We start from the raw sequence: 57,086 nt of genomic DNA on the forward strand, positions 1-57,086 counted from the left end.
ACAGCGCTAGGACGCGAAGGGGACCTAAATTCACCCCGGCTTTTCGATTGCGCTGCCAGAATTAGTATCTTGCCTGCCACCTATGCACGAGTTTACGGGCGCTCTGTTTCTTAAAAAGACAATTTCTGCTATGATCGCAGCATATTGTTGAAAGTTTATTGGGTGGTATTGAATGCGTGTCTACGAAGCGGTTGTCGCCGCGCTTGAAACCATTGGGGTAGACGCCGCTTATGGCGGTGCCGGCGAAAATGCAGCCGGTTTGATGCTTGCGCTCGACGCATCGGAAAAGATCAGGCCCATTATAGCCAAAAATGAACAGGGAGCGTCGTTCATGGCCTGCGGTCACGCGATGTTTACCGGAAATCTAGGCGTGTGTTTTGCCACTGCCGGTCCGGGTGCGTTCAACCTTATTTCAGGAATGTGCGTGGCTTTGACCGACAGCTATCCTTTGTTGGCGATCAGCGGGTATTCGACGGTGGCATGGCAGGGAAGGGGGGGATTGAACGAAACCTCTGGCCTTGCCCGCACTCCGGATTCGCGGATGATGTTTCGTGCTGCCACAAAAAAAGACCCGCAGTCCGGCGAACCGGCAGATTTTCTTGTAACCGACCCCGATGACTTGATCGATACGTTGCAAAAAGCCATCGAAATCGCATTTGAAGGTCGCCCTGGCCCAGTACATGTTGCCGTCGCAGAGGACATAACCGACCCCAAGATCGAAGTGTCCAACTTCAGGCCTCTGCGCATGCCGCAGACTGGTGTGACGCCTGATCCGGCTTCGCTGGATCGTGCTGCAAGCGTGTTGGAAAAGGCGATCAAAGCTGAGAAAAAAGTCGTGATGCTTGCCGGATTTGGGGCGATCCTGGCCGGAGCCAATGATGTCACCAAGGCGTTCATCGAGCGGTTTCAGATACCGTTGCTGACCACAATGGATGGAAAAGGGATCGTAGCCGAGGAAAACCCATTGGCTATAGGGCTCTATTGTGATTCAGGGCACAAGGCAGCGTGGGATCTTTTCGACGACGCGGATGTGGTGCTGGCGGTCGGCAACTCATTTGCGCAACATGCGACATTCGATTTTTTCGACAGATTGTTCGAAAACAAGACCCTGCTTCACGTCAACATTGACGCAGGTGAGTTTGACAAGTTCTACAAAGCTGATCACGTCGTTTTGGGGGATGCGAAACAGACCTTGCAAGGTCTGTATGATCGTTTAGACGCCTCGGTAGGACCCGTGCCGGAACGGGATTACCGGCCCAAGGATTACGATGAACGCTTCATCATTTCCCCGCAAAAGCAACTGCATCCGGGGGAAATGGTTCAAAAGATTTCGCAAATGCTGCCGCCGGGCGGTGTTGTGTTGGCAGACGCTGGCGCACATGCGGCCTGGGCCGGCTACTATCTTGAGTTGAAAGAAGGCCAGAATTTTAGAAAACCCGGAACCTATGGTCCGATGGGGATCGGGGTGTGCGGAGCGATCGGTGTAAAGTATGCCGAGATGAATCGTTCGGTCGTAGCTGCTGTTGGTGATGGTTCTTACCTGATGACCGGGTTCGAATTGATGACGGCCGTGCAATACAACATTCCAGTGGTTTGGGTCATTTTCAACGACTGCGAATTCAAGCTGATCAAGCTGTATCAGCTGTCTGCTTTCTTCAAAACAGGGCTCGTCGAATTCGACAATCCAGACTACGCCGCCTACGCCCGAGCCTGTGGCGCAGATGGATACGTGGTCAACAAGCTCGACGAGTTCGAGAAGGCGTTTGCGGCGGCTCTGGCAAGCGGCAAACCGACCCTCATTGACGCGCGGATTACACGTCTGGCGTTGCCGAATTATTCACCCCATCCCGAAGGTGTGCTTGCCGCGATCTGGCAAGGCATTCGTTCAAGGTTCGGGTTGTAGACAGGAGGCCACCATGGACGGTAGCTCGGATTCCCTGCGAAAATGGCGCGAAGTGTATGTCGGAGGCTCGCCCGAGGCAGAGTTGAAAGAGACAAAACAGCTTGCCGAACTGATGATGGCAGCACAGCAGAAGTCTGCAAAGGCTGGCAAAGCGCCCAAGGTCGAGCGCGCCTTTCATAAAAAGGCAATCGCCGCATTTGAAGGCGCTGAATTGAGGTTTGTCGACGACCTGCCAGAGGACCTTGAGGTGGGGTTCGCGATACCCGGCAAACGGTATCCAGCGATGGTGCGGATTTCCAACGCATCGTCGCAAACCCAATCCGATGAAGAAAAAGACCTGCGTGGATTGGCAGTACGCGTTCGCGATGCTGACGGCGTTGACCATGACTTACTGGCCACGAATTTTCCTGTTCCCCACGCGCGCAATGCCCGCCAGTTCGTGGTCTTCGCACATGCGGTGTCCGGTGGGAGGTTGTCAAAGCTAGTGGGGTTGATGCGCCTGTGCTTTGTTCTGGGCTTCTCTGAAACACGCCGGATGCTTGACAACGTGCGGACAGCACTCAGGGAATGTGACAGCGTAGCGATGGAAAGCTACTGGAGCCGCGGGGCCATTGCCTGGGGAAACGAAGCGGCGCGGTACGTTTTCAAACCGGCACCGGATGCGCCGGCGGTGAAGGGTACCCACTCTGGCGCGTCGCGTCTGTCTTCAGAATACGCCACACGTCAGGCAAATGGTGATGTGGTGTTTGACCTGTTCGTTCAGCGGTTTGTTTCAGAGGATCAAACACCTATCGAAGACGCGGCGCATGAATGGGACGAACGGGTCAGCCCGCCTATAAAGGTGGCGGAATTGGTAATGCCTCAGCGCGATCTGTCGTCACCGCAGGCCCTAGCCGAGGCGCTGAAAATCGAGCAACTAGGGTTCAATCCGTGGAATACAGCGGAAGAGTTCCGTCCTTTGGGAAACTTGAACCGCGCGCGCAAAGCGGCTTATGACGCATCCGCCTCGCACCGGCAGGGCAAACGGTTCAAGGCCGCACCGCCTCCGGTTCAGAATAGAATCTTCGGAACGGCCGCGCGATCCGTACTGCGCGCCGTTAACCGCAGGATTCCGTGGCACAAAATTCCGTTTCTTTTGGTTCAGCTGCTCAATCTCGACGCGCTCAGGTATGATCTGAGGCAAAAGAATCTCATTGACACCGATCCGGAAGAAACCGTGCCAAGCGCGCGCGCGGTGCCGCCTGAACCTGCCCCCGAACATCGCGTTTACCGTACTCATGACGGCACATATAACGATCTGTCGGATCCGACGATGGGTGCGGCGGGCGCAACCTTTGGCAGAAACATGCCATCGCAGGCCCAGCCAGACGGCAGCCCCAACCCAATTGAGGTAGCCCGGAAGTTGATGGACAGACAGGCCTTTATCCCTGCCAAAATCCTGAACATCCTGGCGGCCTCGTGGATTCAGTTTCAAGTCCATGACTGGGTATCGCACGAGCGGCGTAAACTGGGCGAAGATGATGACGTCGTTCCTGTCCCAGATGGCTACCCTGATTGGAAGAACCGCCCGGACGGAGAGCCGGAACGTAGTATGCGCATCGCCGGAAACATCCCGAAAGAGGGGGCAGATGATCCGATCCTGTTTGCAAACGAGAACTCTCATTGGTGGGATGGCTCGCAAGTTTATGGCGTCAACTCCGAGGCCGCGAAAAAACTTCGTAACGGACCCAAGCTAAAGCTGACCAAAGACGGCTACCTCCCTTTGAATGTGAAGGGATTTGAGCTGACCGGCTTTAACGAAAGCTGGTGGCTGGGGCTGTCGACCCTGCACACGTTGTTTGCCCGAGAGCACAATGTTCTTTGCGACGAGTTGCAGCGCGAATACCCTAACATGGACGAAGAACGGGTGTATCAAACCGCCCGCCTCATCGTGTCGGCCCTGATCGCGAAGATCCACACGGTCGAATGGACGCCAGCCATACTCGGCACCGAAGCGCTGGATATTGGAATGAACACCAACTGGTACGGCCCGCCTAAGTCGTGGTTGACGCGCCTGGGCATCTGGTTGACTGACGTTCACGCGCTTAAAGGTATCCCGGAAACTGAGCCTGATCACCACACCGGGCGCTACGCCCTGACGGAAGAATTTGCGACGGTTTACCGAATGCATCCATTAATCCCGGACGATTACATTTTCTATGATTTTCAATCCGGCAAGGAAAAAGCGCGCCGTGGCTTTCTGGAGATTCAGGGCGAAGAGACTGACCAGCAATTGCGAGAGCTTGGCCTGCGCGATTGTCTTTATTCTCAGGGTATTGCCCATCCCGGTGCGATCACATTGCACAACTTTCCGAAATCCCTACAACACCTCGAACGTTTTGATGAGCTGATCGATTTATCGGTGGTAGACATCGTCCGCACGCGCGCCCGTCACGTACCGCGATACAACGCGTTCCGCGAAGGGCTGCACATGCCTCGTGTTACCAACTGGGATGACCTGACGGCCAACCCCGAGACTAATCAAATACTAAAGGATCTCTATGGCGATATCGACAAGGTCGATACGGTGATTGGCCTGTTGGGAGAAACCCCGCCTGACGGATTCGGATTCTCGGACACGGCGTTTCGTGTCTTTATCCTAATGGCGTCGCGCAGGTTGCAGTCGGACCGCTTTTTGACCACAGACTTTCGACCGGAAATCTATACGCCGCTTGGGATGGAGTGGGTGGCGAAAAACGGTATGAAATCCGTTTTGCTGCGGCATTTCCCCGAGTTTGCAACAGTTCTGCCAAAGAATGCGACGGCCTTTGCGCCCTGGAATGTGGTTGAGGGGGAATGAAATGCCGAAGGACAAAGTTCAAAATGGGCTGAACGCCTTTCTGAATGCCCCGCTGGCGCAGACGTTGTGGAACCGCAGAACCAAGCGTGTCAGCCGCGGTTCGAATGTAGTCGCCGGTTCGCTCAGTTGGGAATCTCAGAATGAGCGCTCGCCACTTTCACCGCTGCAAGAGGCGATCCTGATTGCCGCAACCGGCGTTACGGGCCTGACCATGCCTGACCGGCCGTTTTTCGACGACGAAAGCGGCGATCCGATCATGTCGAAGCCGAACCTTGTGATGGAGGGGCGCACCGCTGGTAGCCCGGACAATGCACAAGGTACGCATTTCTTTATGATTAATGACAGTGGTACCTACTTTCTGCGCAGGCTTGAACCTCTTGAAGGTGGGACCGAAAGCTGGACGCCCGAGGTATTGATCCTGCGTGCAGAACAGGCAAAAGTGCAAATTCTGGACCGGCGTGTTGACGTGCCCGAAGGGATGCGTGATTTTCCGGCTTACCTCGATTCGAATCGCTTTTTGTCAAACACTCCGGGTTCGACCATTTTCTTCCCGGTTGTGGATCTATCTCACCAATACATCAACGCGTTGATGTACATTCTAACGCAGCCTGACAAGGCGCGGCCAGTCATCGTGGATGACCGAAATTTTTATCGGCCCGCTGGTGTCAAAAAGTGGATCGACAGGGGTTTTCTGAACCCGGATATCAAGATTCCGCTGGGGATCTTGGGCCAAATGCGCACACAGATCGAGGCTGATCTACTAGTGCAAAACTTGTTTCTTGTGACCGAGGCTCTGGGTCTGGGCGGCTGGATTCACGCCGCGATATCTCCACCGGTTCTGATGGGCGATCCGAAGTTCAGCGACAGATTCGGTACGATGTTGGGGTTTGACTATGTCACACCCAAATGGCGACTGATGGATCTGCTACGCTGGCATACTTTGCCGGTTGCGGCGATGAAGCATGTCCGTGCCCATGCGGTGGGATTGCGCCATCATGGAGAGCACCTGATCAAGGGTAAATGTCCGCCTTATTATTCGTCTATGTCCGAGGCAGTTGATGCAGTTGTTGAAGGCAAGTTCGGTTCCGACGGTATTTACAAGAACGACGCGCTGTTCAGCCAAATCTACAAGGGCGATTTTGGTGCCAAGTATCTGGAAGAAGCGGGTGAATACGAGCAGGACATAATCGAATGCGCCCGCGATATCTGTACGTACGTTTACGAAACACACGGGCGATTCCCGGCTCATTGCGAAGCAGTTCACGCACCTGGTGTTTGGCTTCAAACGCATCGGGTCGAGAACGAATACTACGACGCTTATTTCCAGAACGGCCTAACATCCGCCCAACGCGCTCACGACCTGAATTGGCCGAGCTGAATTGGGAAACCAGTCTTGAATTTGACTTTACATTGGTGAGTACCTCGGGGCCGTTGCAAACTCACACTAGCAAATCGAGCCCTGCTGTCACCGTGCCCTCAAATATTGGGGATGTGTAGCAAACTATGAGGCCTAATTGACGAACACGCAAATTCGGTTTTTTTGTTCTCAGAGATTTAGTCCTCCAATAGGTTTCAACTTGATTTCTTAGAAAGGCTGCCATGGCCTTGTCAGAGGAACTTGGGTTGAGCGGGGCAGGGGTGTTGCGTAGCCTCCGATTTTGAAAAGATTATCGCCTTTCAAGTATTTCAAAACCAGTCCCGAGATGATCCGCCTTGCAGTGATGCCATACATCCGTTTCCCGCTTTCGCTTCGGAATTTCGAAGACTTGTTGCACGAGCGAGGCATCGACGTGAGGCACGAAACTGTCCGATATTGGTGGAACAGGTTTGGCCCGATGTTTACTGCTGAAATCCGAAGAAAGCGTGTTCGGTAAATGAGAGCATACTTCAAATGGAAGTGGCACGTGGATGAGGTTTTTGTGAAGGTGAATGGCAAGCGGCACTATCTTTGGCGTGCTGTTGATCAAGAAGGTGAGGTGGTGGAAGCCGTTGTCACCAAACGCCGAAACAAAGCTGCAGCGCTGAAATTCCTCAAGACACTGACGAAGCGACACGGTAAGTCGGAAACCGTCGTCACGGATCGCTTCGCATCGTACCGGGCCGCTCTCAGAGAGCTTGGCGCTACCGAAAAAGAAAGGACGGGTAGGTGGCTCAACAATCGCGTTGAGAACTCGCACCTGCCATTCCGACGAAGAGAACGCGCGATGCAGCGTTTTAAGCGTATGCGAAGTTTGCAGAAGCTCGCCTCCGTCCATTCCTCGGTCTACAACCATTTCAACCAAGAAAGATCGCTAGCCAGCCGAGACACCTTCAAGCTGACTCGAGCCGCCGCTCTCGCAGAGTGGCGCGAACTCAGTGCGGCATAAAGGGCAGCGCTACTGGCCTAGCTGAGACTAGTTAGAATTTGTCTGACGGCACCTTCGAGTGTTCCTCGTTGATTGGAATAGACGGCAGCTTTATCAGCCTAGCTGAGGCTGGTTCAAATTAGTTGACAGTACCTTAGCTGAGAAGCTGAAACACAGGAACCGTTCCGGTCAGTCCTTTGAATTCTTGATCCCGTAAAAATCGCGTTTTCTTGGATGTTCCTAACGCTTCGACAACCGACGCATCGACTAGTGTTTCGGCAGCTCGCGCGTGTTCACATAGGCGAGCTGCAAGATTTGGCACTTCTCCAATGGCCGCATAGTCAAACCGGCCTTCAAATCCGATACAGCCAATAGTGGTTTCACCCTTGGCGATACCGATCCCGAGACCCAAGCGCGATCCCTCCTTTTGAAAGGGTCCAAGCGCGTTTGCGACCGCAGCATGCAGCTCGCTCGCAAAGGTGACAGCCTGACCCGTAGGATCGCGTGCCCGGAGCGGGGCATTAAACAGCACAACGATGCCATCGCCCAAGAAACGTTCAAGTGTGCCCTGGTGTCGTTCAATCAGTGGACCTGCGCAATTGTGAAATACGTTGAGGGCTTCGAGTACTACTTGAGGATCAGAGGCTTCCGTAAAGGTCGAGAATCCCCTTAGATCCGCAAACAAAACGACGATGTCCGCTCTTCGGTTCTTAAGAATAGCGCTGTCATCACCAACCGAAATAATTTCTTCTGCCACTTGCCTTGGTAGAAAACGGCGCAAACGATTGAACCGCTCAATCTGACCAATCTGTTGATTTACTCGTTTTTCGAGTTCCTTGTTCCAGCTCTGCACTTCGTCATGCAAAGCTTTTGTTCGGAGCATGGAACGTACACGTGCAAGGAGTGCGACTGTGTCAACTGGTTTGGTAAGATAGTCATTTGCACCAGCCTCAAGCCCTTGCACCATATCTTCAGTGTTCGAACGAGCTGTTACCAGAACCACCGGAATAAAGGGGAGTATGGGATCCATTCTCAATCTTCGACAGACTTCGAAACCGTCCAGCTTAGGCATCATTACGTCTAACAAGATCAAGTCGGGCGACAAATCAGTAGCTTTTTCTATAGCGTCTTCGCCATCTACGGCCTCGGCAGTACTATAACCATGCGCGCTAAGTCGCATTGTCAGCAGGTTGCGATTGTCCTGCTTGTCATCGACAATCAAAATGAGTGGTGGGTCTTTCATTTTTTCATTCAGACCTGTCCAACAAAGGTAATGACTTTGGCCAACAGAGCACGCGGACTGTAAGGCTTGGTAACATAGTCATCACATCCGGCTTCCCGTGCTTTTGTTTCGTCGCCAGACAAAGCAAAGGATGTTACCGCGATGATTGGTATGTTCGCGCCTATTGGATGCTTCTTTATCTGGCGGGTGGCATCGTAACCGTCTAATTCTGGCATCTGGATATCCATCAAGATTAGATCGGGCTTTTCAGCAATCGCTCGGTCTACTCCTTGCGCTCCGTTTTCGGCCTCCAGCACTTCGAAGCCGTGACTGCCTAGAAGGTCTCGAAGTATACGTCTGTTGTCGGCCTGATCTTCTATGACAAGTATTCTTTTAGACATGCTCAGCTCCTCGTAGCCTGAATGGGGAGTACAACAGTGAATGTCGAACCGTTGCCAAGGCTGCTGGCGACTTCAATTCGCCCACCGTGCATTTCTGCGATCTTTTGAGAGATAGATAGACCGAGACCAGTACCCCCGGCGGCACGCGTAGACGAGGCGTCAGCCTGTTTGAATTCCAGGAAAACCTCGTCAATTTGCTCTGAGGAAATTCCAACTCCCGTATCAGTTACGGTTACTACAAACCGTTGATCACGACGCGCCAAGTTTATTTCGACGTAACCCTTGTCAGTGAACTTTACCGCATTTCCGACGATGTTAAGTAAGACCTGTCTAATACGACCCGCGTCGCCACGCCCAGTGGGGAGTCCGCCTTCTACTTTGGTGCGGATTTCCAGTCCCTTGCTCGCTGCTATAGGCTCAACCGTGGAAACAACGTCGTTGAGGATCTCAGACATCGAATATGTGTCCAGTGTCAGTTCGAGTGCTCCAGCTTCAATCTTCGAAATATCCAAAACATCGTTGATCAATGACAGTAGCATTTTGCCGTTCACTTGAACCCGATGCAGCGGATCGTCGATTTTTTTGGGCACCGGACCATAAATTCCATCCCGGATCATTTCGGTGTATCCGAGGATCGAATTCATCGGAGTTCGCAATTCATGGCTCATATTGGCGAGAAATTGCGACTTGTGTAGGTTTGCAGTCTCAAGCTCATCGTACAACGTACCCAAACGCTCTGTCATACGATTGGCGCTGCGGGCGAGATCTCCAAGCTCGTCGGTGCTCTTGATATTAGCTCGGGCGGTAAAGTCGCCTTGAGCAACTTTTCTTAGCGTGACCCGGATTTGCTCAATCGTGCGGATCAAAGACTTGCTGAGTAGGAAGCCAAGCAAAATCGCAATAACGACTGCAATCCCAGCTGAAGCAAGCACCATTCGCCACGATTGATCAAACGCGTTTTGGTTAATCAAAGCTTTCGAGCGCATACCATCGCGCAAAAGCAGGTATCGTTTCTCAATCAGATTATCCAAAGACTTAATTATTGGGACCAGCTGCAACTCGAATATTGATTTGGCAGCTACAATCTGCCCAGCTTCATATCGCTCAACGATATCAAGTCCTATTCGTTTTATTTCTTGAGTCTTTCGCGACACATCCGCGATTTCATCGTCGGAAAAAAGGCTGAGATCCGGTTGATCTCTTGTCTCAATGAGATGACCAAGCGACTGAATAACATGCAGCTTAGCTTCAAAGAACCCTGCACTGTCGCCAAGCATGGTGTTGCCTCCAGTTTCTGCAAAAATTGCTGTTCCATTCAACCAGATTTCTTGCAGACTGCTTTCAAACACCTTTAGATTTGATAGCCGTACCTGATCTTGAAGCAACTCAGCAGTTCGAAGGTTCGCTTTGCGCAACTCAGATAGCCCGGTGAACGCCAGTATTAGCATTAACCCGACAATTCCAAGTAGCGCGACCAGCAACTTGGTTCTTATCTTTATGTGAAACCCGCTGTGCGAATTGGTAGAGGTTGCATTTGCGTTATCTGCGGCTTTCACGAAATCTGAAGTTTCGGCAGTCATGCAATCGCTCCCGACAGTATTGATCGGATACGCAATTGACTAATTATGCATCAGAAATGCCAGATCACAAAACCATTGAAGAAGCACAGGGAATTTGAATAGTTATGCCTATGGGTAATAGCTTTTTGTGAATGGACCTTCCGGCTCGTTGCCGACACTTGCTTCTACCATTGTGAAATCCCGCTGTCGGCAAATTCACCGTACAAAGCTGCGGTGTTTCGATATCAGTTAGGCACTTTGGGAGTGAGGGCGATGGCACTCAAACTGCACCCGAAAGTACCTTCGTCGCAATTCGTCCTCGGTGACGGTTTGGATCGCACTGATGGCTTTGATCTTGTTTGGGCTGATGCGCGATGTAAACTTTTGCAGCGCCTACAATTTCTCGTCTTTCCTGAATTACAATGCGATGTTCATTGCGATCGCGCTGGGCGCGTGTCATGACTTGCGAGAGTGATTTGTGGGTCGGATCTGTAGCGGCCTATTTCGGCCCAAGCGGAATTCAGGTTGCGTTGCCGGGGGCTGGCCTGACCCTTTTAGGCCTCGGGTTTTGGATCTGGGCAACCCCTCGAAGACATTGGATGGGAATTGTCGGCCATCGCGTCCGTGCTGGTGGGCGGCACTTTGTTGACGGGCGGGATGGGTTCGATCCTTGCGACGGTGGCCGGTGCGCTGTTGCTTGGGCTGGTCTTCAACGTTTTGAACTTTGAAAACGGTCAAGGCACCATCAGTTTCAGTGCCTATTGGCAGATGGTCATACTTGGAGGCTTTCTATTTGCGGTGATCCTTTTACAGTCTCGGGTTATTGCCAGGCAGCAGAAGGTCTTGGGTTCATGAATCGCATAGAAAGTGTTTCAGCGCGGCTGTTCAACGTTCCGCTCGCAGAGGTCCTCGTCGATGCTAAACATGGGGATCACACGTTTTTTCAACTGATCACAGTTACTATTCAAACCTCGGATGGGGTCGAGGGGGTCGGATATACTTATACGGGGGGCAAGGGTGGTCATGCCATCCTGGCGATGATCCAGCATGATCTGGCACCGTTCCTTGTAGGACAAGACGCTGAACAGATCGAAAGCCTGTACGACGCCATGCAGTGGCATGTGCACTACGTCGCGCGGGGCGGGATCGCCTCCTTTGCCATCTCGGCCGTGGATATTGCATTGTGGGACATTCGGGGCAGAACACAAAATGCGCCATTGTGGCAGATGGCCGGCGGAGCGTCCAAACGGTGCAAGGCCTACGCCGGTGGGATCGACCTGAATTTCTCGTTAGAGAAACTGCTGCGCCAGACCGAAGGGTACCTTGCGCGAGGGTTCAACGCAGTCAAGATCAAGGTCGGTCAACCAGACCTGGCCGACGATCTTGCGCGTGCCCGGGCAGTGCGCGAGATGCTGGGCCCGGACCGTTTCTTCATGGTCGATGCGAATTACTCTATGACCGTCGAACAGGCCATCGTGGCTGCCAGAGGGTTTGCCGACTGCGATATTTTGTGGTTCGAGGAACCGATTGTTCCAGACGACTACAAAGGTTATGGCCGAATTGTCGAAGCGACGGGCGTTCCCCTCGCCATGGGTGAAAACCTGCACACCATTCACGAATTCGAATTCGCCTTTGATGACGCGAAGCTGAGTTTCATCCAACCCGATGCCTCAAACTGCGGTGGGGTAACCGGCTGGCTGCGCGTGGCCGCGCTGAGCGCACAGCACGGCATTCCGGTTTGCAGCCATGGGATGCAGGAGCTGCACGTCAGCCTTGTTTCTGCGCAACCCAACGCTGGCTGGCTAGAAGTACACTCATTCCCGATAGACCAATACACGACCCGTCCGCTGGTTGTGGAAGACTGTCTGGCCGTCGCCCCGGATACCCCGGGAACCGGAGTGGAATTCGACTGGGACAAACTGAATGCGGAACACAGGGAGATGCATACATGACGACCCAGACGATCTCTGCGGCATACTACAGGGGAAAAAAGAGCTTTGCTGTAGAGCAAGCCCAAGCGACGGATCCAGGCCCCGGCGAAGCTGCCATTCGCGTTGCCTATTGTGGGATTTGCGGGACGGATATGCACGTCTACCACGGCAACATGGATGCCCGTGTCGGCCTGAACCGGGTGATTGGGCACGAGATGTCAGGTGTCGTCGAAGCGGTGGGCGAGGGCGTCGATACGGTCGAACCCGGCCAGAAGGTCGTTGTCCGACCGCTTGATCACTGCGGAGAATGCCCCGCTTGCAAACGGGGGCATCAGCATATCTGTCAGAACCTCAAGTTTCTCGGCCTCGATACCGATGGTGCCATGCAAGAGATCTGGACCGTTCCGGCCCACACGTTGCACGTTCTTCCGGACGACTTGCGCATGGATCACGCGGCGCTGATCGAGCCAGTCGCCGTTGCCTGCCACGATGTGCGCTTGTCTGGCCTGCAACCTGGAGAGGACGTTGTCGTCATCGGCGGCGGCCCGATCGGCATCCTGGTTGCCATGGTTGCCCGGGATGCGGGCGGAAATGTCGTGATTTCCGAAGTGAATCCGAACCGTCTGGCGATAGCTGAAAAACTTGGCTTTGACACGATCAACCCAACCGAAACCGATCTGGTGTCCAAAATCAACGCGCGCACAGGCGACAAAGGGGCAGATGTGGTTTTCGAGGTGTCGGGAACGCAGCCCGGTGTTGATGCGATGGCCGCCGTTGCCGCGACGCGGGCTCGGATCGTTATGGTCGCGATCCATGCTCAAAAGCCCCAGATTGACCTGTTCCAGTTCTTCTGGCGAGAGCTGCAACTGATCGGTGCTAGGGTCTATGAGCCAGAGGATTACGAGAAAGCCATTGCAGTTGTCGCCTCGGGCGGAGTGGACGCGGATGTCGTGATTACTGACGTCAGCCCTCTAGCAGACATTCAGGCCGCGTTTGAAGCGCTGGATCGCAGTCCAACCGCAATGAAAAGCCTGATCGAAGTAGGACCGCGTTCATGAGTGTTTTGCAAAGTTTCGACCTGACGGGAAAGACGGCCCTTGTTACTGGGTGCAAACGCGGTATCGGGCGCGGCATGGCCGAGGCATTGGCATCGGCCGGAGCCGATATCATCGGAGTGTCCGCCTCGCTCGAGCTGTCCGGGTCGGATGTCGAAAAAGCTGTGACGGCGATGGGGCGCAAGTTCCGGGCGTACCAGTGCGACTTCTCGGATCGCGCCGCGCTGCATGGGTTCGTTGATACGTTGAGGGCCGACGGACAAACCCCTGATATCCTTGTCAACAATGCCGGCACGATCAAACGCAAACCCGCCGCCGAACACCCGGACGACTGGTGGGACGAAGTGATTGAGGTGAATCTGTCCTCGCAGTTCGTTCTGTCTCGCGAGATTGGCAAGGACATGCTGGTGCGCGGCTCTGGGAAGATCATCTTCACTGCATCGCTGCTGACATTTCAGGGCGGCATTACTGTGCCGGGATATGCGGCCTCGAAAGGTGGGATTGGACAGCTGACCAAGGCTTTGGCCAACGAATGGGCCGGGCAGGGCGTGAACGTGAATGCGATTGCGCCTGGCTACATCGCGACCGACAACACCCAAGCGCTGCGGGATGATCCGGTCCGGTCGAAGTCGATCCTCGAACGAACACCCCAAGGCCGTTGGGGTACGCCTGATGACTTTGCCGGACCGGTGGTCTTTCTGGCCTCTGCCGCGTCGGACTTCGTCAACGGTGAAATCCTTGTCGTCGACGGGGGCTGGATGGGGCGGTAGCAACGTCAACGCTCTATGTGACCCAAAGCATCAAGTCCCGATATAGTGCGCCTTCAATCGGCGAGTTTTTGGCGCCTCTCGATGTTCGAACAGGTACAGGCTTTGTACGCGACCCAGCGGAAGCTGCCCCTGTTCGACCGGAATGGATATCTGAGTTTGCGTCAACAGCGCCCGCAGATGCGATGGAGCGTTGTCGTCCTCGGTCGGGCGGTGGTGATACTTGCCTGGTGACTTTGGTACGAGTTTCTCGAAGAACGTCTCGATATCCCTGAGCACTTCGGGATCGGCATTGGCCTGCACCAACAACGCAGCCCCCGTGTGGACGCACCAAAGGGTCAGCAGGCCCGACACAAATTCATGTTCGGACACCGCTCGCTGAACGATCCCGCTGATGTCGGTGAGGGATTTGCCGGGCGTTTCAATGGACAGATCAAAAAAATCTTGCTTCATCCAGCAGGCCCTTTCATTAATTTTACGCGAAGGCGCTCAGCTTTCTACACCCCATTTGGCATTCAGCATTGGGGATCAAGCTTCTGATTTTGAACGCATATTGACTGCACGTTCATGCAAACAGACTTTTGAACTTGTCCACACACAGACGAAATCCATCTTCGAAGTTTCCGTTGCCGGGGTGATAAACACTCTCGAAGGAAATGACGCCATCATAGCCGTCGGATCTGAGCGCGTCCGCGATGGGTTGGAACAGAGGCGCAAGCTGACCTTCCCCCATACGGCGCACTTCCAGCGTCGCCTTCGGCGTGTCGACCTTTACGTCCTTGATGTGAATGTGACCCAAGTAGCCTCCGCGCAGTTCTTCATAGCCGTCCGGGTACGCCAATTCGTGGCACCAGCAGTTGTTTCCGGGGTCCCACAGCACTTTCAAACTGTCTTTTGCGTCCAACTCGTCAATCAGCCTGCGGGCTGTAAAGTTGGAATTGACCAGCGTGCCGTTTCCGGTTTCCACAACGAGAGTCACACCCTCAACTCTTGCCAGTTCAACTGCCGGCGCGATCAGAGGCGGCATCGTGTCCCATACCCCATGCGCCACGTTCCACTTCTCGGCGCCGTTTTTTCCCCAGAGTATCTGCTCCTTTCGTTGGGTCATGATCCGAACAAGAGGAGACCCAACAACATGAGCCATGTCGATCACGCGTTTCAAAGCGTCCATGTGCCGAGTGTGCAGGTCGTCGCCGGGTCTGTTGGCAGCTGTCATCCCTGCAAAGATATGGCGCGACAGACACGACACAGGTTTGCCCCGGTCGCGCAAGAGCGCGTTGATCTCGGCAATTTCCTGCGGGGAATGGTCTCCGACCTCCGTATCGCCAACGAATTGAAGCTCTGCATAGTCCAGACCGAATTCGTCCATTACGTCCACGGCATGCCGCAGATCGCGGGAAATGCCGTCGCAAATTACACCTAATTTCATGTTCGGTCCCCTCAGCGATGCAATTCAGCGCCAACGATCTCTTCGATGACGCGGGTACATACCCAGTTGTCGCCGTTCGGGTATTTGGTTTTTCCGGCGTGAAAGATCTGCATTGCGGATGACGCTGTGTGCATGGGAACGCCTAACGCACTGGCCAGTGCGAGAGAGATCGTCAGATCCTTGTGCATGGTTGCGATATGGCTGCCGGTAGCTTCGAACTTGCGATCAATGATGTTTTCAAGGGCGGTATTCACGACTCCACACCCTGCGCTGGACGAGGAGAACACATCAAGCAAGGCCTGACCGCTGACACCGGCTTTGGCCGCCAGGGCTGCAGCCTCGAACGTGGCGGAAAAGATTGATCCGATAAGGGATTGGAGGCAAGCTTTCACGGTTTGCCCGTCGCCGGCGTTTTCTCCGACCCGATGAATGGTAGCTGACACTGCCTGCATTACTTCGGCATTTCGATCCAGCACATCCGCAGCACCCGCAGCCATCATCGTCAATGTGCCGTTCTGCGCGCCGGGAAACCCACCCGAAACCGGGGTGTCAATCAGGTGGATGCCCGAACCTTCCATGTCTTGCCCGATCGCGCTTGCTTCGGCCGGGGTAATGGTCGCCGACAGGATGACCGTTCCGCCTTTGGCCATGTTCGCAATCAGGCCATCTTCACCCAATATGACATCGCGGGCCTGATCTCCGTTCATCACCATGACGAACACACTGGCCGCGTGACGGCCAACCTGTCCCACGCTGTCCTTGGCCAGGCCGCCCATGTCGGTAAATGCCGTCATGCGTGTCTCGCTCAGGTCGAAACCGGATGTTTCAAAGCCATTCTTGATCAGGTTCTTGGCAAGGCCGCTGCCCATGTCGCCAAGACCGATTACGCCTGCTGTTTTCATTTTGAATCCTCCCGTTTTCTGCCATTTCCGTATGGCAGACGTTTCGAAAAATGATGCCCAATCGCATCGGTTTTCGCGGGAGTTTCACGCGTCTTGAACAGACGTCGGGCGAGTCCGGAAGACACCCCGCTGCCCGTTTACGTACCGTAAGTAAACGAAGAATGCGGCGCTCAGGCAAGCAAAGAAGTGTTGCGGGCGGAAAGAAACTGTCTGATCAGACGCGTTACGAGAATGCCGCCATTATTCCGCGCAATTCCGCCAGCCCGCGCATTCGTCCGATCAGCGGATAGCCAGGAGTGCTGTGTCCACCAAGATCGCTCAGCAGTTCTTGTCCGTGGTCGGGCCGCATCGGAATTTGCCAGTCGTCCCGCCTCTGGGATTTGCGGCGGCGCTGTTCGTTCATCAACTCGCGAATGGTGCCGACCATGTCGGTGTCGCCCTCCAAATGCGGAGCCTCAAAAAAGTCCGGCTTCTGACTGTCTGATCCTGCGATGCGTTGGGTATTCCGCAAGTGAACAAAGTGAATCCGGTCGCCATGCCTGCGCACGAAGTCCGGCCCATCGAATTCGGGGGACACTCCCAGCGATCCGGTACACAAGGTTGCGCCGTTCGCCTGCAAATCAACCGCATCTAGAACGGTGCCGTAGTCATCGGTGCTGGACATGATCCGCGGCAGACCAAGCAAGGAGAACGGCGGATCATCCGGATGACAGCACAAGCGTAGTTCCAGTTCTTGGGCGACTGGTGCGACTTCTGACAGGAAGTCGATCAGGTTTGCGCGAAGCCGGTCACGGTCTATATGAGCATAGGTCTGCAACAAAGCGCGCACGTCCTGCACGCTCCACTGATCGTTGGCGCCGGGCAGCCCCGCAGTGACATTGTGTTGCAACTGGGCCTTGGATTCATCCGACATGCGCAAGAAGCGATCCTTGGCCGTTTGCTGGACGACGCTGGAATAGTCTTCGGACGCGCCCGGTCGCTTGAGAATATGTATGTCGAAAACAGCAAAATCGGTCAGGTCGAACAGCATGGCCGTTCCGCCGTGCGGCTGCGGGGCGCGAAGGGCGGTGCGCGTCCAGTCCAGGATTGGCATGAAGTTGTAGCAAACGACTTTGATGCCACGGGCGGACAGGGACCTGAGGCTGGACTTATACGCCTGCAGATGTTCAGCCATGTCTGCGGACTGTGTTTTGATCGCCTCGGAGACGGGCAGGCTTTCGACAACGTCCCAACTGTACCCGGCAGTAGCCAGAACTGCCTGCCGATCGGCGATGCTCGGTTCGTCCCAGGGTTGTCCCGGGGGGATGTGATGCAGTGCGGTGACGATGCCCTGAACCCCGACTTGATGGAGATCGGCCAGGGCGATCGGATCATCGGGTCCGAACCAACGCCAGCATTGTTTCATGGCAGCCATCCTTCATACAGCGGGTGATCGGGCCTGATGGGAAGGGCAACACGCTGCCCGGTGCGCGCCGCGTGATAAATCGCCGTCACAAGGCCGATGGACGCAGCGCCGTCCTGCAGCGTAACGGCCGAATTTGCCTCGGACCGCAGTGCCTTGCCGACTTCGGCAAAGAAGCCTTCGAACCCAATTGGCTCGGCGGCGACGGCCGCAAGAGCCTCGTCGATAGCGGCTTGATCCACCGGGTCCCGCGCGACGAATGTCCAGGGCGATTGACCTGGGGCATAGGGTTCCGTACCTGAGGTGGCGGTCACCTTTTCAAAGACGAACCGCAGGCGGGTTTCGTCCGTGGCGGCGCCTAGTGTGATATTGCTTGTGCACAATGCTCCGGAAGTCATGCCAAAGCAGATCGCTACGCAATCTTCGGTCTCGATCGGGTTGACCCGCGTTGTAGCCATTGCGGACACCCAAGCGATATCACCCGCGATATGAGTCAGTAGATCATGGTTGTGGATGGCATGGCCCAGCACTGCGCCGCCGCGTTCACCGGCCCATGTTCCCCGCCACGGAACCGCGTAATAGTCTGCCCCTCGGGACCAATGGGTTTCAAGCGCGGCAGTTTGAACCGCTCCGGTCAGGCCTGCGCGTTGCAGGTGGCGCAATTGGGCCAGTGACGGACCCCACCGGTATTGAAAAACTGGAAACACATGCTTGCCCGCGCTGCTTGCGGCTGCCGTGATCCGATCCACATCCTGCATCGAGGTCGCAAGAGGCTTTTCGCAGACAACGTGTTTTCCTGCGGCCAGTGCGGCAAGGGTGGTCGGTACATGCAGATGGGGCGGCAGGCAGATGTCGATGACATCAATCGCCGGATCATCCAGCGCGTCTTGAATGTTGGTAAGTGCTCGAAAATTCGCGTTCTGTCGAATCTGTTCGATCCGGTCCGTATTCTGGTCGACAACGGCGGTTACGCGGAAAGTGCGGTCAAGCCGTTCCAGTGCGCTCAGATGTTGCGCACCGATACCTGCGCCAAGGATCGCAACGTTGATCATCCGCGTTCCGCCATTTCCTGCGCGTGCAGTGCCAGTTCCATGACCGTAAAGCAGTGGGTCTGCGTCATCGCGGTTTCCGTCCGGTTGCGGATGTCATCGGCGAGGCGCGAAAAGTAGGGAAGGCCGGCGTTAGATGCGTCGATCTTTTGGCAGGTTTCACCATTGACGAGGATCAGATGGTCCGTCCCTGAGGCCCCACCCACATCAACATATTTTCGCAACTCGATATAGCCTTCGGTTCCTAGGATCGTCAGACGACCATCCCCCCAGTTCGGAAGGGCATCCGGCGTAAACCAGTCAACCCGGATGTAACCGGTGCCATTCTCGCTTCGTAGATTGACCTCGCCAAAATCCTGCAATCCGGGATCGTTGGGGTTTGCGTAGTTCGCCACATAAGCGTTTGTGATTTCAGCGGTTTCCGAACCTGTGTAGTGCAAGAACTGATCGATCTGATGCGAGGCGATGTCGGTCAGAATGCCGCCATAGCGTTCACGCTGAAAAAACCATTCGGGCCGGGTTGCCCGGTTCAATCGGTGGGGGCCAAGTCCGACCGTCTGGATCACGCGCCCGATGGCACCGGCCTCGACCAACTCGGCCGCTCGGGTGCTGACGGGCGTTTCAAACCGTTCGGAAAAATTCACCGACCAGATGCGGCCGGTGTCCGTGACTGTTCGCTTGATCTGGTCGAGTTGTTCGAACGTCGTGCAGCCTGGCTTGTCGGTCATGACATCCATGCCGTTTTGCATGGCCCGGATCGTCAAGGCAGCTCTATCTGCCGGGATTGCGGAAATCAGCGCTAGATCCGCCCCACTGGTTAGGGCGTCTTCCAGTCGGGCCAGCCGCGGAATATCGGGAAACCTTTTGACGTAGCCCGGCAGCGTTTCCGGATCGCCTTGTGTCCAGTAGCCAACGCAGTCCACGCCGATTTTACGCATGTTTTCCGTCATGCCATAGATATGTCGGTGGTCAAGGCCAAGGGCGACGCAGGTCAGGCTCATGAGATGACTCGTGTTTTCTGGCCGGTTCGATTGGCGATCTGCATCGCGTCGATGACGGCGTGGGTCAAAAGGGCACTGCGTCCGGTGGCCATGGGCCGCGTTCCACCGGCGATGGCCTCGGCGAAATCCTCGATAACCGCCTGATGCCAATCATGGGTGAACGCCATGGGATCGGCCCCTCCGCCTGTGGCGGACATTTCGCCAACCGTGGACTTCTGACCATTGAAAGCGGTCAAGGTCAGGACACCTGACTCCAGATGCGCTTTGGCGCGGGTGCCCTGGATCGTGATAGCTTCAGCGGCCCCAGGGTATTCGGCAGTAGTCGCCATCAAAGTTCCCACCGCGCCGCTATCCATTTCAAAGACTGCACCTGCCCAATCCTCGGCCTCGAGATCGTGTAGTGGAGTTTTTCTCATTACAGCCTGAATGTCCGAGATCGGCCCCAGCAGCCACATCGTGAGGTCAAGCGTGTGGATCGCCTGCGAGATCATGACACCGCCTCCGTCGCGTGCATAAGTGCCTCGACCCGGCTCGTTATAGTAGCTCTGATCGCGCCACCAGGGGACACGGATCTCCACTGTGGCGATCGTGCCCAACTCACCCTGTTCAATGGCTGATTTCAGTGCCTGCGAGGCGGCGCGGGCGCGGTGCTGAAAGACGATGCCCAGCGGCGCACCTAACACCTCGCACTGCTCGACAATGGCTGTCGCGGCGTCCAGCGTTCTTTCGATAGGCTTTTCCATCAGGATCGGTTTCGAAGCAGTCGAAAGAACCCGAACCAACTCTGTACGCTGATCAGGCGGGGTTGCGATGATCGCAAAGTCGACGTTTGAGTCGTTTGCGATTTCCTCGACCGAGCTGAACGCGCGAGTGTCGTTTCGCTGCGCGAACTCAGCTGCTTTTTCAGGATTGCGCCCGAGGACGCCAGCAAGATTGAGGCCTTGCTCCGATGCCTGAATGGCAGCGACATGCGTGCCCGAAACCATCCCCAAACCAATCAGCGCAATATTCATTCATTCCCCCGGATCACCCTCTCAGTCTGCGGGTTCGAACGGGAAAGATGCAACCATTAAAAACTGTGTTAACAATTGCGGGCAGCAGCATCGGAGGCAGAATTGACTGGTAATTTGAATGGGATGGCAGAAGATCTGTACCTAGGTATCAAGGACCTGCCGATCGTGTCTCCGCATGGTCACTGCGATCCGCGGTGGTTTGCAGCCGATGCGCCGTTTCCCAACCCGGCAGAGCTGCTGGTGGTTCCCGACCATTACGTGTTCCGTATGCTCTATTCGCAGGGCGTTCCCTTGTCCGAACTTGGCGTTGGAGAAGAGGGGCGAAAGAAGGATCCTCGCGCCGTTTTTTGCACCTTTGCCGAGCACTGGCATCTGTTTCTGGGAACGCCATCCCGGATCTGGATGAACTATGTGTTGCATGAAACGTTGGGCGTGTCTGAGGAGTTGTCTTTGCGCACGGCAGACCTGATTTACGATAAGATCTCAGAAAAGCTGGCGCGACCCGAATTTCGTCCGAGGGCTTTGTTCGACAGGTTTGGGATCGAGGTTCTGGCCACCACAGACTCCGCTCTCGACGGCCTTGCGGAGCATAGGGAGATTAGTACAAGCGGTTGGGGCGGGCGGGTTGTTCCGACGTTCCGCCCAGACGGGGTTTTGGATGGGGCGGACCCGGAGTTTGTACAGAACCTGAACAAGTTGGCCGAGCTGACAGGCTGCGATCTGGGCAGCTATGATGGCTACCTCAATGCGCTCCGAATGCGACGGGCTTACTTCATCCAGCTGGGCTGTACGGCTACCGACCACGGTATCGAACGCGTGCAGACTGAGTGGCTGGACGACCCGGATGCGCTGTACCAACGGCTGAGACGGCAGGACGGGACTGAACAGGATGCTCGCCGGTTCTACGGTCATATGCTGATCGAAATGGCGCAGATGTCTGTCGATGATGGTCTGACCATGCAGATACATGCGGGCAGCAAGCGCAACACGAACGACGCAGTAATGCGGGACTTCGGACGGGACAAGGGGGCCGACATTCCAGTCGCGATGGATTGGGTCACGGGCCTTGAGGCGCTGTTGAACCGGGTCGGAAACTCGCCGGAACTGCGGATCATACTCTTCACATTGGACGAAAGCACCTATGCCCGTGAACTGGCCCCCATGGCGGGACATTGGCCGTGCCTTCGGATCGGTCCGCCCTGGTGGTTCCACGACAGCCCAGCCGGGATTGCGCGGTATTTCGACCAGGTGGTTGAAACGGCCGGATACTACAATCTGGCCGGGTTCAATGACGACACGCGGGCTTTTCTGTCCATTCCTGCGCGGCACGATCTGTGGCGACGAGGTGTTGCGATTCATTTGGCCGAGCAGGTTGGGCGTGGTTACTTCGGTCGGGACAGTGCCGAGCATCTTGCACGGTTGCTTGCGGTCGATCTGGCGAAACAGGTTTACGGATTGCAAAGCTAGATGGGTACTATTCTTCACTTCGGCCTTGGAAACTTCGCCCGGGCGCATTTGCTAGACTACACCGATCAAGCGGGCGGATGGGACGTTGTCGGCGTCAGCCTGCGTTCATCCTCCGTTCGGGATGGATTGGCGCGACAAGGTTTCGAGTACGATTTGTGCGTACAGGGGCAGGGCGTCCGGCGCATCAAAGCTTTGCGGGACGTTCTGGTCGCGCCCGAGAATCGCGCCGCGATTTTCGATGTGATGGCGGATGCCGAGATCATCTCGGCGACCGTCACCGAGAAAGGTTATCACTTGGACGCCGCGGGCAAGCTGAACCTTAGGGGCTCGGCGATTGCCGCCGATCTAGCAGGGCAGGGGCCCACGACTCTGATCGGGTTTTTGGCTTATGGCCTTGCGGAACGGCGCAAGCCTGTGACGGTGCTAAGCTGCGACAATCGCATGGAAAACGGTAAAACGTTAGAAACGGCAGTTGCCGATTTTGCGGAAGCAGCCGGTCTGGACGTGAATTGGAATGCCGTTCGCTTTCCAAACGCGATGGTCGACCGGATCACCCCGGCCACCACGGACGCCGTTCGCGCAATCAGCGGCGATCCTATGGCTGTTCCGACCGAGGCGTTCTCGGAGTGGGTGATCGAAGACAATTTCGCCGGTCCTCACCCGGATTGGCCAAACGTGCAACTGGTCGATGACGTGGCTCCGCACGAGATGCGAAAGCTGCGCATGCTGAACGGGGCCCATTCCCTGTTGGCTTACGCCGGGTTGGAGCGGGGCCTAACCTATGTCCACGAAGCGGTTCAAGACCCGGTTTTACGTCCGCTGGTTTCCGAGTTGATGAAGGATGCGGGCGCAACGCTGCCCGCAGCACTGCAAGCACAGGTTCCGGATTATGCTGAGGCTCTTTTGGGCCGTTTTGAAAACCCCGAGCTGGCGCACCGTCTGGACCAAATCGCGATGGATGGCAGCCAGAAGCTGCCGTATCGGTTTGTTCCCACACTCCGTGAGACCGGCTCTCAGGCGGTGATTGCGGGGATGCGGGCCTGGATCTCCTATTGCATGTCCGAAACTGCGAAAGGTAGGGCGCTGAACGATTCTTGTGCGTTGGAAATCGCCTCGGCCGTCAAGCAGCCAGATCCGATAGTGCCACTTTTGGGCCTTGTCGGAGCTGAGGATCTCGCGCCACTTATCCGGGAATGATCGCGCCGCGGAACCGGACAACGGTGGAAGCTAGGTTGTGTCCGGCCATCAAGGCCTCGGCCTGGGATTTTCCCGTCAGCAAGGCCGCGAGGTACCCACCGTTGAAACTGTCGCCCGCCGCTGTCGTATCCAGCACGTTTTTGGCGGGTTCATAGGTTTGGTCAATGTTCTGGCCTATGGACAGAGGGCCCTGCTCTCCGCGTTTCAAGGCACCGACACCGTGATGATCGGCAAAGCGCGCCGCCACCTGATCAGTGCTTTCCCCGAACAGTGTCATCTCGTCGTCGATGGATGGTAGGGCAATATCTGCACGCTGCCAAAGCCGTTGGTTGATCTGGCGGGCGTGCTCGACGCTGTCCCAAAGACGTGGACGAAAGTTGCTGTCATAGACCAACCGGGCTGAAGCGCCTTCGAGCCAGTCCAGAAGAGCAAGCCTCACCGAATGCGGAAGAATGGCCACGGAAATCCCCGACAAGTAAAGCACGTCGTATCCTTTCAGCGAGTTGAAGTCGTGATCAGCATAAAGCTGGCGGGCGGCTGCCTCGCTGCGCCAATAGGTAAAGCTGCGTTCACCGTCCGCAGATGTCGTGATCGCGTATAGTCCGGGAGAAGCGTTGGGAATGATGCGGACGCCAGATGTCCCGATGCCATGACTGGCGATAAAGTCGGCGATGCGCCCTGAGAACGGGTCGTCGCCCAAACATGTCACATACTCCACCTGCAGATCAGGAGCGGCGCGGTGCATGTAGATGGCCGTGTTCAGCGTATCCCCCGCAACGCCGACCTTTGCGCCGGTTTCCAGCATGGACAATTCAATCATTGCTTCGCCGATGCAGGCAATTCGGGTCATTTCTTTTCTCTTTTCCAGATGATGAGCCCGGCGACCATGATCAGCGCAGCCCCTGCCAATGTGAATGCGTCCGGTACCGTGTCAAAGAACAGATAGCCCCAGATCGCAACGTAGATCAGGAACGAATAGGTGAATGGCATCAACTGGTTCGCTGTTCCGAATCGATGCGCGTTCGTCAGCAGTTGATGCCCGCACCAGCCAAAGACGCCAAGGCTGATGAGGACTATCAGGCTCCACGTGTTTTCCGGCTGGACCCAAAACCAGATGGCGAAGGGCAGCAGGACCACCGTCCCGGTAAGCCCGAGGTAGAATTGCATGGTGTCCACGGCAACCACCCCGGACAGCCTCCGCGTCATGATCGAGTACAAAGCCAAAGCGGTGGCATTGTAGACGATCAGCAGCATGGTCGGATGAAAGGCCGAACCAAACGGCCGCACGACAACCAACACCCCCAGAAAGCCCAGTATGATAGCCGCCCAACGCCATGGACCCACGCTCTCTTTCAACACGAAAACGGACAGGAAGCACACGATGACCGGGCTTGAGAACATGATTGCCGACACAACGGTCAGAGGCAAAAACCGCAGGGCATAAAAGTTGAAAACGGTCGCCGAGATCAGCAGTAAGGCCCGACTTATCACCTGCCATGGATGGTCGGTCTTGAAACGGCTGGCGTCAATCCCGCCCTTGGCGATCACACCCACTGAGATCACGAAGTGACCCGCATAGCGCATGAACGCCAACTGAAATGCCGGCACGCCGGCCAACGCCAACCACTTGGCCCCGAGGTCCACAAGCGAAAAGAATAGCCACGCCGTCAGCATCAGCACGATGCCAAGGCGCGGCAGGTCCGCATTGGGGTTGGCGGTGACGGCCATCGATCAGGTGCTGAAACGCTTGACGTAGTAGTCAACCATCTGGCTGACCATGTCATCCGCCTGACCGTGGTCGCGCGCGTCATTCAGCGCCGAAAGCGCACACTGCGACATCACGCTGGTAACGCCTGCATCGCGTGCCATACGGTCATAATACCCAAGGTCTTTTGCCGCGTTCTTGATGGCAAAAGCCAGCTGGTTTGGATCATTCTCGACGCCATAGGCTTTGACGAAATCCATCATTCCAGAATGCAGCGGCCCTGCGGCCATAACGTCATACACCTGCTTGCGGTCAACACCGGTAATATCTGCCATGGCAAAGGCTTCGGCCATAGCGTTCGCGACGGTCATTCCGAAGAAGTTGTTGATCAGCTTGATCGTGTGTCCGGACCCAACGGGGCCAAGGAAAAAGACGTTTTCGCCCAAATCCTTCAGTGTCGGCTTGGCCTTGTCAAAGGCAGCCTTATTGCCGGACGTCATGATGTTGAGCTTGCCTTCTAGCGCGTGCGAAGGCGTCCGGCCAAGTGGCGCATCCAGGTAGCTTCCGCCAGCTGCGGCAACCTCCTCGGCCAAGGCGCGTGTGCTGCCTGGGAGCGAGGTGCCAAAGTCGATGACGATAGCCCCAGGTTTCAATCCCGCAATCACTCCATCTGGGCCGCGCATTCGGCTCTCGACCTGTTCGGAGGTGCCCATGCACAACATCACGATGTCGTTGGCCTCAGCCAGTTCTTGGGCGTTTTGCATCTCGCGGGCGCCCCGGTCAATCGCAGCGTCCAGGTATGTGCGGTCGCGGTTTCCCAATACAGCGACCGAGTATCCCAGGTCCAACAGTCGGCTCACCATGGCTCCGCCCATTAGTCCCAAGCCGATAAACCCGATTGATGGTTTGCTCATTGGTTTCCCTTTCCGTGAATGTGTCTGGTTTTTATTCTTGTGTCTGATGCGGGCGGCTTTGCAGTTTGAATGCTCATATTGCCCGGCGGATAATCATTGGTTTTTGAGTGGTCCGGTATTTGCCGGACCGCATGTCCATCAGGCCGGCGCCCGCGCTCGAGCTGTTCGCGCCTTCAGCCCCTGTTCGATCCATGATGTGACCTCAAGCGTCCGGGCTGCATCCTCCACGTCGATCAGTGGAGGGGCGCCGTCGATCACGTCAAGGAAGTGATCCAGTTGCGCCTCAAGTGGTGCGCGTTGTTGTTCTGGTCGTGTAAGTTGGTCTTTCTGGGCCGCAGTGCCCCAATCCTTTCCACGCCACAGGGTCATGGAGGGAAAACTGACAGCGCCGCTGGTTCCCGTGATCCACATCATGTCCTGGTGGGTCGTGCCGATATTCGGGTTTTCGCCGGTTCCGGCCTCAAACCCCCAAGGGCTAGGTGCGGTGTCGGCAAAGCTGATGGTGCCCGTCGCGCCGTTTTCGAACGCGATCGCAACAGCCCCGCTTTCTATCCTATCCGATCCGCGGATTGATGCTCCGGGCAGGGCGACGACATCCGAGATTTCTCCGATCACAAAGCGCAAGACATCGATATCATGCACCAGATTGATCATGACTGGACTGCCATCAGATGTCCGCCAGTTCTGTTCAAAATAGCTCTCGGGTTTACGCATGGCCCACAGCAACGAGACGTTGATGACTTGTCCGATCGTACCTTGCGCGATCACCTCTTTCAGGTGCTGCAAGGTTGTGTGATACCGCCGATGGTGGCCTACAAGGCTGCGGACATCGGCCTTGCGAACGGCCGCCCTCAAGCGCCGGGCATCGTCGACCGATGCGGCAACCGGCTTTTCGATCAGCATGTGCCAACCGCGGGATGCGGCCAGAATGCCATGTTCGGCATGCAGGCGGGTCGGCGTCGCGATGATTACGCCATCCACCGGGTCCTGCACCTCGTCCATACTGGCAAAACGCGGCGCGTCGATCTGGATCGAGCCGTCTGGATCGGCCAATCCGACCAACATGCAGCCGGGATGCTCAATAACGGCGCGGACGTGGCGGATACCGATCAATCCGCCGCCGGCTACAAGGATCCGTTTCACATCACCGCTCCGATTTGCCAGGGAACGAATTCGTAGTCACCCAGGCCCTGCGCCTCGGACTTGGTCCGTGTGCCCGAGGCGACTTGGAGCAACCGTCGGTATATTTCCTGTCCTTTTTCTTCGACGGTGGCACTTTTGGTCAGAATGTCGCCCGCATCCACGTCCATGTCTTCGGGCATGCGCGCTGCCAACTCAGAGTTGGTAGCGATTTTCAGCGTAGGCGCCGGTTTGGACCCAAAGGCAGAGCCGCGCCCCGTGGTGAAGCACACAAGGTTGCAGCCAGCCGCGATCTGCCCGGTCACCGAGGCCGGGTCATATCCGGGGCTGTCCATGAAGGTGAAGCCTTTGGCGGTGATGGGTTCGGCGTATTTGAATACACCGGTCAAAGGGGTGGTTCCGCCTTTCGCGGCTGCCCCCAGCGATTTCTCAAGGATGGTCGTCAGACCACCTTGCTTGTTGCCGGGGCTTGGGTTGTTGTCCATCGAACCGTGATTGCGGGCGGTATAGTCCCGCCACCAATCGATCATTCCGATCAGTTTTTCCCCAGTTGCACGACCAAGGGCGCGACGGGTCAAAAGGTGTTCGGCTCCGTAGATTTCGGGCGTTTCCGCAAGAACGCCTGTGCCACCTTGGGCAACCAACAGGTCGCAGGCATGTCCGAGCGCCGGGTTAGCGGTCACACCGGACCAAGCGTCCGATCCACCGCATTGCAGCGCAACCATCAGTTCGGACGCCGGGGCTTCGCTGCGCCGCGCCTCATTGGCAATGGGCAGCATCTGGTTGATCTTGCTGATGCCCATTTCCACGGTCCGGCGCAATCCGGCGACGTTCTGGATGTTCATCGTCTGGAAGGTGGGGCTCTGCTTCAGCCCATACGCGTCCAACAGCCAGTCGATCTGGTTCATCTCGCAGCCCAGACCGACCATCAGAACGGCAGCGTGGTTGGGATGTTTCGCAAACCCCCACATGACCCGCTGAAGAGCTTCGAAACCGTCGCCGGAATCGGCCATTCCGCAGCCCGTTCCGTGGACAAAGGCCACTACGCCGTCGACGTTCGGAAACTCGGCCAGCTTGTCCGGCGTAAAGTGGTTGGCGATCATCCGGGCCGCAGTCGCGGAACAGTTCACGGTGGTCAGAACCGCGATGTAGTTGCGTGTGCCGACCCGACCACTGTCCCTGTGGTAGCCCATGAACGTATCGACCGAGGTGGCTGGCTTCGAGGGCTTGTGATCCGTCGCAAATTCGTAGTCCACGCTGGTGTTTCGGAACTCAACATTGTGGGTGTGCACATGGTCACCGGGTTCGATCAGTTGGGTGGCGTAGCCGATGATCTGCGAGTACTTTCTGACCGGATCGCCGGGTGCAAGAACCCTCGTGGCGACCTTATGTCCCGAGGGGATGCGCGCATTGGTCGTAACATCCTCGACCATATTGCCGACCTCCATGGGCCGAGTTGCAACCACCACGCTATCCGTTCGATCTAAACGTACAAAAGTCATAGTCAGCTTTCTTGGGGGCAGCAGCTAGGCGCAGAACGGCGAGTCCGATGTCCACCGGTGAATATCTATATGCGGTTGTCCAGACAGCCTTGCTCGCGCCGCTTCCCAATTGGACTTGCAGACACGCCAATCTCGCAGCTCGGTTTCGGGGCGCGATCTGGACCTTGCGACGAATCTGGGGAAATGGTCTCGACCAGTGGGCTGGCCCACCGCACTAAAGCGGATGTCGAACGACCAGCGGAACTGGTCCGTTTCATTGACCAGCGAAGCATGTGGCGTCAGAGGGTGAAACAAGATGATCCCGCCAGCCTTGACAGGAAGGGGCACAGCTCGACCTTCGTCGATGAACCCGTCGGCAATACCTGTCTGCGTTCGCGCGCAATGAGGCAGGATGGATTGGTCCTGTGCCTTTGGTAGCACTTGAAGGCAGCCGTTTTCGACCGTTGCATCGTTGACGGCAATCCACACCGTGACCATGTCGGTCTGATCCGCGTCCTCCAAAGCAACCGCCCGGTCCTGATGCCAGTCCGTTGCGGTGATGTGCGCGCGCACCTCATCCTTGGACAGCTTGAGGGCGGGGGGCTTCAGCCGAACGTGCTGGATCGGATTGCTAACCAGCTCTGGCCCGATCAACTGCTCGACAATATCAAGCATGGGCTGGGCCGTCAGCAAGTCGAACACTGCGGGCCCAATATGGAACGGTGTGTCCGCCATGATCCGATCGCCGGGCAACGAGATGTCCAGCGGCTGGAAATAGTCGCAACCGGCCTGATAGGCGGACAGAAGTTTGTCCCAGAAGGTCATTCCTGACGGCTCGTCCTTGACCAACCCTTTTTCGTACCAACCGTCATAGAGCCGGTTCAGGACATCCGAGTATTCGGCCTGTACCCGATCCAGCACATCGCTGGGAATTACATCCTCGACCACGAGGTATCCGTCCGTCTGGAACTTGCCAATCTGATCTTGTGTCAGCATGGGTGCGACCTCACAACAGTAGCGCGATGATGCCAGGCCAGATCAGAAGGACGGAAAGCGCCAGCAACTGGATCCCGATGAATGGCAGGAAGCCGCGGAAAATATCCGTCAGGCTGATATGCGGCGGGGCTACCGACTTCAGGTAGAACGCGGCCGGGCCAAAAGGGGGCGAAAGGAAGCTGACCTGCATGTTCATACAGAACACGACGCCAAACCAGATGGCGACATGACTCGGCTCTAGCTGGCCAAAGACTCCGATTTCTTCGATAGGAAGGCGTAGGACGATCGGCAGAAAGACCGGAATGATCAACAGCACGATGCCGACCCAATCCATGAATGCGCCCATGAACAGCAAGATCAGCATCATCACCAGAATGACCAGCATGGTCGGCAGCTCCTGGCCGACGATAAGGTCGGCCACGTATTGGGGTCCGCCAGCAATTGTGTAGGCACCCGCCAGCGCGGCGGCCCCGATCGTAACCCAGATGATGGTTCCTGTGGATTTTAGGGTCCGCATCAAGCTGTCCCAAACCAGCTCGAACGATCCCTCACCCCGCAGGATGGCGATGATCAGAACGGCGAAGGCGCCCATGCCTGCAGCCTCGGTTATGCCTGTGATCCCACCATAGATCGAGCCAAGCACCACACCGATGACGACCAGCGGCGCAACGAGGCCTTTGCCCATTTCCCACCCTATTTTGGCGCGTTCTCTGCCAAAGACGAAGAAGATCAGCAGAAGGGCGACGATCGTAATACCGGCAAACCAGGGCAGGTAGTCAGCTGTCCCCAATCGCGCTGGTTCACCCTGGCTGGCAGCGTTCGAGCCTGAGAGCTCGAAGAACGCAGCCCGGATAAACAGAACGGTGGAAAATCCTGCGACGACGATGCTCATGAAGGCCCCAAACAGTTTGCGTTTTTCGGCCGGTTCGGGGTCGTTCGGGTCCGGTTCCGGCAGCGGAGCGTGATGAGGATTCAACTGCGTGCGGATAATGATGTACAGGATGATCATCGAGGCCAACATGAAGCCGGGAATGAAAGACGCGGTAAACAGCGACTTGATCGAGGTTTCGGTGATCAGCCCATAGATGATCAGAACGATTGAGGGTGGGATCATGGTTCCCAGCGACCCCGAGGCGCAGATTACGCCGATGGCGAGATTCTGATCATAACCTAGGCGCAGCATCTGGGGCAGGGCGATCAGGCCCAGCAGGACAACTTCACCGCCGATGATACCGGACATGGCCGCCATGATCACCGCCATGATCGAGGTCACGATTGCGATGCCGCCGCGTGTTCTGGACAGCCAGACATTCAGCGACGAATACATGTCGCGCGCGATCCCGGATCGCTCTAACAGCGACGCCATGAAGATAAACAATGGAACTGATATGAGCACGTAGTCCGTTAAGAGCCCGTATATCTTCTGCGCCAGGATATACAGCGGCCCAGTGCCTGGCCGACCTGTTAGGACCCCGTCGCCGAATGAGAACGGGTTCAAAAGCAGTGTCGGTTCGAACTTCAGGACGAGAACCAGAACCGCAAGGGAAGCCGAGGCCAGACCCAACGGCATCCCGATCGCCAGAAGCACGATCAGGGCGACCATCAGGATGAGTGAGATTGTTCCAATATCCATCAGTCTTGTCCCACCGCTCGTTTGATCATTTCAATTTCGTCTTCGTCCGGTTCATCTGTGTGGACTTCCGGTTCTTTGTTCCAATCCGCGACTAGGTTCAAAATTGCTTGCATTGCGACGAGAGTAATCACGATCAGCACCATCGGCTGCAACGTCGCTGGGATCGGAGGATTGAAGGCAGAGCCATAAAGCTCCCATTTATAGAGCTTGTTGACGAACACCTGTTTGTAGCTGCCGTAGACCAGAAAGAAGGCAAACAGCACTATCAGTATTGTCGAAACCGTATCAAAAACGCGTTGAAGCCATCGTGGAACTGCGTCGTAGAGCAGGAATATTCGAATGTGACTGCGTTGTTGCATGGCGTAGTAACCAGACATCAAAAACACAAAGCTGGCGAACCAGAGTGTCATTTCGTTGGCCCACTCGGTCGGCTTTTCCAGGATATAGCGCATGAAGACTTCGTAGAGCATGACGACGGTCATAATTGCGATCATCATCATCGTCACTCGGCCTATGAACAGGGCGAAACGATCCATAACCGTCGTGCCTTCGAACTCCATCGTCGCTGGGCGCACTGTCTTGGTGCCAATCACTGCAAGAAACGGGAGAAGGACAAGCGCGACCACGTCGATGATGTCGACGTACCCTCCAAACACGCCAGACAATTCGGGCGTGATGTCGCTGCGCAGATATATTTCCGTTACCTGACTTTTGAGGGACTCAGAGGTGTAAGGCAGCCAATCCAATAGGAACGCCGGGAGATGCCAAACAAGCCAACTGGCTGTCGCGACGAAGGCCAATGGTATGAGCCATTCAATTGGTCCGCCTGAATTCTTGTGCATCGCTAAGCCTCGCCCCTATCCTTCGATCCTGAAGTGATCGATAAAATCTCGATCCGGCTCGACGCCCAGTCCGGGGCCAGTCGGGATCGTGACACGGCCGTTGTTGGCCTTGACCTGATTTTGAATTTCCAGCGGAACGGTCAGCAGATCGTCCCGAAACTTGTTGTCCGTTGTGTCGAACTCCAGCATCGGCTCCCATGGGTGCAAACCGCCTGGAATTGCAGGCATTGCCGCCAGTAAATGCAGATTAGTTGTGACAGCGATGGCGCTACCCCAGACGTGATTTACGACCGGAGTGAAATGTGCGTGGCATAGGGCCATTACCCTGAGATACTCTGAAACACCGCCCAAAGCGCATACTTCTGGCTGCGCAATATCGATGCCGCGATTTTCAAGGAGACTGCGCCAAGCCCAGCGATTGAATACCGCCTCTCCGCCCGAGATGTTGACTTTCAGCGAAGTACGCAATTCTCGGTATCCATCCATGTCTTCTGGCGCGACGGGTTCTTCGAACCAATATGCGTCCAGTTCTTCCAGCGCCCGACCGACAAAAAATGCGTCCGAAGTCGTATAGGCGTGGTTTGCGTCGACCATAAAGGGAAAGTCGTCACCAACCCCGCGTCGAACAGCTTCACACAGCTTAACATCAGGCTTCGGGCCAAAGCCCGTTTTCATTTTGGTGGCGGTGAATCCCATCTCCTTGATCTTTGCGGCTTCATCCTCAAAACGGCTGGCCAGATTAGAAATCGGTTCTTCCCGAAGCATCATGCCGTAGCCGTAGCAAGGAACGCTTGTGCGATGCGCGCCGCCGACAAGCTTATGGAGGGGGAGGCCAGAGACTTTGCCGGTGATGTCCCAAAGTGCGATGTCCACCCCGGACAAAGCCTGCATTGGCATTCCGCTTTGGCCATGGTCTCGCAAAAGGTTGTACACCTTGTGCCAGATCACGTCTTTGTCCAAAGGGTCCATGCCAAGGATCATTGGCTGGATGACCTTTTCCACGATGGATTTGTTGGCAATGGCTACGTTTCCGGGACCAAAGCACTCCCCCCAACCAGTTACCCCTTCATCTGTCTGAACCTCGACCAGATGGGTTGTACGCTTGTCGTAATACTGTTGCGAGTAGCCCAGAACTTCCGGCATGTCGTACTGCAGTACGTGACTTATTATTCTGGTGATTTTCATGAAGTTTTGGATCCCGGCACCGATCCGTAGAGGCCGCTAGTGCGGCCTCTACGTGTGTCGTAAGTCGGTCGCAGCCTGACTACTGCATTGCGCCCAGGTCACGCAGGAAGTTGATGTGGCTTTCCAGCAGCGCCTGTGCTTCAGGGGTCGTTGCGAACTCAGTCCAACCGACCTGAACGGCCGCGCGATAGGCTGCCAGATCTTCAGGCGTCCATTCGTACAACTGAACACCTTTTGCTTTCAGGTCTTTTGCTGTCTGAGCGTTCTGCACTTCGTTGATGGTCGCATTGTGCAACGCCAAGCTATCCATCGCGACTTCCATGATCTTCTTGTGGTGCGCAGGCATCGCTTCCCAAACGTCTTTGCGACATGCCAGGTGATCTGCAGGCATCGAGTGGAAACCGGGATAGTTTGTGTGACCTGCGATCTCGTAAAGACCCAGACCCACGTTGTTCGTCAGGTTCGCAGCATCCGCACCATCAATGATGCCGGTTTCCAAAGCCGTGAAGATTTCGTTGAAGTCCATCACGATCGGAGAAGCACCAAGTTCCGCGAATACCTTGGTTGCGAGGCCTGGAGGCGAGCGGAACTTCCAATCTTTGAAGTCTTCCACTTTTGCAATCGGCTTGGTCGAAGACAGCGACTCTGGCCCGGGGATCCACCATCCGATGAATTCCATGTCGTAGCCGTTGTACAGATCATTTACAGCTTCTCTTCCGCCGCCATGAAGAAGCCAGGCCATTTGCTGATAGGGGTTCTGATACCCGCCGAGCAGGTCGCCCGCAAACTGGAAGGCCGGATTTTTACCAGTCTGATAGCCGCCACCCGTCATGTCGCAATCCAGAATTCCGGTAGCTGCGGCGTCGAAGGTTTCAACTGATTTGACCACCGAAGAGGAATAGAACATTTCAACTTCGATTTCGCCGTTCGACATCTCCTGAATGTCTTCAACGAATTTTGCAGCCATCTGGCCAGACAGAGTTTCGGGCGAAAAATGGGTTTGAATTCTAAGCTTCGTGGTTTCAGCCATCGCGAAACCGGCTGCCATTGTCGTGGCTACGGCCGCCACGGCCGCTGTCTTGACTATTTTCATGTTGTCCTCCCAGACGTTGAGCGTTGCGCGGAGAGGGAGATCTTGCCGCCTCCTTTGCCGTCACGCAGATAAACGTTAAGCCGACGAATCGAATGCAACAAGAAGAATTTGAAATTTCTAAAAATTTCGAGATTCTTGCGTAAACTCGAAAATAGGCTTAGGACCCTACTTGGACAAAAATTGAAGGCGCATACCGGGATGAAAGAAGAAGTCGATATTTATCAGGACCTTAAGATGCGCCTCATCTCGAATGGATTCGAGCATGGAGCAAAGGTGCGGGCCGAAGAGTTACGTAAAGAGTATGGCTGTTCTGCGAGTGCAGTTCGCGAAGTCCTTTTTCGATTGTCCGCTGTAGGGTTGGTGGACTTTCAGGAACAAAAAGGTTTCCGCGTGCCAATGCGTTCGCCGCAGAAGCTTATCGAATTGACACATGTCCGAGTTTTGTTGGAGGCCGAAGGTACCGCAATGTCGATCCGCAGTGGCGGGGTGGATTGGGAAGCAAGACTGACGGCCGCGCATCACAAACTCAGCCATATCGAAAAACGCATTCACGCCACAGACGACCCGAGCGGCCTTATCGAGATATGGTTTGCATCGGAGAAGGAGTTTCACCAAACGCTCATTTCTGCCTGTGGCTCGGAAACCTTAAAACAAATGCATGGCCGAGTTTACGCGCAATTCAGACAGCAGTTGATGGTGGCAGACCGGAACTTTGAGTTCATTTCTCAGAACATAAGACACCATGCCGATATACTTGAGGCAGCATTGTCAGGGGATGAGCAGTTAACACGGGAGAAAATTCACGATCATCTGAAACGCCACCTAACTGGAAAGACGATGGGCGACTAAAGCCGAAAATCGTCTTCCAAATACACCCGAATGATTTCGTCGAAGCTTGATTCCGCCTCGAACCCCAACTCCAGAGCGCGATCTGTTTGAAAGTCGCGCGGCCAATTTTTGACTATTCGTTCGATTGCCTCGTCGGGTTCTCGCCTGACAAGGCCAACTGCATCTTGACCGGCCACGGCGCGCAGCGCCTCGATTTGTTCGGCGACGGTGCAACTTACACCCGGCATGTTCACCGCGCGTCTGTCATTCAAAAGCTGCGTGTTCATTGTTGCCGCGTGGGTCAAAAAAGTAGCGGCGGCGCGGGGGCTGGCGTGCCAGTGGCGAACAGTTTCGGCAACAGGCAAGACAACCTCAACCCCATTCAATGGCTCTCGGATTATACCTGAAAAGAAGGACGAAGCGGCAGCGTTGGCTTTGCCAGGGCGCACACACAAAGTGGGTAAGCGCAAGGAAATACCGTCGATATATCCTTTCCTGCTGAAATCCGTGATCATCAATTCAGACGCTGCTTTCTGCGCTCCGTAACTTGTCAAAGGTGCCGAGAGGAACTCATCGCTTATCTTGTCGGGGAACGGTGCCCCGAAAACTGCTATGGACGAGGCAAAAACCAGACGAGGTGTGTACTCGCCTCCGGATGCCTCGTGTTCATCCTTGAGTGCGTTCAGCAGTGTCCAGGTTGCCATAAGATTGACATCCCAGCCCAACGCAAAGTCTGTCTCAGCTTGGCCTGAAACGATAGCTGCAAGGTGGAATATGACGTCCGGGCGCTGAGCTGCAACAGACTTGGCGATGCCTGACGTGGTCAAGCTCCCCTCAATTTGCTTACCTGGCGCACTGTCGAGCGGGAATGAGAGATCGAACAATGAGAGTTGAGCATCTGCTCCAAAAGTTTCTTGGGTCGAAATGCGGTGGGCCAGTTTCTGGCCAAGCATTCCTCCACCGCCTATAACAAGGATCCGCGTCACAGCATTCCGTTCCGTTTTTTGAGTTCCAGATACAAAGCCGAATGATCCAACTCGGCCCCATCCATTTCGTCTATCAGATATTCGAAACGGTCGCGCACGGATTGGGTGCCGGGTAGCTCGACCCCAAGGCTGCGCGCTTCTTCTAGCGTGTTGTCCAAATCCTTCAATTGAAACTTAGACAATCCTCCGGGGACAAAATTTCCATCAGACATGCGTTCGCCATGTTGTTGTAAGATAATGCTATCCGCAAAGCCCCCTTTCAGTGCGGCCCTCAACGCGATCGGGTCTGCACCGCCTTGTTGAGCCAGCAATGTCGCTTCGGCGACAGCCGATATTGTCACAGCGACAATTGTTTGATTGGCCAATTTACACAATTGACCAGAACCACTTGGGCCAACATGCACAGGGCGCCCCATTGCTGTCAGAACCGGTCGCACGCGCTCCATAACGTCCTGATCGCCACCGACCATGATCGCGAGGGTGCCAGCTTCGGCACCCTTGGTGCCACCGGAAACCGGGGCGTCCAGATGCTGCACCCCCATCAAGGACAATTGCGCGGATTGCTCTCTGGCATGTTCGGGTTTGGCGCTGGACATATCAATCCAGATCATCCCTGGTTTGAGTTGTTCGCGGAAAGCCTCGTCAGAAAGTAGCGCGCGGGTCGCGTATCCATCCGAGAGCATCGCTATTATTACGTCTGCACCCGAAATCGCCAGCGGGGCAGTTTCCGCCAACGTCGCGCCTTCTGCTGCTAACGGTTTTGCCTTTTCTAAGCTGCGGTTCCAAACAGTGAGCGGAAATTCCGCGCGCAAAATATTCCGCGCCATGGGGGCACCCATCAGGCCGGTTCCCAACAGAGCCACTTTGAACTGCTTGCTCATCATCTACGTCCTTCCCAAGGTGCGCCACGCATGGTTATGGCCAAACCAAAATCTCTGTCATACGCTAACGGCTCTGGGCCCACATGCCAGAAGTCGTTGCTAGACCGCCAAGGTTTCTTTGCTTTTCGGTTGATCTGTGGAACGAAATAACACGTGTTCAACCGCCACCTTATGAGTCGGAATGTTTATATGTTAGAAAGGCTTAAGGAGAAGCGCGACCTATCCATAGCCACCTCACAAGGGATCAGAATTGCAAGCACGATTGCATCGGCAAGAAGGGGTGCGAAAGTCTATGCTACGGATATAAACTCCAAAAATCTAAATTCGATTCGCGGTCAGAATCTCGAAAATCACGAAATTTTCGAGATGAATGTGGCGAATAATAGCAGTATTCATCATGGGGTCGCGCGATTGAATCCAGATGATTTGTTCAACGGCGACGGGTTCGTGCATCACGGAACTATTCTTGATGCAACGGATGGTGAATGGGATTTCGCCATGGACCTCAATCTGCGCTCAATGGTGCGCACGACAAAGGCTGCCGTTGTTGGGGTGACGAAATTGGTGACCGTGGATTTCATAGCGCAAGGAATTCGGTGCAATTGCATTTGCCTAGGAACAGTCGACAATCCCAGCTCGTGTGACCGCATAAAAGCGTTGGGCGAGCAGCTGGGCGGCAGAGAAGAAGCGCTCGCTCAATTCGTGGCGCGTCAGTCTGCCGGGCGTATAGCGAAAGCGGAAGAGATTGCTGCATTGATCGTCTATCCGGCATGGGATGAGAGTGCATGCACCACAGGACACACACGTAAAATTGACGGAGGTTGGTCAGCCCAATGACAAAAGTATCAAAGGACGATCTGCGATCTCGTAAGTGGTTTATGAATTCCGAGAACCTTGAGATGACTGCATTGTATCTGGAAAGATACCTGAATTACGGGTTGACCCGTGGGGAGCTGCAATCAGGCAAACCGATCATTGGCATTGCTCAAACCGGAAGTGATTTGAGCCCATGTAATCGGCATCATATCGAGTTGTCCAAACGCGTTCGCGACGGAATCATCGCCGCCGGGGGAACGTGCATCGAAATACCAGTCCACCCGATACAAGAAACCGGTAAGCGGCCAACGGCCTCACTTGACCGCAATCTGGCTTATCTGTCCTTGGTTGAGAGTCTATTCGGGTATCCGATTGATGGCGTTGTTCTTAACATTGGTTGCGACAAGACCACGCCCGCACTTCTTATGGCCGCTGCGACTGTCAACATCCCGGCGATCGCCCTGTCGGTCGGCCCCATGCTTAACGGTTGGTGGAAAGGTGAACGCGCTGGATCGGGCACGGTTATTTGGAAAGCGCGCGAAGACCTTGCGGCTGATGAAATTGACACCGATGAGTTCATGGAAATCGCAGCCGCCGCAGCGCCTTCGGTTGGTTATTGCAATACGATGGGGACAGCAACGACCATGAATTCGCTTGCCGAGGCGTTGGGTATGCAATTGCCCGGATCAGCAGCCATACCAGCCCCGTATAGAGAGCGCGGTCAAATCAGTTATGAAACCGGTAAACGTATTGTGGACATGGTCTGGGAGGATCTACGCCCCAGCGATGTGATGACACGTCAGGCTTTTGAGAATGCGATTGTTATAAACTCGGCGATTGGTGGATCGACGAACGCGCCAATCCACCTGAATGCAATCGCCCGGCATCTTGATGTTCCATTGAACAACGACGACTGGCAGAAACTTGGCCACGACGTTCCACTGTTGGTTAACATGCAGCCTGCGGGTGAGTATCTGGGCGAAGATTACCAACAGGCCGGGGGTGTTCCCGCCGTTGTCGGAGAGCTGCTTGATGCTGGATTGCTGCCGCATCCAGATGCGACAACGGTGAACGGCAAGACGATTGGCAATAATTGCTCGGCGCGCCGGTCTCAGAATAGCGAAGTAATCAAGCCAGTCGGTAGCCCGGTTAAGCAACAGGCGGGGTTTATCAATCTCTCGGGTAACCTGTTCGAAAGCGCGATTATGAAGACATCTGTGATCTCCAAGGCATTTCGAGAGACCTACCTGTCGAACCCGGATGATCCAAATGCGTTTGAGGGCAGGGCGATTGTGTTTGATGGGCCTGAGGACTTTCACCATCGGATCGATGATCCCGCAGAAAACATCGACGCAAACTGTATTCTGATTATGCGCGGAGCAGGGCCAAAAGGATACCCGGGTGCCGCAGAGGTCGTGAACATGCGTCCGCCCGCATATTTGATAAAGCAAGGCATCGAAGCCCTTCCTTGCATCGGTGATGGACGGCAATCCGGTACATCAGGAAGTCCGTCTATCCTGAATGCTTCACCCGAGGCTGCAGAGGGTGGTGGGTTGGCCTTGGTGCGAAATGGTGACCGACTGCGCATCGATCTTGGCAAAGGCTCAGCAGATATGCTGGTTTCGCTCGAAGAGCTGCATGAACGCGCCCGCGATCTGGAGGCAAAGGGTGGGTATGCAATGCCGCCCAACCAATCCCCGTGGCAGGAAATATTCCGCGAAAAAGTAGATCGTTTGGATCGCGGTATGACGCTCAAGGGCGCAGAAAACTACCGCGATATCGCGCGAGCCTTCATGCCACGCGATAACCACTAAAAGGAACAGAAATGAAACTTGTTCGTTACGGAGCCGAGGGCTCGGAAAAGCCGGCCCTGATCGACTCTGAGGGTCAATTGCGGGATCTGTCCGCTCATATCCATGATATTGCGGGGGATACGCTGGATGATGGAATGCTTGATAATTTGCGCTCATTGGATCCGAAAAACCTGCCAATTGTGGAGGGTGATCCTCGTATCGCGCCGTGTGTCGGTGACATCGGTAAATTTCTTTGCATCGGTTTGAACTACTCGGACCATGCCGCAGAAACCGGCGCAGATATTCCCGAGCATCCAATACTTTTTTTCAAGGCTAACTCAGCGGTCATTGGGGCATATGACGATGTTGTCATGCCGCGGGGATCTACACACACCGACTGGGAATGCGAACTGGGGGTCGTCATCGGCAAGACGGCCAAATACGTTTCCAAGGCCGACGCGCTCGAACATGTTGCGGGCTATTGCATCGTAAACGATGTGTCAGAAAGGCATTTTCAAACTCAACTGACCGGTCAATGGACCAAAGGCAAGTCTTGCGACACATTTGGCCCTACCGGCCCGTGGCTAGTGACCCGGGATGAGGTGCCTGATCCCCAAAGCCTTGGTATGTCATTGGATGTAAACGGTCAGCGCAAGCAAACCGGGAATACTGCTACGATGATCTTTTCCGTTGCCGAGATCATTGAGCATCTAAGCCAACTTTTCACACTGCACCCCGGTGACGTCATTTCAACTGGAACACCGCCCGGTGTCGGAATGGGGATAAAACCGGAACCAGTTTATCTTAAAAAAGGCGACGTGATGGAGCTTCGCATCGATGGACTTGGTGTTCAGCGGCAAAAGGTCGGCCAAGATGACTGACTTGTTGCAAATCGGAGGGATCACAGAACGGATGCGAGAGCGCCTGTCAGCAGCGTTCGACATTCATCAATTGGACGATTTCAACGCGGAAAGTGTTACGCATATCGTTACGAACGGGCACGATGGTGTTCCTCATGACCTGATGACATCACTCAGTAATCTGAAGATGATCAGTGTCTATGGGGTCGGCTACGACGCCGTCGACGCAAATGCAGCAGCTGAGCGCGGGATTGTTGTGACGCACACGCCCAATGTTTTGAACAAAGAAGTCGCAACCACCGCCCTTCTGCTGTTTCTGTCATGTTATCGAGAGCTCATACGTGACGATGATTACGTTCGGTCCGGACGGTGGGAAGTTGAAGGCAATGCCCCTTTGACGCGATCAGCCGACAATCAAAAAATAGGCATTCTTGGTCTTGGTCGCATTGGTCAGGCGATCGTTGATAAGTTGGAGCCGTGGGCCCCCGAAATTTCTTATCACACCCGCAATCAAAAGGATGTCCCATACCGGTATTTCGACAATTTGGTTGAAATGGCAGAACATGTGGACGTCCTCATATGCATCACTCCCGGCGGTCCGTCGACGAATAAGCTGGTCAACGCTGAGGTGCTGCGCGCGTTAGGGGCAGGCGGCACTTTAATAAACGTTAGCCGAGGTTCGGTCGTCGACGAAACTGCCCTCATCAATGCATTGCAAAACGGTGAGCTCGGGTGGGCGGGGCTTGATGTTTTTGAGGACGAACCGCGTGTTCCAAAAGCATTGCGCGAGCTGTCCAATGTCGTTCTGCTCCCTCACGCTGGTAGCGCGACTATTGAGACGCGTGCAGCAATGGGTGACCTGACTGTCGACAATCTCCTGCAACACCTAAAGGACGGATCGGTGATCACAGCTGTGCCGGAATGCAGGGATCTGTAAAAGGCCAATCTGAATAGTGTTTGAGTTTGCTGTTGCGGTTTTCTTTCTGCTGATTACGCCGGGCCCAGGTGTTTTAACAACTGCAGGCATTGGATCAGCATTTGGTTTTCGAGCTGGACTAGCTTTTGTGGCCGGTTTGATGCTGGGCGGGTTCATCAACATGATGTTGGTTGTCTCCGGAGTCGCTGCGGTAGCTTTGGCTATTCCGGTGCTTAGAACTTTCCTGCTATTCGCCTCTGTCGGGTATTTGGGATTTCTCGCCTGGCGTATTGCTAGCGCTGGCTCAAAGGTCGGGTTTTCCCCTGCGGTCACGCCACTTGGGTTTGCGAACGGGCTGACACTTCAGTTCATTAATCCCAAGGCTTACGTGGTCGGCACAGCATTGTTTTCAGGGTTTGCCTTTTTGCCCGATGCGCCCGTTTGGGAGGTCGTCATAAAAATCATAGTTTTCAACATGATTTGGGTGCCAGTGCACATGATCTGGCTGGGTGCCGGCGCAAAGCTGGGCAGCCTTGATTTGAGCGAGAGATCGCATCAAAGGATCAACTTTGCGATGGCGGCTTCGTTGATGGTTGTTGTGGTGATTGCATTGGCGTCGGCGCTATAGACGGCATCTACCGTCAATCGTGCTTAGCAGACGATTGAACGCCACAAATCAAAGTGACGCCGTTATTCCACCATCGACATAGAGAGTATGTCCATTGACGAAACTGGAAGCGGGGGAGGCAAGGAATATGGCGGCACCGACAAGTTCTTCTACATTGCCCCAGCGACCGGCCGGGGTACGTTTCTCCAACCATGCACTGAACTCTGGGTCAGCAACCAATGCGGCGTTCAAAGGTGTATCGAAATACCCGGGCGCAATGGCGTTGCAGTTCAGACCATACTTAGCCCAATCAGTAGCCATGCCTTTTGTAAGGTTGGTCACGGCACCTTTTGTCGCCGTGTAAGGCGCAATACCCGGTCGTGCCAATGCGGATTGCACCGATGCAATGTTGATGATCTTACCTGACTTTCTTTCAATCATGTGCCGTGCCACAGCCTGACCGACGTGAAAGACGGACGCTACATTTGTCTGAAGCAGGCGCTCGAACGCATCAGCAGGGAAATCCTGTAACTCCGTCCTATGTTGCATTCCGGCGTTGTTTATCAGGATGTCTATGGGTCCGACGTTCTCTTCAAAGTTATCCACGGCAGATCGGACACCTTCATGATCTGTCGCATCGAACGAAAGTTCACGTACTGAGGCGCCTGTTTCGCTCAACTCGGATGCGGCTGTTGCTAGTTTCGCGGTGTCGCGCCCGTTCAAAACGACCTGCGCACCGGCTGCAGCCAAGCCACGAGCCAACGCAAATCCAATGCCTTGGCTAGAGCCCGTTACGAGTGCGCGTGTTCCCTTTAAATTGAACATTTCAAGCGTCATGCAAAAATCCCTTGGTTGTCAGCACCGACTATCCGTATCTTTTGGCAATCTGTATAGGGAGTCCGTGCAATGTCTTCGGCTAGTGTTGCTGTTGTTATCCATGCCGCAAAAGATCTGAGGTTGGAAAACCGGGACGTTTACGACGTGGGGCCAGACGAAGTCTTGATCGCCATGCGCGCGGGTGGGATTTGCGGCTCTGACCTACATTATTACAACCACGGTGGTTTCGGTGCGATCAAGCTGCGTCAACCGATGGTGCTAGGACATGAAGTCGCCGGGGAAATCGTGAAAGCTGGGTCAAGTGTGGAGGGGCTACACCTTGGTCAACTGGTTGCAGTTTCTCCATCCCGCCCTTGCCAAACCTGCATCTATTGTCTGAACGGGCAGCAAAACCACTGTCTTGATATGAAGTTCTATGGCAGCGCGATGCCGTTTCCACATATCCAAGGCGCTTTTCAAAGCAAACTCGTGGCGAAAGCCAGTCAATGCGTTCCGGCAGACGGGTTGAGCCCTGCGCAGGCCGCCATGGCCGAACCTTTAGCGGTCTGTTTGCACGCGATTAAACAAGCCGGGAGCCTCCTGGGTAAAACGGTACTCATCACGGGATGCGGTCCGATCGGCTGCCTCACGATCTTGGCGGCGCGTCGTTCTGGGGCGGCCAGAATAGTGGCGACGGATATCTCGGACCAGACCCTCGCTCTGGCGCGTGAATGCGGGGCAGACGATGTCATCAACACCTACGCCGATCCGCAAAAACTGGAGCAGTTTGAAAAGGACAAGGGCCAGGTTGATGTCCAACTGGAGTGTTCTGGTGCTCAATCGGCTCTGGCTTCTGGCGTCACATGCTTGCGACCAGGTGGAACATTGGTTCAGCTTGGTCTGGGCGGAGATATGACAGTGCCGATGCAGGCGTTGACTGCAAAAGAGATAGTGCTTCGCGGGTCTTTCCGTTTCCATTCCGAGTTCTCAGTCGCGGTCGAGATGATGCGAAGCGGACTAATAAATGTCGACCAATTGGTGACGCATTCCTTCGAGGTTGGCGAGGCCGTCACTGCTTTCGAGGTTGCGTCTGATCGAAGCCAATCAATGAAGGTGCAGTTAACTTTTCCGGATAGTGACAATGGATAGACGAACGCGTGATATTGCAAAGACTTATGAACGAGATGGTTTCGTAGCTCCTCTGGATATCCTTACAGCTTCAGAGGTCCAAACGCTGCGCGATGATTTTGAGAAAGCAGAGCGCATTCTCAGAGACGACCCGGAGAAACTCAAGCTTCTGTATTCCTATCCGGACAGGCTGATACCATCATTCGATGCACTTCTGCGCCATCCGAAGCTGATTGAAGCTGCTTCAACGGTGTTGGGGCCGGACCTCATGGTTTGGAGCGGTGCACTTTTCGTAAAAGAAGTGCGGTCATCGAAAATAGTCTCGTGGCACCAAGACTTGACCTATTGGGGATTGGATGATGCTGAAGAAGTTACGTGCTGGGTTGCGATTTCAGAAGCGTCTGAGCAAAGCGGGTGTATGAAGTTTCTTCCTGGCAGCCACAAAAGCCGTATCGTGCCTCACGTGGACACCTTCAGTGAAAACAATCTGTTGTCACGTGGGCAGGAAATCGCAGTCGATGTGAACGAAAAAGATGCAGTCGCTGCCGAATTGCGTGCTGGGCAGGCGTCCATGCATCACGGGCATCTTTTCCACGCATCAGGGCCCAATAACACAGACGATAGACGCATCGGTGCGGCGTTGCGTTTCATAAAGCCCTCAATGAAACAGCAAAACGGCGTGAAAACTTTGGTTGCGCTAGTTGCTGGGCGAGATGATTTTGGGCATTTCTCAGTTGCGTCCTCCCCTAAGGGATTTTTGCATGAGGAGGATTTCGTTGTGTGTCAAAGGGATGCAGACCGCAAGAAACAAATACTCTTCGCCGGAGTGAAGTGACGCCCTACGCAAGCTCAGAACCATTGTTGCATCAACCAAGAAGCCGAACTGGATAGCGAAAACTGGTGGATATTTAGAAGGGTCTAGTCAGAAGAACTTGGATAGAAGAGTGCAGTTCACTCTTGTGACCTTCGCATGTGATTACACTATTGCCATTCAATTTTTTTAAGATCAAACCCGAGATCGTTCATTTGGCTGTAGTGCTTTATGTTCCGTTCTCATTGTTGCCGCGAAACGTTCAAGATCTGTTGTATGAACGGGGAATTGAGGTGAGCCACAAAACCGTCCGATCTTTACGGAACCTGTTTCACCACATGCTTGCTGCTGAGCTCGGAAAAAAGCGTGCGCAGCAGCTGCGCACGTTCTCAAACTGGAAGTGGCACATGGATAATTTATTTTTTGGAAGTGAATGTTAACAGGTACTGCCTCTGGCGGGGCGTAGATCATGAGGGCGAAGTGCTGGAAGCCGTTGTCACCAAACGCCGAAACAAACAGGCGGCATTGAAATTACTCGAGAAATTCATGAATCGGCACGGTAAAGCGGACCGTCGTGACGGATTGCTTCGCCTCATACAACTACTTCAACTAGGAAAGGTCACTAGTCAGCAGAGATACCTTCAAGCTGACACACGCCGCGGCTCTCGCCGAGTGGTGCGAATTTGCTGCGGTATAAAGGGCGGCTATACTGGCTTAACTGAGACTGGTTCGAATTTGTCTGACAGCACCCATCAAAGCACACATTGAGCGAAATGCAATGAACGTCAGCGTCGCGCCCACAGAACAAAGGCTTGAAGGACAGCGCGCCTAGGTTCTGCTTTGCAGTTTACTTGCAGATCGGCAATTCCAACGGCGGCTGTTTGGGCAAAGATGCTCTCCAACTATTTATGATCGGCTGTAGGCTGCTTTTGGGCCAAAACTTTGGTTCGCCAATCGCTTTTAGGCAAGCTGCGTTCCAGTAAACTCCAGCTCGAGAAAGTGATTTTCCCTTTTTCACCGCCTTGGCGACAGCGTTTATGTCTTTGGATTCAGGGTAGATATACAGGGTTGTCGGGTTCCCTTCTACAAGCGCCAAAATCTCTTTTGAGGCGGATTGCGACCAGGTTGTGCAACCATTGCTACGACCACCGGTGTAGTTCACAAGCCTTCCGTAGGGGACATAGCCATCGTTGTCTGCATGAGAGCTTTGAGGGTTTTTGAACCGACATTGCCACTTAAGGAAGACAGCCGGATGGCCTCCGATGGCCCGCTCCCGAGCATTGCTCGTTTCTCCTTCACCATCAAACAAAAGGAAAGTGCGATAGAACGGCTGCGTTTTGCCGGAATGACTGTGGTAACCTTTGAAAGACGTGCGGGTTTCAGCCGTCACATAGGCGCCTCCGGCGGTTAGTTTAGAGCCCTCTGCGTTGCTGAAGTTCTTCGCGCATTGTCGGCCATTCGAAAAATTGGCGCGTTGTAGTTTTCGGCCGTTGCCATAGCCGGACGAAACCGCTCGGAAGGACTTTTGTGACTCGCAGATGACATAAAAACGCTTGCCCGGATTGCCGTTTCTTGCAGTGCTGGGGCGGGTTGCGTCCTTGGCCAGGTAGCAGGGGTTCCTGACTTCGCCTCGGCGTAGTTTCTTGATGTAAAGAGCTCGTGCCCTTTCTAAAACGATTGGCGCGATTTGCCCTTCACCGGTACCCACGTGCTTTTGTAGCCACGCTGGAACATCTTGCGTTATCGCATTGGCGCGGTCCGGTAGGGCGCCCACCGACATGGCGATTGTTATGACCGAGAGTGCGAGACGGAGTGAATTCGGTAGCAACGGGAAATCTCCTGCTAGAATGTCCTCGGGCTCAGTCTACCACAGTTCTTGCGCGCTAGGATGCTGGCCAAGTTTACAAGCGAAGCCTCCTGTTGCCTCAAATCCCACTTTTCGTTTGCGGAGGCTTTCTTACATCTTGGACAATAAATCCTAGGATGTTGCGGAGGTGTCTGGACATTCCGAGATTTGGTTCCAAATGAATGCCATGATTACACGTCGCAAGTTCCTGTTGGCAACCGCAACCGCAATTTGTGCTCCGTATATTGCGCGGGGACAAACGGTGGCGCTGAATGATGTAGTCAGCGGTCTTCCGCAGTTGCATTCACTGCAAATTCAACGCGGAAATGAGGTCATTTTCGCGCAGGCCCAACAGGGTGCAGGCCTAGATAGACCGGCCAACATAAAGTCGTGTTCGAAAAGCATTGTGGCTTTGTTGCTTGGGACGGCGATCGACCGGCGGGAAATCCCATCTGTAGATGCCACCTTGCAGGAGGTCGCGCCGCGACTTTTGCCCGCTAATGCGACACCCGGTTCCGAAAGCATTACGATGGAGGATCTGGTGACGCTGCGGGCAGGACTCGAAAGAACCTCGGGCAGCAACTACGGAGAATGGATCAACTCTCCCAACTGGATCGCGGACGCGTTGACACGACCGATGGTTGCTGAACCCGGAGAGCAGATGCTCTATTCTACAGGATCGACCCATGTGCTTGGCGCAGCGTTGACCGTGGCGACCGGACAAAGCCTATTGAGACTGACGCGAGAGAGGCTGGGTGCACCACTTGGTATCGAGATCCCCGCTTGGACGAAGGATCCACAGGGTTACTACTTGGGTGGGAACGAAATGGCGATTACGCCGAGTTCGATGTTGAAGATCGCGGTGTTGCTTCGGGACCGCGGGGCTTTTGCCAACACGCAAATCATTCCTGAGCGTTGGGTTTTGGAATCGACCAAGCCGCACGGCCGTTCACCTTTCTCTGGACTAGACTACGGCTATGGCTGGTTTCTTTCCCCTTCGGGCTATGCATTGGCGCGTGGGTATGGAGGCCAAATCATAGCGGCCCATCCTGAGCGAAACCTTGCTGTCGCAATCACCTCTGATCCTACGCGTCCAGCCCGTTCTGGAGGATACTTTGGAGATTTGGTCAGTTTGCTGGATGGTCCGATTTTAAACGCGACCTAGGGGGACCTTTTCAAAAACACTGTTAAGGGTTGGTCACGTTTGGCCTCAACGGAGTTGGATTATCAAACAGCTTTCTTCTTCGGTGGAGCGACGGAGCATCTGGACAGCTGATCAAGTTACTCTTCTGAAAGGTGAAAGAGGAAGTGGCCTACTTGACTATGTTCCGACAGTCTCGCTTTACGGGTCGAGGCAGTTCCATCAAAAAAACTTGCTCAGATTGAATTTGCTTGAGTGGCGCGATCTTTGCGCGGCATTGAGGACTGTTCCAACTGGCGCAATTGAGATTGGTTCGAATTTGTCTGAGAGCAATGCTCAGTTCTTTCAAAAGATTTTGTAGGCGGCCGAGAGTGGCGGCATTGGCTCTCAAATCGGAAATCACGAAACATGTTTTTTGAAGGTTGTTTTCGAGCCGCGAGCCGCCGCTGGCACGAGTTGCCTACAACGTCGGCTGCGAGTTCACAGACGCTTGATGAATACTGCTCTGTTTTCCTGTATGGTTCGGTTGCCAAGTTTGGCCAAACAGCTCTTGGTTTTCTCGATCAGCATCGAAGGTGTAGTGAAAAATTACCTTAAGAATTTGGTTTAAGCTATTGATATAATGAGGATAACTGCCCGTGACCAGTCTGAAAGCAATCCACCATGCTGCAGTCATTTGTTCGGACTATGAACGGTCCAAGGCGTTTTATTCAGAGACGCTTGGTTTGAGGATTGTTGCCGAGAATTTCAGGGCTGAGCGGCAATCTTGGAAGCTGGATTTGGCATTGCCGGACGGCTCTCAGATTGAACTGTTTTCCTTTCCCACCCCGCCCAAACGCACCTCTCGCCCCGAAGCACAAGGTCTGCGGCATCTTGCGTTTGTTGTGGATGATATCGAAGCGCTAAAAGACAGTCTGGAACAGAAAGGTGTCCTCGTCGAAGACATCCGTGTCGATGAGTATACCGGGCATCGGTTCACTTTCTTCAGCGACCCGGACGATCTTCCATTGGAGTTGTACGAAGCCAAGCCGATTGCTTTGAAGTGATATTTCTCGTCTTCTAGGCTGAGCGAAGCAGGGAGGAAGGCGCATGGAAGTAAAACCTCTCACCGGTGGATTGGGTGCGGAAATCGTCGGGGCAGACATCCGGCGTGAAGATCAATTCGACGCAATTGTGTCAGCCTTTGCAAAGTACTCCGTTATCGCACTGAGGGGCCAAAGCGTTAGCCCGCAAGAGCATCTGACCTTTGCGAGAAGGTTCGGCCCAATCAACGTGAACCGATTTTTCAAACCGGTGGACGGCTATCCTGAGATTGCCACGGTGTTGAAAGAGAAGGATCAGAAAGAAGCTGTGGGAGAGGGGTGGCATACTGACCACTCCTATGATCAGGAGCCTGCTATGGGCTCGATCCTGCACGCCCTGGAGGTTCCGCCCCATGGTGGCGACACGTTGTTTGTGTCGATGGCTGCCGCCTACGAAGCTTTGTCGCCCACGATGCGTGGTTTCTTAGATGGTTTGAGGGCGGTTCATTCCTCTCGCCATGTCTTTGGAGCCAGCATCATGGACACAGAAGCCGCAGAAAGCGGCCGTTTGGGGAACGCCGAAGCTGCCACGCAAGACGCTTTGCACCCCGTTGTCATCACGCATCCTCTCAGCGGTAGGCGCGGGTTGTTCGTCAACCCTGTGTTCACGACCAAAATCAAAGGCTTGAGCGTGGATGAGTCTGCCGCAATGCTGGGTATGATTTATGATCATTGCAAGCAGCCTGAATTCCAATGTCGCCTGCGTTGGCAGGAAGGGGATATCGCCATTTGGGATAACAGAGCGACGTGGCACAAAGCGATCAACGACTACCATGGGTTTCGACGTCTTATGCACAGGGTGACGGTGGAAGGTGTTGCTCTAACGCAATGAAGCGAGTGACGCTCGGCAAATTCTGCGACTCAGTCAGAGTGCCGACACGGTGTGAATATCTTCGATTCCCGGTGATAGTTTTGGATGAGGCATCGAGCGCCGCGTTTTTATCCATGTTTTCTTACCTTTAAGGTGGGCACAGAGTTTTTTCTTGTCAAATTTGGAACGTTCCATTATATACTTTGGAACGTTCCAATTGTAGGGAAATCAGATGAACTGGGCATTTGTCGGAGCGAGCACTATAGCTTCGCAATATATGTTGGACGCGGTGCGTCAGCAGGCAGGCAACGACGTGACCTGGGTCGTGAGTAATTCCTCTGACCGGGTGCAAGCCTGGGCTAAGGAGCACGGTATTCCCAATGCAACCACAGACCTGAACACAGCGCTGTCTGACGATGGCGTGAAAGCCGTCTATATTTCTTCCACAAATGAGAAGCACCATGGTCAGGCGATGGCTGCCATCGCGGCTGGTAAGCATGTTCTGTGTGAAAAGCCGCTCGGGATGACGCAAGCGGAGGCTGTCGAAATGGTGCGCGCGGCCGACGCGGCTGGCGTGACTTTTGGTACAAATCACCACCTGCGATGCTCTGGCAGTCATCGTGCCATTCGTGACCTGATCGCAGATGGGCGCGTCGGAGAGGTTCTTTCGCTGCGCATCCATCACGCAGTGCATTTGCCCGAGAACTTGCAGGGGTGGCGTATCAACTCTGCCGATGCTGGCGGTGGCGTGATCCCTGATATCGTTGTTCACGACGCCGATGTCACGCGTTTCCTGCTGAACGAGGATCCGGTGTCTGTCGTCGCGCAAATGGCCAGTTCTGGGATGGGGCAGGGTGTCGAAGACTCGTGCATGTCCGTCTGGACGATGCCCTCGGGCGCGATGGTCATGACGCATGAAAGCTTTACGCACCCCTTTGCCGGGTCTGGCCTGCAGGTGCATGGAACCGAGGGTTCGATTTTTGCGGATGGCGTCGTGACGCAGCGCCCGGTTGGGGCAATACAGTTGGTGACTGAAGCCGGAAGTGAAGAGATCCCGTTTTCGGACCACTCTCTCTATGTTCAAGGCGTTTCGGAGTTTGTCGCCGCAGCGGCGGGACAAGGCCGTCCTGCTGCCGACGGGCCTGATGGAGTGAAATCGCTGTCAATCGCGCTGAGCGTTCGCGAGGCCGCAGCGTCGGGTGATCGTATCAACATAGATTATGGCGGTTTTTGATGAACAAGCTTGTTTCCGTTTCCGAGGCCGTTTCTCGCATCCCAGACAATGCGGTTGTCACCGTGTCGTCGTCTTCTGCGCTCGGGTGCCCTGACCTCGTGCTGAAGGCACTCGGAGAGCGGTTTCGCACTGAAGGGCATCCGCGCAACATTACAACGCTGCACCCAATCGCCGCCGGGGATATGTATGGCGTGAAGGGAATGGATTATCTGGCGCAGGATGGACTGCTAAGCCGCGTTCTCGCCGGTTCATACCCGTCGGGCCCTTCCAGCCTTGAGATGCCGGAAATCTGGAAGATGATCGTCGAAGATCGAGTGGCCGCATACAACGTGCCATCGGGAATTCTGTTCGATATGCATCGCGAAGCCGCAGCGCATCGACCCGGTGTTCTCACACAGGTCGGGCTTGAGACTTTCGTGGATCCTGTTCGGGAAGGATGCGCGATGAACGCGCGTGGTGCGGCGGCTCCAATTGTTAACCGAAAGGAATTCGACGGTCAGACTTGGTTGCACTTCCAAAACATCAATCCGAACGTGTGCGTTTTGCGCGCGACCACGGCGGATGAGTTTGGCAACCTGACTTATGAACATGAAGGTGCCTATCTGGGCGGATTGGAGCAAGCGATTTGCACACGCAACCACGGCGGGCTCGTGATCGCACAGGTTCAACGAGTGACTGCCGCAGGTAGCTTGCGCCCCCATGACGTGCGCGTGCCGGGGCATCTAGTCGACCTGATCGTTGAAGACTCAGAGCAGATGCAAACGACAGAGACCTTGTATGACCCTGCGATCTCTGGCCAGATTATGCGCCCTTGGGACAGCTTCTCACTGGCCGAGCATGGTGTCGAAAAGGTCATCGCGCGTCGTGCCGCCCAAGAACTGCGCAGCGGCATGAGCGCCAACTTGGGCTTTGGCATCAGCGCAATGGTCCCGCGTGTTTTGTTGGAAGAGGGGCATCCTCAGGCGGTGACATGGGCGATCGAGCAGGGGGCTGTTGGCGGCGTCCCATTGACCGGGTTTGCCTTTGGGTGCGCATCCAACGCGCACGCATTTGTGCCGTCACCGCAGCAATTCATCTATTTCCAGGGCGGCGGGTTCGACATGTCGTTCCTCTCGTTCCTCGAGGTCGATGTAGAAGGTAATGTAAACGTCTCCAAACTTGGTAAAAAGCCTTATCTGACCGCAGGATGCGGTGGCTTTGTCGATATCACAGCGCGAGCCAAAAAGATCGTGTTCTCGGGCTGGTTCGAAGCCGGCGCCAAGATTGATCTGACGGATGACGGTATCCAAGTGAATGCCCCAGGAAAATTCACCAAGATGGTAGATCAGGTCGAGCATGTCACATTTTCGGGCCGCCGTGCCCGGGAAACCGGTCAGGAGGTGCTCTATGTGACCGAGCGGTGTGTCATTCGCCTTACGGATCAGGGGCTGGTCGCGACGGAAATCATGCCCGGCATTGAGGCGCAGCGCGATATTGTCGAAGCTTCAGGCGGTCGCGTCAAAGTCGCGGAAAACGCGGTTCAAATGTCCAAGTCGCTATTCGCAGTTGGCCCGATGGGAATGACACTGTGAGCAAGCTGCGCATTCATATCGAAGGTGCAACCGCTGTCCTGGTTTTGGACAACGAGGCCAAGCTTAATGCGCTAACTGTAGATATGCTGCACGCGCTGGAGGCTGGCCTGAAAGACGTCGAGCGTGACACGTCCATTTGTGCGCTCGTTCTGACTGGCGCAGGGGAAAAAGCGTTTTGCTGCGGGGCGGACATTGGCGCTTGGGGTGGGCTGAGCCCCGCCGAATTCGCTCGCCATTGGGTCCGTGACGGACATCGTATCTTTGACCGTCTGGCGCGGATCGGCAAACCGACAATTGCTGCGATCAACGGCCACGCGTTTGGCGGCGGGCTAGAGCTGGCCAGTTGCTGCGATCTGCGCCTGATGACCCCGCGGTCCACGCTGGCTTTGCCCGAAGCTCGGGTTGGGATTGTGCCCGGCTGGTCCGGGACACAGCGGTTGACCCGGCTGGTCCCCGAAGCTGCGGTGAAAGAGATGGCACTCTTCGGGCGCCGTATTGGTGCCGACCGCGCCGTGGCCTTGGGCTATGCGACCGAGGTTTCTGACGACGTTCTGGCGCGCGCGCTTGAGATCACAACCGAACTAAGCGACCTTTCGCCCCGCGCTACCGAAATCTCAAAAAACATGATCCATGCAGCGGTCGGTGAAGACTCTCATGCCGTGGTCGAAGCCCTTGGTAGTGCAGCGATTGCGGCCTCGGCGGACCGCGAAGAAGGCGTCGCAGCGTTCATGGAAAAACGTAACCCCACATTTTCGGGCCTTTGACAATATGAAAGATATCACCATCAACCCTGCTATCCCGTTCGAGCTGCCGCCTGTGTTTGAAGGTCGGCATCTCATCGATGGCAGGTGGCAGAATAGCGCATCGGGTGAGACGTTCGAACGGCGCTCGCCGTCGCACGGGCACATCGTCAGCCGGTCAGCCTTGGGTGGCGAAGCTGAAGCTGAGGCGGCGATCTTGGCGGCACGCAAGTCGTTCGACAGCGGTGTGTGGAGTCGGGCATCGGGCAAGGAGCGGGCCACCGTTTTGCTTAAGGTTGCCGACCTGATTGAACAGAATGTCGACCGGATTGCACTGATCGAAACGCTGGAAAGCGGTAAGCCGATCAGCCAATCCAAGGGCGAGGTCGGCGGTGCAGCAGACCTTTGGCGCTATGCGGCCTCATTGGCACGCAGCACGCACGGCGACAGCCACAATACTCTTGGCGCAGACATGATGGGTGTCGTGCTGAAGGAACCCATCGGTGTCGTGTCCATCATCACACCATGGAATTTCCCGTTCTGGATACTCAGTCAGAAACTGCCCTTCGCGTTGGCGGCTGGCTGCACCGTTGTTGTGAAACCGTCTGAGATGACACCGTCGACAACCTTGATGCTGGGCGAGTTGCTGATCGAAGCCGGGTTGCCTGCCGGTGTATGCAATATCGTTCTGGGCTACGGAGTTCCCGTTGGCAGTGTGATGTCGAGCCATGACAGCGTGGACATGATCAGCTTTACGGGCTCGACCGCTGTGGGCAAGACGATCAGCGCAGTAGCATCGGATACACTCAAGAAGGTCGCGCTTGAGCTTGGGGGCAAGAACCCTCAGGTCATCTTTCCCGACGCCGATCTGAATGCAGCCGCTGATGCGGTTGTGTTCGGTGTCTATTTCAACGTTGGTCAATGCTGCAATTCAAGCAGTCGCATCATTGTGCACGAGGATATAGCTGACGACTTCCGCGAACGCGTCGTCGCCCTGTCGCGCAAAGTCAAATTCGGCGATCCTCTGGACCCGACGACGCAGGTTGGGGCTATCGTAACGTCCGAGCACAACTCAAAAATCGACGCGTATGTCAAACAGGCGCAGGCTTCTGGTGCGACTATTTATCTGGGTGGTGAGCCGCTGGAAGTCGAAGGCCTTGGCGCTCAGTTCTATCAGCCGACGGTGATTTCCGACGTCTCGCCTGATATGCCCATTGCCCGCGATGAAGTATTCGGGCCTGTTCTGTCTGTTTTGACTTTCAAAACACTGGACGAAGCCATCGCGCTCACCAATGATAGCGCTTATGGTCTGTCGGCAGGGGTCTGGAGCGAAAACGTTCACACCTGCCTAGAGTTTGCCCGCCGAGCAGAAGCGGGAACGGTCTGGACCAATACCTGGATGGACGGGTTCCCCGAGGTCGCTTTCGGTGGGGTCAAACAATCCGGGCAGGGGCGGGAAATCGGACGATATGGGTTCGAGGAATTCTTCGAAGTGAAATCAGTGGTCATGCGCATCGGCAACAGCCGGGCACCATGGGTTCCGCAAGACTAAGACCGGGTACCAGATTGGTCCCGAGTGAGAATAACGCATTAAGGGAGGAAACAAGAATGCGTAAATATATGAAGACAAAATCGCTGTTTGTAGCAGGTCTACTATGCACGACCAGCCTTGCGCACGCTGAAGACGTGGAAGTTCTGCATTGGTGGACGTCTGGCGGTGAGGCCGCAGCACTAAACGTTCTCAAGGACGACCTGTCCGGACAGGGCATCGGCTGGACCGACATGCCTGTAGCCGGTGGCGGTGGCGAGCAGGCGATGACCGTTCTGCGCGCACGCGTGACGGCCGGCAACGCGCCGACTGCTGTGCAGGCTCTGGGCTTTGACATTCTGGACTGGGCCGATCAGGGCGCGCTGGCCGATCTGAACGAAGTGGCAGCCCAGGAAGGTTGGGATGACGTCGTCCCAGATGCGCTGAAAGCCTTCGCCAAGCATGACGGCAAATGGGTTTCGGCCCCTGTTAACGTACACTCGACCAACTGGGTCTGGGCCAACAAAGCGGTGCTGGACGCCAACGGCATTGCTCAGCCCACCAACTGGGACGAATTCGTCGCAGCAGTTGAGGCGTTGAAAGCTGCCGGAATCACTCCGATCGCGCATGGTGGTCAGGCATGGCAGGACGCGACCGTGTTCGATGCTATCGCGATGTCGACGCTGGGGCCTGACGGTTACAAAGCGGCCTTCATCGACCTGGACGAGGAAACGCTGGGTGGCGACGCGATGAAAGAAGCGTTCGACCGTATGGCCTTTATCCGTGACAACGTGGATGAGAACTTCTCGGGTCGTGACTGGAACCTGGCGACAGCAATGGTCATAAACGGTGAAGCCGGTTTCCAGATGATGGGTGACTGGGCCAAAGGCGAATTCCTGAACGCGGGCAAAGTGCCGGGTGAGGACTTCCTGTGTTTCCGCTTCCCGGGTACTCAGGATCAGGTTACCTTTAACGCTGATCAGTTCATGATGTTTGATCAGGGCGGTACGGTATCGGCCGAGCAGGCCGCGCTGGCCAGCGCGATCCTGTCGCCATCCTTCCAGATTGCCTTCAACAAGGTGAAGGGCTCTGTCCCGGCTCGTACTGACGTGGACGGCAGTGATCTGGATGCATGTGGTCAGCAAGGCATGAAGGATTTGGCTGCTGCGGCTTCGTCAGGCAACCTGTTCGGCTCGATGGCGCACGGACATGCCGCGCCTGCGTCAGTCAAGAACGCCGTCTATGACGTTGTGACCGCTCACTTTAACGGCGAGTACGGCAGCGAAGATGCTGTGACCGAACTGGTTGACGCCGTTTCGATCGCCAAGTGATCCACAAGTGATCCTCCCGATGGGGCGGCGGTCTGGCCGCCCTGTCACCAAGTGGGCGCAAAAGCTCCGATCTAACACGACTCGAACGAGGAGGGCGCGCCATGGCTGCTTCAGCCGACGCGGATTTTAAGACACGCCTTCAGAACTGGATACCCAAGCTGGTCCTGTCACCGTCGCTGGCGATGATGTTGGTCTTTGTCTACGGGTTCATTCTGTTTTCGGTCTACCTGTCATTCACCGACAGTCGCATCCTGCCGTCCTTTGGATGGGTCGGATGGGAAAACTACGACAAATTGTGGCGGCTGAGCCATTGGGAAACCTCGTTGATCAATATGGGGATTTTCGCGAGCCTCTATATCGTGATCTGCACCTGTATAGGCCTGGGTCTGGCGATCTTCCTTGATCAGAAAATCCGGGGCGAAGGGCTATTGCGTCCCATCTACCTCTATCCGATGGCTCTGAGCTTCATCGTCACCGGCACCGCGTGGAAATGGTTCCTTGACCCTGGCATCGGGTTGGAAAACGTCATGCATACATGGGGTTGGACCAGCTTCGAGTTCGATTGGATAAAAAACCGTGATTACGCCATCTACACGGTGGTTCTAGCGGCCGTCTGGCAAACCAGCGGCTTCGTAATGGCAATGTTTCTGGCCGGTCTGCGTGGAATCGACAATGAAATCCTGCGCGCGGCGCAAATGGATGGCGCCTCTAACTGGAACCTCTACCGCCGGATCATCATCCCGCAACTGCGTCCCGCATTCCTGTCGGCCTTTGTGATCCTCAGCCATCTTGCGATCAAGACCTTTGACCTTGTAATCGCCCTGACCGGGGGTGGCCCCGGTCGCGCAACCGAACTGCCCGCGACCTTTATGTACTCTTACACGTTCAC

52 protein-coding genes and 2 pseudogenes (2 of these 54 cut by a window edge) are annotated in these 57,086 nt (G+C 55.2%); 30 read left to right on the forward strand and 24 right to left on the reverse strand.

Annotated features, from left to right (window positions below):
• The 5 genes and pseudogenes from ACR0KL_RS03895 to ACR0KL_RS03915 form a co-directional block, all read left to right on the forward strand.
• Positions 1–10, forward strand: the final stretch of a protein-coding gene (locus ACR0KL_RS03895) for a hypothetical protein (protein WP_170677357.1). The gene continues 1,412 nt to the left of window position 1, outside the view; the window shows 10 of its 1,422 coding nt (coding positions 1,413–1,422); its start codon lies off the left edge, out of view; it ends in the stop codon at positions 8–10.
• Positions 11–172: 162 nt separating this feature from the next.
• Positions 173–1,903, forward strand: a complete 1,731-nt coding sequence (locus tag ACR0KL_RS03900; RefSeq protein WP_170677360.1) for a thiamine pyrophosphate-binding protein — start codon at positions 173–175, stop codon at positions 1,901–1,903.
• Positions 1,904–1,916: 13 nt separating this feature from the next.
• Positions 1,917–4,742, forward strand: coding sequence for a peroxidase family protein (locus ACR0KL_RS03905; RefSeq protein ID WP_170677362.1), 2,826 nt, complete (start codon positions 1,917–1,919; stop codon positions 4,740–4,742).
• A 1-nt stretch (position 4,743) separates the two neighbouring features.
• Positions 4,744–6,120 carry a hypothetical protein gene (locus ACR0KL_RS03910; protein WP_170677364.1) on the forward strand — a complete coding sequence of 459 codons (1,377 nt, stop codon included), beginning with the start codon at positions 4,744–4,746 and terminating at the stop codon, positions 6,118–6,120.
• Positions 6,121–6,445: 325 nt separating this feature from the next.
• Positions 6,446–7,108, forward strand: a pseudogene (locus ACR0KL_RS03915) (IS6 family transposase).
• A gap of 133 nt (positions 7,109–7,241) precedes the next feature.
• Here ACR0KL_RS03915 and ACR0KL_RS03920 read toward each other — a convergent pair.
• From ACR0KL_RS03920 to ACR0KL_RS03930, 3 genes are read right to left on the reverse strand one after another with little or no spacing between them, the layout of a single operon-like run.
• Positions 7,242–8,330: an adenylate/guanylate cyclase domain-containing response regulator gene (locus ACR0KL_RS03920; RefSeq protein WP_170677366.1), complete on the reverse strand. Its 1,089-nt coding sequence runs from the start codon at positions 8,328–8,330 to the stop codon at positions 7,242–7,244.
• 8 nt (positions 8,331–8,338) lie between these two features.
• Positions 8,339–8,710: a response regulator gene (locus ACR0KL_RS03925; protein ID WP_170556514.1), complete on the reverse strand. Its 372-nt coding sequence runs from the start codon at positions 8,708–8,710 to the stop codon at positions 8,339–8,341.
• Between the two features lie 2 nt (positions 8,711–8,712).
• The gene (locus ACR0KL_RS03930; RefSeq protein WP_480776652.1) at positions 8,713–10,290 is read right to left on the reverse strand and encodes a sensor histidine kinase; all 1,578 of its coding nucleotides are present in this window, start codon (positions 10,288–10,290) and stop codon (positions 8,713–8,715) included.
• A 322-nt stretch (positions 10,291–10,612) separates the two neighbouring features.
• Here ACR0KL_RS03930 and ACR0KL_RS03935 point away from each other — a divergent pair, with 322 nt between their 5' ends.
• The 5 genes from ACR0KL_RS03935 to ACR0KL_RS03955 all read left to right on the forward strand — a co-directional run bounded on the left by ACR0KL_RS03935 (position 10,613) and on the right by ACR0KL_RS03955 (position 14,025).
• Entirely contained in the window at positions 10,613–10,744 is a 132-nt protein-coding gene (locus tag ACR0KL_RS03935) for a hypothetical protein (protein ID WP_480554630.1), read from the forward strand.
• 182 nt (positions 10,745–10,926) lie between these two features.
• Positions 10,927–11,124: a hypothetical protein gene (locus ACR0KL_RS03940; protein ID WP_480554628.1), complete on the forward strand. Its 198-nt coding sequence runs from the start codon at positions 10,927–10,929 to the stop codon at positions 11,122–11,124.
• Complete coding sequence (locus ACR0KL_RS03945; RefSeq protein WP_170677371.1) at positions 11,121–12,221, forward strand: mandelate racemase/muconate lactonizing enzyme family protein; 1,101 nt, start codon at positions 11,121–11,123, stop codon at positions 12,219–12,221. Before ACR0KL_RS03940 ends, ACR0KL_RS03945 begins: the two co-directional genes overlap by 4 nt.
• A complete protein-coding gene (locus tag ACR0KL_RS03950) occupies positions 12,218–13,258 on the forward strand; it encodes an alcohol dehydrogenase catalytic domain-containing protein (protein ID WP_170677372.1) in 1,041 nt (346 codons plus the stop codon). Before ACR0KL_RS03945 ends, ACR0KL_RS03950 begins: the two co-directional genes overlap by 4 nt.
• The gene (locus ACR0KL_RS03955) at positions 13,255–14,025 is read left to right on the forward strand and encodes an SDR family oxidoreductase (protein WP_170677375.1); all 771 of its coding nucleotides are present in this window, start codon (positions 13,255–13,257) and stop codon (positions 14,023–14,025) included. Before ACR0KL_RS03950 ends, ACR0KL_RS03955 begins: the two co-directional genes overlap by 4 nt.
• 30 nt (positions 14,026–14,055) lie before the next feature.
• Here the strand turns inward: ACR0KL_RS03955 and ACR0KL_RS03960 are convergent, their stop codons facing one another.
• From ACR0KL_RS03960 to ACR0KL_RS03990, 7 genes are all read right to left on the reverse strand, one after another.
• On the reverse strand, positions 14,056–14,475 hold the full coding sequence (locus ACR0KL_RS03960) for a secondary thiamine-phosphate synthase enzyme YjbQ (protein WP_170677376.1): 420 nt from the start codon (positions 14,473–14,475) through the stop codon (positions 14,056–14,058).
• 112 nt (positions 14,476–14,587) lie between these two features.
• Positions 14,588–15,451: a sugar phosphate isomerase/epimerase family protein gene (locus tag ACR0KL_RS03965; RefSeq protein ID WP_170677378.1), complete on the reverse strand. Its 864-nt coding sequence runs from the start codon at positions 15,449–15,451 to the stop codon at positions 14,588–14,590.
• Between the two features lie 11 nt (positions 15,452–15,462).
• Entirely contained in the window at positions 15,463–16,353 is an 891-nt protein-coding gene (locus ACR0KL_RS03970) for an NAD(P)-dependent oxidoreductase (RefSeq protein ID WP_170376073.1), read from the reverse strand.
• Between the two features lie 223 nt (positions 16,354–16,576).
• Positions 16,577–17,758: a mannonate dehydratase gene (gene uxuA / locus ACR0KL_RS03975; RefSeq protein WP_170677380.1), complete on the reverse strand. Its 1,182-nt coding sequence runs from the start codon at positions 17,756–17,758 to the stop codon at positions 16,577–16,579.
• Complete coding sequence (locus ACR0KL_RS03980; protein ID WP_170677382.1) at positions 17,755–18,807, reverse strand: Gfo/Idh/MocA family protein; 1,053 nt, start codon at positions 18,805–18,807, stop codon at positions 17,755–17,757. The genes uxuA and ACR0KL_RS03980 overlap by 4 nt, the downstream gene beginning before the upstream one ends.
• Complete coding sequence (locus ACR0KL_RS03985) at positions 18,804–19,805, reverse strand: Gfo/Idh/MocA family protein (protein WP_170677384.1); 1,002 nt, start codon at positions 19,803–19,805, stop codon at positions 18,804–18,806. The genes ACR0KL_RS03980 and ACR0KL_RS03985 overlap by 4 nt, the downstream gene beginning before the upstream one ends.
• Entirely contained in the window at positions 19,802–20,818 is a 1,017-nt protein-coding gene (locus tag ACR0KL_RS03990) for a Gfo/Idh/MocA family protein (RefSeq protein ID WP_170677386.1), read from the reverse strand. Before ACR0KL_RS03990 ends, ACR0KL_RS03985 begins: the two co-directional genes overlap by 4 nt.
• A 123-nt stretch (positions 20,819–20,941) precedes the next feature.
• Here ACR0KL_RS03990 and uxaC point away from each other — a divergent pair, with 123 nt between their 5' ends.
• Positions 20,942–22,285: a glucuronate isomerase gene (gene uxaC / locus ACR0KL_RS03995; protein ID WP_480776701.1), complete on the forward strand. Its 1,344-nt coding sequence runs from the start codon at positions 20,942–20,944 to the stop codon at positions 22,283–22,285.
• Positions 22,286–23,482 carry a mannitol dehydrogenase family protein gene (locus tag ACR0KL_RS04000; protein ID WP_480776653.1) on the forward strand — a complete coding sequence of 399 codons (1,197 nt, stop codon included), beginning with the start codon at positions 22,286–22,288 and terminating at the stop codon, positions 23,480–23,482.
• Here ACR0KL_RS04000 and ACR0KL_RS04005 read toward each other — a convergent pair.
• The 10 genes from ACR0KL_RS04005 to ACR0KL_RS04050 form a co-directional block, all read right to left on the reverse strand.
• A complete protein-coding gene (locus ACR0KL_RS04005) occupies positions 23,469–24,332 on the reverse strand; it encodes a sugar kinase (RefSeq protein ID WP_170677390.1) in 864 nt (287 codons plus the stop codon). The genes ACR0KL_RS04000 and ACR0KL_RS04005 overlap by 14 nt on opposite strands.
• Positions 24,329–25,210, reverse strand: a complete 882-nt coding sequence (locus ACR0KL_RS04010) for a DMT family transporter (protein WP_480524733.1) — start codon at positions 25,208–25,210, stop codon at positions 24,329–24,331. Before ACR0KL_RS04010 ends, ACR0KL_RS04005 begins: the two co-directional genes overlap by 4 nt.
• A 3-nt stretch (positions 25,211–25,213) precedes the next feature.
• Positions 25,214–26,149 (reverse strand): NAD(P)-dependent oxidoreductase, encoded by a 936-nt coding sequence (locus tag ACR0KL_RS04015; RefSeq protein ID WP_480524752.1) that lies wholly within the window; start codon positions 26,147–26,149, stop codon positions 25,214–25,216.
• 90 nt (positions 26,150–26,239) lie between these two features.
• Positions 26,240–27,244 carry a Gfo/Idh/MocA family protein gene (locus ACR0KL_RS04020; protein WP_480776654.1) on the reverse strand — a complete coding sequence of 335 codons (1,005 nt, stop codon included), beginning with the start codon at positions 27,242–27,244 and terminating at the stop codon, positions 26,240–26,242.
• Positions 27,241–28,743: a UxaA family hydrolase gene (locus ACR0KL_RS04025; RefSeq protein ID WP_480776655.1), complete on the reverse strand. Its 1,503-nt coding sequence runs from the start codon at positions 28,741–28,743 to the stop codon at positions 27,241–27,243. Before ACR0KL_RS04025 ends, ACR0KL_RS04020 begins: the two co-directional genes overlap by 4 nt.
• A 24-nt stretch (positions 28,744–28,767) precedes the next feature.
• Complete coding sequence (locus ACR0KL_RS04030) at positions 28,768–29,718, reverse strand: phytanoyl-CoA dioxygenase family protein (RefSeq protein ID WP_170677400.1); 951 nt, start codon at positions 29,716–29,718, stop codon at positions 28,768–28,770.
• A 10-nt stretch (positions 29,719–29,728) separates the two neighbouring features.
• The gene (locus tag ACR0KL_RS04035) at positions 29,729–31,351 is read right to left on the reverse strand and encodes a TRAP transporter large permease (RefSeq protein WP_142634770.1); all 1,623 of its coding nucleotides are present in this window, start codon (positions 31,349–31,351) and stop codon (positions 29,729–29,731) included.
• Positions 31,351–32,193 (reverse strand): TRAP transporter small permease subunit, encoded by an 843-nt coding sequence (locus ACR0KL_RS04040; protein ID WP_480776656.1) that lies wholly within the window; start codon positions 32,191–32,193, stop codon positions 31,351–31,353. The genes ACR0KL_RS04035 and ACR0KL_RS04040 overlap by 1 nt, the downstream gene beginning before the upstream one ends.
• Positions 32,194–32,208: 15 nt before the next feature.
• Positions 32,209–33,378, reverse strand: a complete 1,170-nt coding sequence (locus ACR0KL_RS04045) for a mandelate racemase/muconate lactonizing enzyme family protein (protein ID WP_170677402.1) — start codon at positions 33,376–33,378, stop codon at positions 32,209–32,211.
• 79 nt (positions 33,379–33,457) lie between these two features.
• A complete protein-coding gene (locus tag ACR0KL_RS04050; RefSeq protein WP_170376099.1) occupies positions 33,458–34,471 on the reverse strand; it encodes a TRAP transporter substrate-binding protein in 1,014 nt (337 codons plus the stop codon).
• A 198-nt stretch (positions 34,472–34,669) separates the two neighbouring features.
• Here ACR0KL_RS04050 and ACR0KL_RS04055 point away from each other — a divergent pair, with 198 nt between their 5' ends.
• Positions 34,670–35,320, forward strand: a complete 651-nt coding sequence (locus ACR0KL_RS04055; RefSeq protein WP_170376101.1) for a GntR family transcriptional regulator — start codon at positions 34,670–34,672, stop codon at positions 35,318–35,320.
• Here the strand turns inward: ACR0KL_RS04055 and denD are convergent.
• Both denD and ACR0KL_RS04065 read right to left on the reverse strand, forming a co-directional pair.
• Positions 35,317–36,252 (reverse strand): D-erythronate dehydrogenase, encoded by a 936-nt coding sequence (gene denD, locus ACR0KL_RS04060; protein ID WP_480554621.1) that lies wholly within the window; start codon positions 36,250–36,252, stop codon positions 35,317–35,319. The two genes, ACR0KL_RS04055 and denD, sit on opposite strands and share 4 nt — an antisense overlap.
• Before the next feature lie 29 nt (positions 36,253–36,281).
• Positions 36,282–37,166, reverse strand: coding sequence for an NAD(P)-dependent oxidoreductase (locus tag ACR0KL_RS04065; RefSeq protein WP_480776657.1), 885 nt, complete (start codon positions 37,164–37,166; stop codon positions 36,282–36,284).
• 189 nt (positions 37,167–37,355) lie between these two features.
• Between ACR0KL_RS04065 and ACR0KL_RS04070 the strand changes: the two genes are divergently transcribed.
• The 5 genes from ACR0KL_RS04070 to ACR0KL_RS04090 are packed head-to-tail and all read left to right on the forward strand — an operon-like array spanning position 37,356 to position 42,179.
• Positions 37,356–38,003 (forward strand): SDR family oxidoreductase, encoded by a 648-nt coding sequence (locus ACR0KL_RS04070; protein WP_480776658.1) that lies wholly within the window; start codon positions 37,356–37,358, stop codon positions 38,001–38,003.
• The gene (locus ACR0KL_RS04075; RefSeq protein ID WP_170677411.1) at positions 38,000–39,796 is read left to right on the forward strand and encodes an IlvD/Edd family dehydratase; all 1,797 of its coding nucleotides are present in this window, start codon (positions 38,000–38,002) and stop codon (positions 39,794–39,796) included. The genes ACR0KL_RS04070 and ACR0KL_RS04075 overlap by 4 nt, the downstream gene beginning before the upstream one ends.
• A gap of 11 nt (positions 39,797–39,807) precedes the next feature.
• Positions 39,808–40,656, forward strand: a complete 849-nt coding sequence (locus tag ACR0KL_RS04080) for a fumarylacetoacetate hydrolase family protein (protein ID WP_170677413.1) — start codon at positions 39,808–39,810, stop codon at positions 40,654–40,656.
• Entirely contained in the window at positions 40,649–41,572 is a 924-nt protein-coding gene (locus ACR0KL_RS04085; protein ID WP_170677415.1) for a 2-hydroxyacid dehydrogenase, read from the forward strand. The genes ACR0KL_RS04080 and ACR0KL_RS04085 overlap by 8 nt, the downstream gene beginning before the upstream one ends.
• 16 nt (positions 41,573–41,588) lie before the next feature.
• The gene (locus ACR0KL_RS04090) at positions 41,589–42,179 is read left to right on the forward strand and encodes a LysE family translocator (protein WP_170473609.1); all 591 of its coding nucleotides are present in this window, start codon (positions 41,589–41,591) and stop codon (positions 42,177–42,179) included.
• 48 nt (positions 42,180–42,227) lie between these two features.
• Here the strand turns inward: ACR0KL_RS04090 and ACR0KL_RS04095 are convergent, their stop codons facing one another.
• Positions 42,228–42,995: an SDR family oxidoreductase gene (locus ACR0KL_RS04095; protein WP_170677417.1), complete on the reverse strand. Its 768-nt coding sequence runs from the start codon at positions 42,993–42,995 to the stop codon at positions 42,228–42,230.
• Positions 42,996–43,064: 69 nt separating this feature from the next.
• Here ACR0KL_RS04095 and ACR0KL_RS04100 point away from each other — a divergent pair, with 69 nt between their 5' ends.
• The 3 genes and pseudogenes from ACR0KL_RS04100 to ACR0KL_RS04110 all read left to right on the forward strand — a co-directional run bounded on the left by ACR0KL_RS04100 (position 43,065) and on the right by ACR0KL_RS04110 (position 45,610).
• Positions 43,065–44,123, forward strand: coding sequence for an L-idonate 5-dehydrogenase (locus ACR0KL_RS04100; protein WP_170677419.1), 1,059 nt, complete (start codon positions 43,065–43,067; stop codon positions 44,121–44,123).
• Positions 44,116–44,937, forward strand: coding sequence for a phytanoyl-CoA dioxygenase family protein (locus tag ACR0KL_RS04105; protein WP_480776659.1), 822 nt, complete (start codon positions 44,116–44,118; stop codon positions 44,935–44,937). Before ACR0KL_RS04100 ends, ACR0KL_RS04105 begins: the two co-directional genes overlap by 8 nt.
• Before the next feature lie 137 nt (positions 44,938–45,074).
• A pseudogene (locus ACR0KL_RS04110) lies at positions 45,075–45,610 on the forward strand (DDE-type integrase/transposase/recombinase).
• Positions 45,611–45,760: 150 nt separating this feature from the next.
• On the opposite strand, the gene ACR0KL_RS04115 reads toward ACR0KL_RS04110, so the two are convergent.
• Positions 45,761–46,741, reverse strand: coding sequence for a hypothetical protein (locus ACR0KL_RS04115; RefSeq protein WP_480554617.1), 981 nt, complete (start codon positions 46,739–46,741; stop codon positions 45,761–45,763).
• Positions 46,742–46,946: 205 nt separating this feature from the next.
• Here ACR0KL_RS04115 and ACR0KL_RS04120 point away from each other — a divergent pair, with 205 nt between their 5' ends.
• The 9 genes from ACR0KL_RS04120 to ACR0KL_RS04160 form a co-directional block, all read left to right on the forward strand.
• Positions 46,947–47,924: a serine hydrolase domain-containing protein gene (locus tag ACR0KL_RS04120; RefSeq protein ID WP_170677835.1), complete on the forward strand. Its 978-nt coding sequence runs from the start codon at positions 46,947–46,949 to the stop codon at positions 47,922–47,924.
• Between the two features lie 614 nt (positions 47,925–48,538).
• The gene (gene gloA2 / locus ACR0KL_RS04125; protein ID WP_480554615.1) at positions 48,539–48,946 is read left to right on the forward strand and encodes an SMU1112c/YaeR family gloxylase I-like metalloprotein; all 408 of its coding nucleotides are present in this window, start codon (positions 48,539–48,541) and stop codon (positions 48,944–48,946) included.
• 43 nt (positions 48,947–48,989) lie between these two features.
• On the forward strand, positions 48,990–49,814 hold the full coding sequence (locus ACR0KL_RS04130) for a TauD/TfdA family dioxygenase (protein ID WP_170677423.1): 825 nt from the start codon (positions 48,990–48,992) through the stop codon (positions 49,812–49,814).
• 211 nt (positions 49,815–50,025) lie between these two features.
• Positions 50,026–51,027, forward strand: a complete 1,002-nt coding sequence (locus tag ACR0KL_RS04135) for a Gfo/Idh/MocA family protein (protein ID WP_480776660.1) — start codon at positions 50,026–50,028, stop codon at positions 51,025–51,027.
• The gene (locus ACR0KL_RS04140; RefSeq protein WP_170677427.1) at positions 51,027–52,598 is read left to right on the forward strand and encodes a CoA-transferase; all 1,572 of its coding nucleotides are present in this window, start codon (positions 51,027–51,029) and stop codon (positions 52,596–52,598) included. The genes ACR0KL_RS04135 and ACR0KL_RS04140 overlap by 1 nt, the downstream gene beginning before the upstream one ends.
• Positions 52,595–53,362: an enoyl-CoA hydratase/isomerase family protein gene (locus ACR0KL_RS04145; RefSeq protein WP_170677429.1), complete on the forward strand. Its 768-nt coding sequence runs from the start codon at positions 52,595–52,597 to the stop codon at positions 53,360–53,362. Before ACR0KL_RS04140 ends, ACR0KL_RS04145 begins: the two co-directional genes overlap by 4 nt.
• A gap of 4 nt (positions 53,363–53,366) precedes the next feature.
• Entirely contained in the window at positions 53,367–54,890 is a 1,524-nt protein-coding gene (locus ACR0KL_RS04150) for an aldehyde dehydrogenase family protein (RefSeq protein WP_170677431.1), read from the forward strand.
• A 68-nt stretch (positions 54,891–54,958) separates the two neighbouring features.
• A complete protein-coding gene (locus tag ACR0KL_RS04155; RefSeq protein ID WP_170677839.1) occupies positions 54,959–56,197 on the forward strand; it encodes an ABC transporter substrate-binding protein in 1,239 nt (412 codons plus the stop codon).
• A gap of 101 nt (positions 56,198–56,298) precedes the next feature.
• Positions 56,299–57,086, forward strand: partial view of a carbohydrate ABC transporter permease gene (locus ACR0KL_RS04160; RefSeq protein WP_170376146.1) — the 5' portion only. 106 nt of this gene lie beyond the right edge of the window; the window shows 788 of its 894 coding nt (coding positions 1–788); its start codon is at positions 56,299–56,301; the stop codon falls past the right edge of the window.

This window comes from Ruegeria sp. C8, from assembly GCF_056537565.1.

Excerpts from the sequence above, each read along its gene's own strand:
- ACR0KL_RS03900 (WP_170677360.1), top strand. The coding sequence starts at position 173 with ATGCGTGTCTACGAAGCGGTTGTCGCCGCGCTTGAAACCATTGGGGTA.
- ACR0KL_RS03905 (WP_170677362.1), top strand. The coding sequence starts at position 1,917 with ATGGACGGTAGCTCGGATTCCCTGCGAAAATGGCGCGAAGTGTATGTC.
- ACR0KL_RS03910 (WP_170677364.1), top strand. The coding sequence starts at position 4,744 with ATGCCGAAGGACAAAGTTCAAAATGGGCTGAACGCCTTTCTGAATGCC.
- ACR0KL_RS03920 (WP_170677366.1), bottom strand. The coding sequence starts at position 8,330 with ATGAAAGACCCACCACTCATTTTGATTGTCGATGACAAGCAGGACAAT.
- ACR0KL_RS03925 (WP_170556514.1), bottom strand. The coding sequence starts at position 8,710 with ATGTCTAAAAGAATACTTGTCATAGAAGATCAGGCCGACAACAGACGT.
- ACR0KL_RS03930 (WP_480776652.1), bottom strand. The coding sequence starts at position 10,290 with ATGACTGCCGAAACTTCAGATTTCGTGAAAGCCGCAGATAACGCAAAT.
- ACR0KL_RS03935 (WP_480554630.1), top strand. The coding sequence starts at position 10,613 with ATGGCTTTGATCTTGTTTGGGCTGATGCGCGATGTAAACTTTTGCAGC.
- ACR0KL_RS03940 (WP_480554628.1), top strand. The coding sequence starts at position 10,927 with ATGGGTTCGATCCTTGCGACGGTGGCCGGTGCGCTGTTGCTTGGGCTG.
- ACR0KL_RS03945 (WP_170677371.1), top strand. The coding sequence starts at position 11,121 with ATGAATCGCATAGAAAGTGTTTCAGCGCGGCTGTTCAACGTTCCGCTC.
- ACR0KL_RS03950 (WP_170677372.1), top strand. The coding sequence starts at position 12,218 with ATGACGACCCAGACGATCTCTGCGGCATACTACAGGGGAAAAAAGAGC.
- ACR0KL_RS03955 (WP_170677375.1), top strand. The coding sequence starts at position 13,255 with ATGAGTGTTTTGCAAAGTTTCGACCTGACGGGAAAGACGGCCCTTGTT.
- ACR0KL_RS03960 (WP_170677376.1), bottom strand. The coding sequence starts at position 14,475 with ATGAAGCAAGATTTTTTTGATCTGTCCATTGAAACGCCCGGCAAATCC.
- ACR0KL_RS03965 (WP_170677378.1), bottom strand. The coding sequence starts at position 15,451 with ATGAAATTAGGTGTAATTTGCGACGGCATTTCCCGCGATCTGCGGCAT.
- ACR0KL_RS03970 (WP_170376073.1), bottom strand. The coding sequence starts at position 16,353 with ATGAAAACAGCAGGCGTAATCGGTCTTGGCGACATGGGCAGCGGCCTT.
- uxuA (WP_170677380.1), bottom strand. The coding sequence starts at position 17,758 with ATGAAACAATGCTGGCGTTGGTTCGGACCCGATGATCCGATCGCCCTG.
- ACR0KL_RS03980 (WP_170677382.1), bottom strand. The coding sequence starts at position 18,807 with ATGATCAACGTTGCGATCCTTGGCGCAGGTATCGGTGCGCAACATCTG.
- ACR0KL_RS03985 (WP_170677384.1), bottom strand. The coding sequence starts at position 19,805 with ATGAGCCTGACCTGCGTCGCCCTTGGCCTTGACCACCGACATATCTAT.
- ACR0KL_RS03990 (WP_170677386.1), bottom strand. The coding sequence starts at position 20,818 with ATGAATATTGCGCTGATTGGTTTGGGGATGGTTTCGGGCACGCATGTC.
- uxaC (WP_480776701.1), top strand. The coding sequence starts at position 20,942 with ATGGCAGAAGATCTGTACCTAGGTATCAAGGACCTGCCGATCGTGTCT.
- ACR0KL_RS04000 (WP_480776653.1), top strand. The coding sequence starts at position 22,286 with ATGGGTACTATTCTTCACTTCGGCCTTGGAAACTTCGCCCGGGCGCAT.
- ACR0KL_RS04005 (WP_170677390.1), bottom strand. The coding sequence starts at position 24,332 with ATGACCCGAATTGCCTGCATCGGCGAAGCAATGATTGAATTGTCCATG.
- ACR0KL_RS04010 (WP_480524733.1), bottom strand. The coding sequence starts at position 25,210 with ATGGCCGTCACCGCCAACCCCAATGCGGACCTGCCGCGCCTTGGCATC.
- ACR0KL_RS04025 (WP_480776655.1), bottom strand. The coding sequence starts at position 28,743 with ATGACTTTTGTACGTTTAGATCGAACGGATAGCGTGGTGGTTGCAACT.
- ACR0KL_RS04030 (WP_170677400.1), bottom strand. The coding sequence starts at position 29,718 with ATGCTGACACAAGATCAGATTGGCAAGTTCCAGACGGACGGATACCTC.
- ACR0KL_RS04035 (WP_142634770.1), bottom strand. The coding sequence starts at position 31,351 with ATGGATATTGGAACAATCTCACTCATCCTGATGGTCGCCCTGATCGTG.
- ACR0KL_RS04040 (WP_480776656.1), bottom strand. The coding sequence starts at position 32,193 with ATGCACAAGAATTCAGGCGGACCAATTGAATGGCTCATACCATTGGCC.
- ACR0KL_RS04045 (WP_170677402.1), bottom strand. The coding sequence starts at position 33,378 with ATGAAAATCACCAGAATAATAAGTCACGTACTGCAGTACGACATGCCG.
- ACR0KL_RS04050 (WP_170376099.1), bottom strand. The coding sequence starts at position 34,471 with ATGAAAATAGTCAAGACAGCGGCCGTGGCGGCCGTAGCCACGACAATG.
- ACR0KL_RS04055 (WP_170376101.1), top strand. The coding sequence starts at position 34,670 with ATGAAAGAAGAAGTCGATATTTATCAGGACCTTAAGATGCGCCTCATC.
- denD (WP_480554621.1), bottom strand. The coding sequence starts at position 36,252 with ATGCTTGGCCAGAAACTGGCCCACCGCATTTCGACCCAAGAAACTTTT.
- ACR0KL_RS04065 (WP_480776657.1), bottom strand. The coding sequence starts at position 37,166 with ATGAGCAAGCAGTTCAAAGTGGCTCTGTTGGGAACCGGCCTGATGGGT.
- ACR0KL_RS04070 (WP_480776658.1), top strand. The coding sequence starts at position 37,356 with ATGTTAGAAAGGCTTAAGGAGAAGCGCGACCTATCCATAGCCACCTCA.
- ACR0KL_RS04075 (WP_170677411.1), top strand. The coding sequence starts at position 38,000 with ATGACAAAAGTATCAAAGGACGATCTGCGATCTCGTAAGTGGTTTATG.
- ACR0KL_RS04080 (WP_170677413.1), top strand. The coding sequence starts at position 39,808 with ATGAAACTTGTTCGTTACGGAGCCGAGGGCTCGGAAAAGCCGGCCCTG.
- ACR0KL_RS04085 (WP_170677415.1), top strand. The coding sequence starts at position 40,649 with ATGACTGACTTGTTGCAAATCGGAGGGATCACAGAACGGATGCGAGAG.
- ACR0KL_RS04095 (WP_170677417.1), bottom strand. The coding sequence starts at position 42,995 with ATGACGCTTGAAATGTTCAATTTAAAGGGAACACGCGCACTCGTAACG.
- ACR0KL_RS04100 (WP_170677419.1), top strand. The coding sequence starts at position 43,065 with ATGTCTTCGGCTAGTGTTGCTGTTGTTATCCATGCCGCAAAAGATCTG.
- ACR0KL_RS04105 (WP_480776659.1), top strand. The coding sequence starts at position 44,116 with ATGGATAGACGAACGCGTGATATTGCAAAGACTTATGAACGAGATGGT.
- ACR0KL_RS04120 (WP_170677835.1), top strand. The coding sequence starts at position 46,947 with ATGATTACACGTCGCAAGTTCCTGTTGGCAACCGCAACCGCAATTTGT.
- ACR0KL_RS04130 (WP_170677423.1), top strand. The coding sequence starts at position 48,990 with ATGGAAGTAAAACCTCTCACCGGTGGATTGGGTGCGGAAATCGTCGGG.
- ACR0KL_RS04135 (WP_480776660.1), top strand. The coding sequence starts at position 50,026 with ATGAACTGGGCATTTGTCGGAGCGAGCACTATAGCTTCGCAATATATG.
- ACR0KL_RS04140 (WP_170677427.1), top strand. The coding sequence starts at position 51,027 with ATGAACAAGCTTGTTTCCGTTTCCGAGGCCGTTTCTCGCATCCCAGAC.
- ACR0KL_RS04150 (WP_170677431.1), top strand. The coding sequence starts at position 53,367 with ATGAAAGATATCACCATCAACCCTGCTATCCCGTTCGAGCTGCCGCCT.
- ACR0KL_RS04155 (WP_170677839.1), top strand. The coding sequence starts at position 54,959 with ATGAAGACAAAATCGCTGTTTGTAGCAGGTCTACTATGCACGACCAGC.